Here is a 57,671-nt window from a genome sequence, read left to right on the forward strand (position 1 = left end):
GAGAAGTTAATCCCATGATAGCGTTCAAGTTAGCACCATCGTAATATGCTAAACCGCCTGCCTCATGAACAAGATCAACAATTTCCTTAGCGTCTTTTTCAAACAGACCAGCTGTTGAAGGGTTAGTAATCATGATACCGGCAATATTTGGTCCTACAGCAGCACGAACTGCTTCAACATCAATAATTCCTTCCGGAGTTGAGGGTAGCTCAACTGTTTCAAAACCAGCTACCATAGCTGTTGCTGGGTTTGTACCGTGAGCTGAGTCAGGAATTAAAATAACACGACGTTGCTCTAGTTCTCCAATAGACTCAAAATATGCTTTAAAAGCTAGAATCGCTGCTAATTCTCCTTGAGCTCCTGCAGCTGGCTGTAAAGTTAAAGCTGGGAATTGAGTGACCTCTTTCAAGTATTCTTGCAATTCATACATTAATTGCAAAGCGCCTTGAATAGTATCTGGATCTTGTAATGGATGAATATTTGCAAATCCATCCATAGCAGCCACATCTTCGTTAATTTTTGGATTGTATTTCATTGTACATGATCCTAAAGGATAAGGACCTGATTCAATACCAAAGTTACGGTTTGAAAGCGCAGTATAATGACGTACAATTTGTAATTCAGAAGCTTCAGGTAAACGCGCAGGTTCTTGACGTGCATATTCACCTAATTCCGATAATAAGTCGTATTCTTCAACTTCAGAAACTGGCAAATCATAAGCTGTATGTCCTTCTTGTGAAATTTCAAAAATCATTTTATCATAATCTTGTAAGATCATTATTTTGCCACCTCCGCTAAAGCAGTTACAAATTTATCCATTTCTTCTTTAGTACGTTTTTCAGTTACACAAAGTAGATAGGCATTGTCAACACCCATTGCTTTTGAAGCATCAAAGCCACCAACAAATCCTTTTTCAAATAAGTCTTTATTAACTTGACGTACGTCTTTATTTAATTTGATAACAAACTCGTTGAAGAAAGGTTTAGTGTTAAGGACTTCAAAACCTGCTGCTTTTAATTCTTTAGCAAGATAATGTGTATTATTGATATTAGCCTGTGCTAATTCTTGAATGCCTACCTTACCGTATGCGGACATAGCAATAGATGATGCTAAAGCGAATAAGGCTTGGTTTGAAGAATAGTTAGAAGTTGCCTTTTCACGACGAATGTGTTGTTCACGTGTAGAAAGGGTCATAACGAATCCACGTCTACCTTCTTCATCTACTGTTTCCCCAACAATACGTGAAGGAATCTTACGCATTAATTTGTCATTAACGGCAAAGTAACCACAGTGAGGCCCACCTAAAGACATTGGAATACCGAAAGGCTGAACATCTCCAACTGTAATATCCGCTCCTAAAGCACCTGGTTTTTCTAGTTTAGCAAGAGCTAATGGGTTAGCAGAAACAATTAACAATGTTTTTGTTCCTTCTAAAGCTGACTTAATTGCTTTTAAATCTTCAACCGATCCAAAGAAGTTTGGATATTGAACAATAACTGCCGCTACTTCAGCATCTAATTTAGCTTTTAAATCTTCAAGACTTGTGACTTCATTTTCAAGTGCTATTTCTTCAACATCGTATTCTTTACCAAAACCGTAAGTTTTAACCGTTTCAATTGCTTGTGGGTTTAACCCTTTAGAGACTAATACTTTTTTAGATTTCTTAACATGATTGAATGCAAGGTTAGCTGCTTCTGAAACAGAATTATAACCATCATACATACCACAATTCGCTAAATCCATACCGGTTAATTCGGCAATCATTGTCTGCCATTCAAATAATGCTTGCAATTCACCCTGAGATACTTCAGGTTGGTACGGAACATAGGCTGTCAAGAACTCTTGACGCATAATAATATGATTAACAATCGAAGGTACATGGTGGTCATACGTTCCAGCACCTAAGAAAAAAGGCATTTGACTGGATGAAGTGTTTAGAGCCGACATTCTAGTCAGTTCTTTAACGATTTCCAATTCAGAAAGTGGTTCAGGTAAGTTCATTTTACCTGTACGACGTACATTTTCAGGCAAGTCAGAGAAGATATCCATAATATCTTTAACGCCAATTGTTTCTAGCATTGCTTGGCGGTCTTGGTCTGTGTTAGGTAAATATCTAAAATTTGCCATGATCTGCTCCTTAATCTATTTTTTCTTTAATTCGTACTTTTTAAATTAATAGCATTTTAAACTTAAATATTAGAGTGACATAGAGTCACTCTAATAAATAAACCTTTAAAATTTATGATTATTCAGCTGGCTCTTCAGTTAAGAATTCTGATGTGTCGATGTCTTCTTCAGTTTCGATTTCGAAGAACCATCCTTTACCTTGAGCATCTTCGTTAACTAATTCTGGTGCATCTTCTAATTCTTCGTTAACTGCTACAACTTTTCCTGCGAAAGGCGCGTATACTTCAGAAACTGATTTAACTGATTCTACTGTAGCGATTTCTTCCTCAGCGTCGAATTCATCGTCAACTTCTGGTAGTTCAACGTGAACGATATCTCCTAATTGTTCTGCAGCAAATGCAGTGATACCTACACGTGCTTTGTTAGCTGCTAAAATTTCAATGAATTCGTGTTCTTCTGTAAAAAATACTTGTGACATTATTAATGACCCCTTTTCTTAAATTGTTTTATGTGCTCATTTTATCAAACATTTAACAAAAATGAAACTACTTTAAGTTAAATTTACTTACTAGCAGTTAACCAATCTTTCTTAGTTAATTCTGCTTCAATTTCTTTGCCACGGATATCGATAATTACTTTATCGCCAACTTTATAATCTGTGTCAACACGTACAAATCCTAAAGGATATCCCAATGTAGGGGATTTAGTTCCCGAAGTTACAACACCAATTACTTCACCTTCATGATTTTTAACTTCCATACCATGACGAGCGATTTGTTTACCATCAATCTTGAATCCACGAGAAGCTTCTTTTTTATCACCAGCACGGTAAGCAGCAATCGCTTCTTTACCGATGTAATCTGCTTCTTTAGCTTTTGGCACTGCAAAAGCAATTCCGCCAGCAATTGGGTTGACACTCTCATCGAAGTCATTGCCATATAATGGTAGACCAGCTTCAAGACGTAAAGTATCACGTGCACCAAGCGCACACTCTTTAACACCTAAGTCTTGCCCTTCTTCAACTAATTTCTTCCAAATCTCAACCATATGCTCAGCTGGAATATATAGTTCGAAACCTTCTTCACCAGTGTAACCAGTACGTGAAATTTGAACACGTTCAAAACCAGCTACTACTTGGTCTTGTTTGTAAGAATAGTATTCAATTTCTTTCAAGTTAGTATCTGTAATGCGAGCCAATAGTTCTTCAGCATTTGGTCCTTGAACTGCAATTAAGCCCCAGTCATAAGTTTCATCTGTGATTTCAACTTGACCATCTTGGTTATGATCATTCATCCATTTAACAATCTTTTCACGGTTAGAGCCGTTTGGAGTTGCAACAAATTCATCATCATTACGACGATAGTAAATTAAATCATCTAACATACCACCATCTTCTTTACATACAGCGGTATATTGAGCTTTTCCATTATACGTAGCTTTATTTACGTCATTCGTGATTAAACCGTTCCACCAGTCATAAGCATTCATCTTAGCTGATTTAACGCGAACTTCTCCCATATGAGAAGCGTCAAATAAACCAACTGCATTACGAACAGCTTCATGTTCTTCAGCTATTTTTGTGATTTGAATTGGTAATCCCCATCCACCGAAATCTGTAATCTTACAACCTTTTTCGATGTAATAGTCATACATAGGTGTTTTTTTCAATCCGTTTTCATCTAATTGAACGTTTGTCATTATATTATCTCCTTCGCTTTACTTGATTAAAATATCTTTGACTTGTGCGTAGTATTCATCTAATTGAGAGGACAATTCAGCAACTTTTTTATTAGCCAAATCATAATATTCTTCTTGTTTTTCTTTATCTTTGAGTTGTCCACCATTAATATAAAGATTTAAAGAAGAAGCTTGGACAGCCGATCTTAACATTTGAAGACCTACACCCACATCTGAAATGATGATTTTTTTAATTAAAGGGATAACTTTATCAAATCCTTCAACAATTTGACTAACTTCTGAAATCAAGTCAACTGGAGGTTGAGAAGCAATGACCAATCCGCTTTGGATGGCTTCATTACGCACTTGTTTTTCTACGTCAGTTGATCTTGGCATACCATACGCTTTAGAAAGCGGTTCAAATTCTGTGGCATCACGATCAATAATATTTATAAAAATTTCTTTACTTTTTTCAAACTCTTCAATTTTTTCAGCAAGAAAAGTTTGATCTTCTTCAGATAATTTATCACTTTGCGAGAAAATCATAGCCATCAAAATAGCCCCAATACCCAATCCAGCTGTAACCCCAGCTGCAGCCCCTCCACCAGGAGTTGGCTCATTAGAAGCTAATTTGTTAATAAATTCTGTGACTTTTAATTCTTTCATTACTCGCTCCTATTCTAAACCATTAAGAAGCTTAGCACCCTTGACAACTTGTGAAGCTAGAACACCAGTTGTTACAGAACCAACACCACCTGGAACAGGAGTGATGGCACTTGCTTTAGGCTCAACTTCATCAAAGCGAACATCTCCAGTTGCCTTACCATCTTTATAGCCAAATCCGACATCGATAACTGTTGCGCCTTCTTTAATATAATCAGGTCCAACAAGCCCAAGAGCTCCAGTAGCAGAGACCACAATATCAGCTAAAGTAGTGTGGATTGTATTATCTTTAGTATAAACATGTGTATTTGAAACTGTTGCATTACGATTTGATAACATAACAGCTAATGGCTTACCAACAACTGGCGATGACCCAATGACACTAACTTCTGCACCTTCTAATTCATAATTATAGTAATCAAGAATTTCGATACAAGCTTGTGCTGTAGAAGGGGCCATTGCAGTTGGATCATTATTAATTAGTTTCCCTAAGTTCACTGGGTTTAAAGCATCTACGTCTTTATAAGGATTTAAACGTTCTGCAATTTCTGCACGTTCAATTCCTTCTGGGAATGGTTGCATAATGATAACGCCTGATACAGATTTATCTTCATTTAATTCGTCAATAATTTTTAATACATCTTCAGTTGTTTTTGCATCTAATTCAGTACGAGCTTCAGCTTCGATTCCGCATTTTTCCATTACTTTCATAGCGTTTTTTTCATAAGCCATGGAAGAAGGATTTTCATCGACACGTAATACAACTAATTTAGGGACAATCCCTTTTTCTCTTAAAGCTTCTGCTTCTTGACGAGTACGCTCGCGAATAGCTTTTCCAACTTCTTTACCATCTAAAATCTTACCCATAAGATCCTCCCTTTTCTATTCGATACACTGTAAAAATCGAACGAGCAAAAATTTACTCGCTCGACTATTAATTTTATCTTAGAATCTATTCTTTTTAGAATAATCCTTCGATGTTACCTTTTTCATCAACATCAATACGGTTAGCAGCTGGTTCTTTTGGTAATCCAGGCATCTTCATGATATCACCTGTCATAGCAACAATGAAGCCTGCACCAGCTGAAACGGTTAAATCACGGATAGTAACAGTGAATCCTTCTGGAGCCCCAAGTAATTTAGGATCGTCAGAGAATGAATATTGAGTTTTCGCCATACAAATTGGTAGGTTACCGTGGCCTTGCTCAGTGAATTGCTTAATTTTCTTCTTAGCTACTGAAGTAAATTCAACTTTTGCACCACCATAAATTTTGGTTACTAACGTTTCAAGTTTATCTTCAATAGAATCTTCTACATCATAGGCAAATTTGAAGTTGCTTTCTTTTTCAGATGCTTCAACGACAGCTTTGGCTAATTCAGTTGCACCTTCGCCTCCATCAGAGAAGTGAGTAGAAAGAACAACTTTAACGCCTTCTTTTTCACATTCTTCACGTAATGCTTCAATCTCAGCATCTGTATCAGTTGGGAATGCGTTGATCGCAACTACTGGGTTTAACCCGAATACATTCTTAATATTGTTAATGTGACGCATTAAGTTAGGCATACCTTTACGTAAAGCATCTACGTTTTCTGGTCCTAATTCTTTCTTGTCAACTCCACCATGCATCTTCAAAGCACGAATTGTCGCTACGATTACAACGGCTGAAGGAGCAATTCCAGCTTGACGACATTTGATGTCTAAGAATTTCTCAGCACCTAAGTCCGCACCGAAACCAGCTTCAGTAATTGTGTAATCTGCATAATTCATTGCTAATTTAGTAGCAATAATAGAGTTACATCCGTGAGCAATATTAGCAAATGGTCCACCGTGTACAAAAGCTGGTGTTCCTTCTAATGTTTGTACAATGTTTGGCTTGATTGCATCTTTAAGTAAAGCAGTTGCTGCTCCGGCACCGTTAATATCTTTAACAGTAACTGGCTTATTATCTTTGCGAGTGTAAGCAACAATCATATTACCTAATTTTTCTTTCAATTCTTGTAAATTGTTAGATAAACAGAATGCTGCCATTACTTCAGAAGCTACAACGATGTCGTAACCATCTTCACGTGTCACACCATCAACACGACGACCTAATCCATTTACAATATTACGTAATTGACGGTCGTTCATGTCAACAACACGACGCCATACAATACGATTGGTATCAATATCTAATTCATTACCATGGTGAATGTGGTTATCTAATAAGGCAGCGATTAAGTTAGTTGCTGCTCCAATCGCGTGGAAATCTCCAGTAAAGTGTAAGTTAATATCTTCCATAGGAACAACTTGTGCGTATCCACCACCAGCAGCTCCACCTTTAATACCAAATACTGGTCCTAATGAAGGCTCACGTAAAGCAACTGCTGTTTTCTTACCGATCTTAGTCATTCCATCTGCCAAGCCGATTGAAGTAGTAGTTTTACCTTCACCAGCAGGAGTTGGAGTGATTGCAGTAACAAGAACTAATTTTCCTAAGTCCTTATTATCCATATCTAATTTAGTAAAATCGATTTTAGCTTTTGTTTTACCGTAAGGCTCTAATACATCATTAGAAATCCCTAACTTTGCAGCCACATCTTCAATTGGTTGCAATTTAGCTTCCTGTGCGATTTGAATATCTGTCTTCATTAAAATCTTTTCCCCCTTTAGATAAATCACATAGTATCTCTATGCATCTCTCATCATACCATAAAACAATAGGAAACTCTTACATTTTGCAGACTGTTTTTAAAAAATTGCATTTTTGCCTTGTAACCGGATGTTTTCACAAACACCCTCAAGCAACTAAACACTAAATTTGTTTATAATATCAACAAAGAAAGTTAGTTATACTTTTCACAACCGCTGTTCGATATACAAAAGTTGTTGTTAATATATCGACAATCACTTGGCTGTTTTAAGTTTTTTTCACAAAACTTTATCTTTTTTCTAAATTGCAGTCACTTTATACATTCTGGAGTTATGATAACCTAGTAAGACTTTATGATAACCTGCTAATTTTTCATCAACTTCACGGTTACCTGTATAAACTAAAAGCGGTTGTCCCTTCAAGGTATTTAATTTTCCAGGGGTTGCAACGATTATAATATCTTCTTTATCTAACTTGGCAAGGACTTTGTCAGATAATTGATGATTCCCTCGACCAAAAAGATACCCTTGTCCACCCATCGGTGTAACAATTAATTTAGCTGGTTGATCTCCAATAATATCTAGAATTTCTTGTTCGTATACATCTTTTTTTACAATTTTTTTATTTCGTATGATATCCACACCTAATAATGTTGGATCTAAACCTAACTCTAACATTACAGGTGCGACTGTTGAACCAGATCCAATTATATAGAAGACATTTTCTTCCATTCTATCTATAATATCAAGCGCTACAGAAACTCTTGCTGCTTCATCAGATTGAGGGGTAGGTGATTTTAAGTTTTGCAAATGACTTTCATCATAAGGAACGCTCAGATAACCATAAACTTTTGTAATAATTTCGTCACGCCGAAAAGCATCCTCCTCAATATCGATAACTTCTTCATCTTTTAAAGACAATTCCTTATCTTTCAAATATCTCAAAGCTAACTTTCCCGCATGTTCAGGTGTCACTGCATAAACAGGGGAGTGAATTTTAACTCCCGCTGGGATTCCAACCGTTGGAATAGCGAGTTGAGTGACTGAAGCAATATCACGAGCTGTTCCATCGCCTCCTGCAAACAGTATTAAATCTACCCCACGCTCTTGCAGTTTTTCAACTAATTGAATGGTATCCTTCGCACTACTCTCTCCATCAATTTGATGAATCACTTCATAATTTAATTCTGTTTCTTTCACTACATCTTCGCCCATCTTGCCAGAAGCGACATAGACAATTAATTCTTCTTTAAGTGGATTTAATTCTTTGAGTGCTTTTAAAGCTTTTATAGGTGCCTCAGGATTAGCCCCTCTTTTAATAGCCTCATTCAAAACCTCCTTACCATCCGTACCCTTTAACCCTACTCGTCCTCCCATTCCTGCAATGGGATTTACTACAATTCCTAACTTTTTCATTTCAACTCTCCTCTCAACCTTTTTCTATCTTATTATAGGCCTTATAGCTACTTTTGTCATACTTAAGCTCAGGTTTACATTTTTCTCTTTTCTCTCTATAATTTGAATTGTCTAATTTTATTAGCAACTATTAGGAGTGATCCTTTGCAAAAAGAACTAAAATTTTATATCAAATTATTTCGAGTAACTTTTCTATTAAGCGCTTTTACCTTTGGTGGAGGTTATGTAATTGTAAGTCTTATGAAAAAACAATTTGTTGATGACTACCTTTGGTTTGAAGAAAATCAAATGCTTGATTTAATCGCTATCGCCCAATCTTCACCTGGGGCAATTGCTATTAATGCTGCGGTTATTGTGGGCTATCAATTAGCAGGATGGCTAGGTGTTCTCACCACTGTTTTTGCGACTATTCTTCCTCCCTTTGCAATTATCTCTATTATTGCGCATTTCTATCAGGTTTTTATTGAAAACCAATGGGTAGCCTGGATGTTAGAAGGTATGCAGGCAGGAGTTGCGGCTGTTATCGCTTCTGTTGTTTATACAATGATCAAAGATCTTATTAAACAAAAAGAAAAGTATTTGATTCTGATTTTTATATTCGCACTTATCTTAGTTAGCTATTTTAACTTTCCGATTTCATGGCTAATTCTTATTTCGTTATGTGGCGGCTTTATTTATTCTTATTTAAAGAGGTGATTACTTGATATATTGGGAATTATTTGTAACTTTTTTGAATATTGGCTTACTTTCATTTGGTGGTGGATATGCTGCTTTGCCTTTAATAGAAGATTTGGTCGTTCATCAAGAACATTGGCTATCTCTGGAAGAATTTAGTCATCTGATTACAATCTCACAAATGACTCCCGGACCAATTGCTATTAATGCTTCTACTTTTATTGGCACGCAAATTGGAGGTGTCAGTGGCGCAATAGTTGCTACAATCGGGTGTACCCTCCCTTCTATTGTTATTGTTACTTTCTTAGCCTACCTCTATCACCGTTATCAAAAATTGAGTTTGATCCAAGATACTCTTTTTATCCTTAGACCCATAGTGATTGCTTTAATAGCTAGCTCAGGACTATCAATTTTTGTTAACGCAATTTGGCAAAATGAGACGGTCGTTTGGATGGACCCTAATTGGTTAATGTTGATTATTTTTATAATAGCAATGCTATTGCTCAATAAGTTCAAAGCCAACCCTATTGTAATTATGATTTCAGCAGGAATTGTTAACTTAATTTACCATGCATTTTCTATATAAAAAGATCATGACTATCTAGTCATGATCTTTTTTATTAAAGGATTCATTATTAAACAGCTCATCAATCGTTTTCTTTTGTTCTTCTAACCACTCTCGCGCTTCATTAACCGCTTGGTTTTTAGCAGCTTGTCTTATTTTCTCGCTTTTTTCCCGTTTATCACGTTCTTCAATAAGCGCTAGGTATTCTTCAAGAGTAAGTCCATGTTCCATTATAAATTGTGCATTTAATTGCCCTACATAGCGAAAGTGCCATGGTTCAAAATTAAAAGTGGTTATTTCTGACTTATTTTGAGGATATCTTAAAATAAAACCATATTTGGCTGCATTTTCTTCTAACCATTGGGCCGATCCTGATTCACTATAATTTTCAGTTAAGCCTCCACCTATACTCGTCCAATCTTGACCCAATATATCAATAGCAAGACCCGTCATGTGCTCAGTAGCATTAGCAGGTGCTGTATATAAATTGGTTAAATGTATAGCTTCCGATTCACTATAACCAACAGCCATTAAAGCCTGTTTTCTAGAACTTTCTAATCCTGCTTGTTGATCTGTCGAGCGATAGCCTGAAATAATAGTAAATTGGTAGTCATTTTCTAAACCCGCTTGCAACATCTGATTAAGTTTTTCTTCGATACTAGCAGCATATGGGATTCCTTCAATAGAGGTGACTAAATCAACATCAACCTGATTGTTGTTGGGATTGCTAGGGTTCACTAAAAATAGATAAGGATCAACTATATTTGCATCTTCAGGAAGCAAATCAATTAATTCATCTATACTAGCATTAGATTTTATCGCTTTGATTTGACTAATTGCTGGCAAATTATATTTAGTTAAAGCCAGTGCTTGGTCAAAAGGAAAAATAAGTAGAAGAGAGAATATTAAGAAAATTTTCTTAATGTTCATTTTAATCACCTCATATTTTTTCAAATGATTAAAAATTCTGATGGATAGCTTTTTGATAATTAAACGATGTAAGGAAACTCTCAAACTTTCTATCCAAATAGATAAAATGTTTGAGAGTTGATTTTTTTTATAAGCGCCAAAAACTATATCCTGCTTTCTTAAAATAAGCAGCATCTACTACGCTTTTGACATCCATTAAAACTCTTTCTTCAGGTGATAATTTGGCATTAAACAATTTTTCAATGCTGGTATTATCAAGCTCTCGAAACTCTTTATGGGCTACTGCAAAAATTACAGCATCTGCATCCTGAACTTGATTAAAGTCTGTTAAATCGACATCATATTCTGCTTTGGCATCACTTGATTCGGCCCACGGATCTACTACAACAGGCTCAATATCGAAAGTTCTTAAATAATTAATAATATCGGCAACTTTTGAATTACGCGTATCTGGTGTATGTTCTTTAAAAGTTAGACCTAAAATAACGATTTTAGAGTCTGTTACCTTTTTACCGGCCTTAACCATAAGCTTAATTAACTTATCACCAATAAACTCTCCCATTTGATCATTTATTTGGCGACCAGAAAGAATAATCTGACTATGATAGCCCAAGTTTTCTGCCTCGTAAACAAAATAGTATGGGTCAACACCAATGCAGTGTCCTCCAACCAGTCCTGGTGTGAAACCTAAAGCATTCCATTTAGTATTCATGGCATCAATAACATCTTGCGAATCAATTTCCATTCGATCAAAAACGAGAGCCAACTCATTCATAAATGCGATGTTAATATCTCTTTGACTATTTTCAACAACTTTAGCAGCTTCAGCCACTTTAATACTTGGTGCACGATGAACCCCTGCTTCTATAACTAATTCATAAACTTTAGCCATTGTATCTAAAGCATCTTCAGTTGTAGCAGAAACGATCTTTTTAATGGTTGGTAACGTGTGGACTTTATCTCCTGGATTAATTCTTTCAGGAGAATAACCTACCCAAAAATCTACACCATGGACTAAGCCAGAACTTTCTTCAAGCTCCGCGATACACATTTCCTCGGTAACCCCAGGATAGACTGTTGACTCATAAGCAACTAAAGTCCCTTTGGACATGTTTTTACCTACAGTTCTTGTGGCTGAAATAACTGGATCTAAATTAGGTGTCTTATCTTGATTAATCGGTGTTGGAACAGCAACAATAATAAAGTTCGCTTCTTTTAGCCTACTTTGGTCATAGGTGAAAGCTAATTTTGTATTCTTAACTGCTTCATCGCCTACTTCAAGCGTCGGATCTTTCCCTTCCAAATACTGTTCCACCTTATGGACGTTATTATCATAACCGATTGTCTCAACATGCTTTGCGAATTCAATAGCAATGGGCATACCTACATACCCTAGACCTACTACTGCTAATTTTGTTTTACCTTCAAGTAAATTTTGATAAATGTTCATTATTGTCTCCTAACATTGATTAAGTTGTCTTATAATATAATTATCTACTAAATTATAACCGTCTTTTGATTGCTTGAAAAACATAATGACTAAAGTAATACAAACACTTATACAGAGGTAACTTTTCTAAATGTCGATAAGTATACCATGTTCGCTTCAAAGCTGAGAGCTTATTGGAAGAAATAGAGCCTGAAACTTGGCGATAGTGATTAAGCACCTCATTTAGAGCATAGGCTTCGACTTTTCGTTCGCGCATTAACATTAGCCATGTTGCTGTATCCTGTCCCTTGCGCACCAAAGGCATTCTAAAGTCACCTATTTTTTTGCGATCAATCATTACCGTAGAGCAAGCAATCGCTGTGTTTTTCAAAAGTCCACTATACCCTAAGTGGTCCGGTAATTCTACCAATTCTTTAAGCGTTTCTCCTTTTTCATCAATTAAGGAAAAATTAGTGTAGGTAAAGGATCGTTCTTCTTTTTGCATAAAAGCTAATTGCTTCTCTAGCTTGCTAAACTCCCAGACATCATCGCTATCAATAAATGCGATATATCTTCCTTTTGCCATTTCAAGTCCTTTGTTTCTTGCCACTGCAGCCCCAGAATTTATTGATAAATTAATTAATTGAATGCGACTGTCTTCTTGAGCAAATTGTTGAATAATGCTCACACTAGAATCATCTGAGCAATCATTTACTAACAACCATTCCCAATTCTGGTAGCTTTGCCCAATCACACTTTCCACAGTTTTTTTCAAAAATCTTTCCGCGTTATAAACAGGGGTTATTATCGAAACTAATTCTGTTTCTAAAGTCATCCCAAAATTCTCCTTAAATAATTTGAATAATTTTTACTCTTGCTGGATAAAGCTCTGCTAATTGGCGTTGGTTAATATACCACTTTTTATCAGTGATATTAGCATCCAAGATAATAACAATTTCATTAGGTGATAGGTCTGTGCTAAGACTGGCTATGTTAGTGGCTTGCACTCCATATTTATTACCTTCAGAAGTTATCAATTCTTGAACATTAGCTTCCTGGTGCTTTTGCTGTCTAAGAATCACTCTCTGACTATTATTAGGAGTTTGAATTAATTTTTCTAAAATTGCTCGATCGTCCTGACGGTTATAGATAAAATGTAAGTCGTTAATCCCCCATGTATAATCAAAAGCATAGCCTATTTTATGTTTTCGATAATGTGCAATCATATTCCAAACAAACGATAAAATTGCGCCTAAAAAAAGTCCCAATACGCCATAGATAATACTTCCTTTCGCTTCTTTGGTTTGAAACGGTGTCAAAGTTTCCTTACTAGGAACTTCTTCAGTTAAATCAATTGGAATCATCTCTCCAATTTCTGGTGAGCGAATGATTGAGACAGTATTTTTACCGAGAAACGGCAATTCTTGTTTTTCTAATAATTCAGCGTAAGCATTAGCTATCTTTAAGTTTTCTTCAGCATTTTTCCCGACTAAAAATCTTAAAGTAATAACATTTGAAGCTGCATCACGAATTCCTGCAAGCCCTCCTCGGAAGGTGTTTGTCTTATACATTTCAAGATCTTTTTCCGCTTGAAGCCATTTCTCAAACTCAGTATCAGTTTCTGCTTCTATCTGTTTTACAACAGCCGGCGTCGAAAAATAATCATCAAAGACAGCTGCTGTTGAAAAGAGACTGCCATCTTCCATTGTCACAATCACCTGAAATGAAGCGGGCTCTTGTTGATAGGCATGAGCTAGATAATTATAAGACTCGATTTTATCACTATTTATTATCCGATTAACAACATACCTTCCCCCTACAACTAATAGCGAGGTAATAATTGACCCAAAAATAATTCTTCTAAAATTATTTTTTATAAAACGGTATAGCTCGTAAAAAACTGTAGCTAAACTCATATTCCTATTCTCCTTTTATTTTTGAAATCTAGTATTTGCTCATTTTTATCGATTATTTTAACCCAACTTATTATTAACGCAAAAAATACCCAATGCCATTCAATCAACATATTATTTGCGCTAGTTATACTTGCTAAGATAAAAATAATTAAAAAACTATAGAATGTAAAGGAAACATTGCTTTGTATATTTGCGGCTTGTCTCTTCACTCTAGCAATATACTCTAATCGTCTTAGCATTCCAATATATGCCCATAGATAGAGTAGAAGTGAAAGAATGCCGTTAGAAACTAAAATTTCAAGCCACCAATTATGCATATTGGTTATTTCGTTGGTTGGCCAGAAAGGCCTTATTGTAGCCCAATACTCGATATTACCCGACCCTACTCCCAACCCTAAGGTTTGGGTCAAATATAGCAATCCATTTCGCCAGATATTCATTCGCTTAGTATCACCTGATAAGCCTGCTTGTGGACCACCTAGAAAAATCACTTCAAAGACTTTTTCACGTATGGGTGGAATTAACATCATAGAAATAAAAAAAGCAATCATTATATAAAGTCTTTTCCCTTGGAAAAGATCTAGCTTGAAATTACGGATTAGATTCAAGCTGATAAAAAGAATTAAACATATTAAGGACATTCTTGATCCACTTTGAAAAATCAAAAATGTGGTTAAAACAAACATCACTAATAAGAAGATCCTTTGCCAATATCTTCGACTGTAATAGTATAAAACCATACAAAGGGTAATATAAGCTAAGAGTAAAGTAGCGTAGTCATTTTGATTGGCAAAAAAGGTGATTGGAATTCGAGTCCATGGTTGAGAATCGAAAGTTCCGTATTTATCTAATTTGGCCATATCAGCAAATAAATAGAAATTAGCAATAATTTCGATATAGCCCCAAAATACTAAGGCTGTCATCATCCCCCACATAGCTTGAGCCAGACGAAACCATTGTCTTTTTGTATCCACCCAAAAATAGACAGCTACAATTGATGCCATACCGACCGTCATTAAAAAGGAGACTTGAAGCCAATCTTTGAAACTCTCTGCCCAAAGACCTGTTGTTAATGCGATTAACCACCAAGCTAAAAAGCATAAAAGCATACGTGTAGCCATAGAGGGAATAACCAATATTAGTTTTCGATCTTTATGTAAAATTTGCCAAGCAAGAATCAAAACAGAAAAAAGAGAAAGAATTCGATAAAGCGTAATTTGAGCAACTGGTGTTTCAACAGCTAGAATTTGTGAACCTAAAAAAACACTCATGACTAAAAGTAAACAATATATAAACATGGGACACTCCTTTCTTTCTCTTTCTGTTCAACCAATTAATTAAAATCCCACTTCTCAGGTTGTCGCCAGATTTGATAGCCATCTCGAATGGTAGAAAACTGAATAATAAGACAAATCAAGGCTAAACCAAAGGTTATAGACAAGCGATAAGCGTAATCTTTAGTATTAATAAAAGCAGCGATAAACATAATACAAATGGACAAGAGATGTTTGCTTTGATTGAAATAAAACCCTGTCCGACTAGAAAAGTAAGTTCTAGCTAGATAAAACATGATGTATGCTCCAGATGATGCGGTAGCTGCTCCAAGAGCCCCCCATTTTGGAGTAAGCCAAAGGTTAATAAAAAAACTAGGAATCAAAGCTAATAAAGAAACCAATGTATTAAAATAGGTCTTGCGTGAAAACACAATTCCCAGTGTCGTTGTTTCAGAAAGTGTATACATTATATGAGGAAAACAGAGCAAACCAAGAATATACTGAACAGAACCATAGTCTTCCCCTAAAATCATCATTATCACAGGACGAAAAACAAGGATTCCAAAAAAGATACCCGTTAAAATAAAAAGAACCGCATCTGATATAAACTTATAATGCTTCATTGACTTGCCTTCATCATGCCATCGATAAGCAGTAGGAACCCAAAAAGTTGCGAAGGCTGTTTTTAGAATACCAATCATATTAACAATTGCGATACCCGCGGCATAAAACCCTAATTCTTTTTTTGTAGAAAAAGATCGGAGCATTAGACTATCAATTGTATTAAGCACTGAGTTGAGAGACATTGCCACCATGAGTGGAAAACCAAAAGCCAGCAGCTTTTTTATAAGGTCATAATCGAAAACAAAATCTTTCCATGCTAATAACTCTCTATAACGTAAAAAAAGAAGACTATCCCCTAAAAGTTGGCCAAAGATCATCCCGAAAACCACTACGCGAAAATCACGAATTCCCAAAGCAATCATGGCCAAAGAAACTGCAAAAATTAAGCTCTTTAGTAAAATAGTAAAACCAGAATATTCTTTAGCCTTTTCTTGCATTCGAATAGAAATGAGTACAAATCGTTCAACTATCATTGATATAAGAAGAATAGCACTCCAAATCACTATGTAACCTGCATTTGCATCGCTAAATAACCAGTTCGCAATGGTCTGATTAAAAATAAGCATTACAAAAGACAAGACAATCCCCATACCGATTGGAATAATTATTGCTTGTTGAAAAAGGTGCTTTTTAGATACAGCTTGATGAAATTCGCGAGAAAAAGCTTGATCGAGGCCAATGTATAGGAAATTGGGAATATTTAAGATTAAGTTACGATACAATCCTGAAACACCATATTGATCAGCTACTAATATCTGAGTCAAAATGCGGATTTGAATCAATGATATTAACGCCCCAATAATGGGGCCTAAGGAAAAGCCCATTAATCTTTTTAAAAAATATTTCATATATTACCTCGAATCTATTTGAAAATGACTCACTTGATCATCTAAAACTTGACGATACAGCTTGGCTGCTTCTTCATTAGTGAAAGATTTATTTTTTATTCTTCTAAAACGGTCTTCATCACTAGGAATTTTATTTAAGCTCTGATTATAAACATCAATCATGGTTTGATACCAGTCTTTTGGTTCACACTCCAAAGACAGAAATTGGATTAACCCCAAACCCAAGTCCACCTCTTTACTTATTTGATCACTGGCAATCACGGGAATACCTATCGCTTGCGCTTCAATAGCCACCGTTCCAAAACCTTCCGAAAAAGAGGGCATAATTAATAGATCGATACCGGCTAATAAATTAGCAACTGGACTAATCCGGCCAGCAAAGAAAACTTGGTCTTTGATTTCTTTTTTCTTTACTTCTTCTTCTAAGAAAGCGCGATCTTCACCCTCTCCAGCAATCACTAATTGCAAAGGATGGTCTTGTTTTTTACTGTATGCTATGATCTCCAAGGTCAAAAGGTGATTTTTAACTGCTGTTAAACGTCCCACTTGTCCAATTACCAAGCTTTGATCGCTTTTCTCAATAAATTTACTTTGCCAGTATTTATGTGCTGCTAGCCTTTCTTCAGTAGCTAATAGGAAATCATCAGGTTCAATACTATTAGGAATTACGATTGAAGATTCGCCAACCTTCAAGCCAAACAATTCCTGAATAGAAAGGCTTGAGCATCCAATAGGCAAGCGAGACAATCTCCTATTAACTTGCGTATCAAAAACTTGCAACAATTTATTTTTAAAAGATGGATTTTTGTCATAACGGTAATGGCCATGAATATAGAAATCAAATTTCTTACCTTTTTGTAATTGATGCGCTAAATAATAATAAACGATTGATCGGTAACCTGCAATATGACTATAAACTACTTGATATTCATTATCTTGAAAAGCTTTAGCAAAGCTTTTCTTAAAGGATTGCCAAGAAGTTTTTTTGGGATTCTTCAGAAAATAAACCTGACCCCCTGTTGCTTCAATTGTCTGTTTAAAGTGATCAGGAACTTGACTATAGGTAACTACATCAAAAACTATCTTTTGATTGCTAGCTCCTTTGGCCAAGTTATTAATAAATGTAGAAATGCCTCCTCCAAAAGAAGACATTATATGTAAGATTCTAATTTCTTGCAAAAGCTTCCTCCTTATTTGATCTCCTACTGACTAAAATTAAGGGATTCTAACAATATTTCTCTTTCATTTCTTGTTTGGGTGCCAGATAGATTAAGTGTTTCTGGTTTTTGACCCTTTTGAAGATTATAGTAGAGAATAAATTTTAAAAAATGATCGAAACTAATGTTACTTTTCACAAAATAATCCGTTTGATTTAATTCTTTGGCTAGTTTTAAGAAGTGACGATAATCCATTAAATTATCAGCCATAAGTTGACTTCTCTTTTGAGCTGGTAAATTCTCAATAATAATATCTTCAAATAACACTCCATTAGCATTAATTTTTGCAACTTCTTCTAAACTATCTAAATCTAAGATAATTAAAAAATCAATGGGTAAATTGTATGATTTCGTCAATTGTTCAACTAAGGCTAATTCTCCTTGCTTTAAACCATACTCTCTGATGGTTTTTGGAGCTTGAGAATCTGATATAAATAAGTCTAATTGTGGATCGATATTGACTTGCACGATCTTTTCTTGATTATAATCCCATACATAATAAGTTAATTCAGTAATTCTTTTCTCGCCAATCCGCCCTGTTTGGCTATAATCATAACTCAAAACTAAGAGCTCGATACCATCTTTGGCTAGTTCACTAAAAGACTTGCCTTTATTTTCTAATAGTTCTTGTCCAATACTGTAGTGTTGCCATTCAGAAGAGTCCTGTACAAAGGTAGTTTGGAAAGAGTCTTTTAGATTATTAAGATAGCCGAAAAAAAGAAAACTAGAAAAAACTAAAAGAATCATCACAAGAAAAAAGACCAAAAGTCTTTTTGAAAAAAAAGGACGTTTGTCTGTTTTCTGTTCTGGAAACATTTGCTTCCTCCATTCAAATTATCATTAAAAACCCTCTGGGTTCTTTTTTTGCCAATTCCAAGAATCTAAGCACATAGCATATAAGTCTTTTTGAGCCTTCCAATTTAGCTCTTTATTAGCCCTCTCAGAATTGGCATAAGCAATTGCGATATCCCCTGACCGACGATCCACAATTTGATAAGGTATATGAACTTGGTTGGCTTCTTCAAATGTATGAATCAAATCTAGGACAGAATAACCTTGACCGGTTCCCAAATTAAATATTGCTACTCCCTTATTTTTTAGATTGTGGCTAATCGCTTTTTGATGGCCTTGAGCAAGATCTACTACATGAATATAATCGCGCACACCTGTTCCATCGTGTGTTGGATAATCATTACCAAACACTTGCAATTCACGGCGCTTGCCGATTGCTACTTGAGTGATATAAGGCATTAAATTGTTAGGAATCCCCTGAGGATCTTCACCAATCAAGCCAGAATGATGTGCTCCGATAGGATTAAAATAACGTAATAGAGTCACTGACCACTCTGAATCTGAGCGCGATAAGTCTTGCAATATTTTTTCTAAGACTAATTTTGTATAGCCATAAGGATTACTGGCCTCACCTGTCGGCATTGATTCATCAAATGGCGCTTTATGAGTTTCGCCATATACAGTTGCTGAGGATGAGAAAATAATGTTTTTCACTTGGTTTTCTTGCATGACTTCGAGCAAGGCAATCGTACCACTAAGGTTATTATGATAGTACTTTAATGGTTGTTCAACGGATTCACCAACAGCTTTATAGCCAGCAAAATGAATGACTAAATCAACAGAGTGATTTTTAAAAATTTGATCCATTGCCTGCTTATCTTCAATGTTTTTTTGATAAAAGGTCACTTTTTTACCGGTGATTGTTTGAATGCGATTTAAAACCTCTGGTTTTGAATTTGAAAAATTATCTACAACGATTACTTCTTGAGCATCATTTAATAGTTCAATGACTGTGTGACTGCCTATATATCCTGTTCCACCTGTTACTAAGATTGACATACATAGCCTCCATCCTAATCTTAATAATATTCTGATTAATTATAGCATAACAAATCTAGCTATATTCAATCTTCATAATTTCTTCCTAAATTTACTCTTATTAGTTGCACCATAGGAATTGAGTTCCACAATTGTTACGAAATTTGATATAATAACTCAAGGTTTAAACAACTTAACCTTAAGGGGGAATATAATGGCAGAGGCATTAATCATTTTTGCAAGTCTTACTGGAAACACCGAAGAAATGGCTGATATTATTGCTGAGCGTCTTGAAACACATGGTATTACTACTGATGTGGTTGAAGTCATGCAAGCAGATGCAGAAGATTTTTTAGAATATGATGCTGTATTAATTGGCTCTTATACATACGGAGTCGATGGCGTACTACCTGACGAAATGCTCGATTTTTATGAAGATCTGGGTGAGTTAGATTTATCAGATAAAGTCTTTGGCGTTTTTGGTTCAGGCGATACTTACTATGAAGTCTTTTGTGGTGCTGTCGATCACTTTGAAAAGCAATTTTTAAAGGTAGGCGCTCAAGCGGGTGGTCCATCATGTAAAATTAATTTAAATGCCGAAGGTGAGGACATTGAACGTCTTCAAGCTTTAGCTGATGGTATTGCTGAAAAAATAAATCAATAAGGAAAGAGGTATGCTATGGCTTTAAAAAACTTTGATCAACTTCTTGAAAAATATGCAAACTTAATCGTCAATAAAGGAATTGCGGTTAGTAAAGAAGATTATATTTTAATTTTCGCTGACCTTGACCAAGCTCCATTAGTTCGCTTAGTGACTGAAGCTGCTTATAAAGCAGGTGCTAAATTTGTTAAAGTAAATTGGGCAGACGACGCATTAACTCGTCTTCATTTTACTCATCAATCTGAAGAAACACTGACCGATATTCCACAATTTAAGGTTGAGGAAGGCAATTACTTTGTAGAAAAAAGAGCTAAACGCATCTCACTACGTTCAAGTGATCCAAATGTTCTTAAAGGAATTGACCCTGCAAAAATAAATGCAGCAAACCGTGCTTCATCTCAAGCTATGAAAGATGTACGTATTGCGACACAATCAAATCTTGTTTCATGGTTGGTTGTTGCAGGTGCAGGTAAAGAATGGGCAGCTCTTGTGTTCCCTGAACTAAAAACTTCCGAAGAACAAGTTGATGCTTTATGGGATCAAATCTTCAAAACAACTCGTATCTATGAAGAAGATCCAATTAAAGCTTGGGATGAACACGAAGAACGTCTTAGCGAAAAAGCGCGCTTCCTAAATGAACAACAATTCGACCAGTTGCATTATACAGGACCTGGAACTGATTTCACTGTCGGCTTACCTAAAAACCATGTCTGGGAAAGTGCCGGATCACTTAATGAAAAAGGCGAAGTCTTTATTGCTAACATGCCTACAGAAGAAGTCTTTACTGCTCCAGATTCAAGACGTGCAGAGGGCTATATTTCTTCTTCTAAACCACTAGCTTATGGTGGCACTGTAATTGATGGAATGAAATTCACTTTCAAAGACGGTAAAGTTACCGAAGTATCAGCCAAAGAAGGTGAAGAAACCTTACGTCAACTGGTAAAGGAAAATGAGGGTTCTGATTCCTTAGGTGAAGTAGCACTTGTTCCGCATCAATCACCAATTTCTCAATCGGGCATTATCTTCTTTAATACTCTATTTGACGAAAATGCTTCTAATCATATCGCATTAGGACAAGCCTATGCTACCTCAGTAAGAAACGGTGCAAAAATGAGTCAAGAAGAGCTAAAAGAAGTGGGACTTAACCGCTCGAATGTTCACGTGGACTTTATGGTAGGAAATGCGGAAATGGATGTTGATGGAATTGCAGCAGATGGTACTGTTACACCAATCTTCCGTAAAGGGGAATGGGCATTTTAATCAATTTAGAAGGAGGCGATAAGGATGGTAACCCCTTCAAACTTCAATACAAATTTTGAAGAAGAAATAACCAAACACATTGAAGAAATAGATCGACGGGTAGACCGAACTGGTTGGCCGCTTCTAATCATTGGCGTCATTATTTTCTTCTTACTTGTTTATCTATCTGTAAAAGCTTTTTCAATTCCAACGACGAAAGAATATGAAGGCAGCCAAGCCGCCATGAATCAAAAAGTTGAAGATTTAGAAAATCGACTTTCTTCATTAGAAGCCCTTATCGAAGAAGGACAAGAGTAGATAGCATGGATATTTTACATATTAATTCCTATTTCTCAACTTCTGGTTTATTTAAACAAATCTATGATCGTCAAGTAAAACAGGGACATAAATTAGAAGTTTATGTCCCTATTTCTCATCAATTTCCTCAAGAAAGAGTGGCAGCTAGTGGAGATTACTTGAACCTATCTAGAAATCACGATCAATGGATGCGCTGGATTTTTCCACTTAAACACCATAAGATTTGGAAAGATTTAAAAGAAACATACAGTTTAGATAACTTTGAGCTGATTCATGCGCATTCACTCTTTTCAAATGGTTGGCTAGCTAGACAAGTTTATCTGAATTATCAGGTTCCCTATATTGTTGCTGTACGCAATGCGGACCTGCATACTTTTTTTGAAAAAATGCCCTGGATGCGCAAAGTGGGCTTAGATATTATGCGTGATGCCAAGCAGATTATCTTTATTTCACAGAATACTTATCAACAGGTCTTTAATCGCTTTATACCTGCCAAAGATTTGGATAGCCTCAAAGCAAAAAGCCAGGTCCTTGCAAATGGAATTGATGATTATTGGCATAACAATCGCTTTAATGAAAAGAAATTTGTGTGTCATCAGCCGCTTCGTATTGTAACCGCCGGTAAAGTTTCTTCCGGTAAACGCTTTGTTGAATTAGCTAAAATGATCGAGCATTTTTCAAAAAATTACCAAGCAGCAGAGCTACATATTGCTGGTCCCAACTGGGATGCTAAAATTCTCAAGCAACTTCAAACAATGGACCATGTTACCTATCATGGTTCTTTAAATAAAGCTGAAATGGTCAATTTATATCGTTCAATGGATCTTTTCGCCCTACTATCTTTCCCTGAAACCTTTGGATTGGTTTATCCAGAAGCAATGAGTCAGGGGTTGCCGGTAATCTATACTCAAAACGAAGGGTTCGACTCCTTTTTTGAAAATTACCATGTAGGCGTTTCTGTGGATCGATTTGATCAAACAGCTTTCGAGCAAGCAGTTCTTTATATTTCAAACCATTATGAACGTTTGTCTAAAGATGCCTTAGATGCAATCAACTATTTCAAATGGGATGAAATTGTTAGCCGCTATGAAAAACTCTATCAATCTATTGTTTCCTAAAGTTTTTCAATAAAAAAACAAGGTCTAGTTAACTAGACCTTGTTTTTTTGAATTTATATTATATTTCATTTTCTTGTTGAGTCAATAAGATAGGTCCGTCTGGCCCAATTGCTAGTGAGTGCTCATACTGAGCACAGTATCCACCATCTCTCGTTCTGGCCGTCCAGCCGTTTGCATCCATTTTCATTTTCCAATCTCCTGTAGTTACCATGGGTTCAATCGTAATTGTCATGCCCTCTTTTAATCGAAGTCCCCTACCTTTTAAACCATAGTGTGGAACAGCTGGTTCTTCGTGTATAGTAGGGCCAATGCCATGGCCAACAAAGTCACGAACAACACCGAATCCCTCTCCTTCCACATGCGTTTGAATAGCATGTCCAATATCACCTATACGATTCCCTACCTTAGCTTGTTCAATACCGCGATATAAAGCTTCTTTGGTAACTTCCATTAATCGTTTATGTTCTGGACTAATTTCGCCAATTGCATAACACCAACAAGAATCAGAAATTGCTCCATTCAAGTCAACACAAAAGTCAACCTTAACTATATCTCCGGCTTTTAAGATACGATTGGACGGGAAACCATGACATATTTCATCATTAACACTGGTACAAGTAGCGTATTTATAACCTTCATAGCCTATTTGAGCAGCGACCGCTCCAGCCGCTTCAATTTTATTTTGAACAAATTGGTCAATTTGGTTGGTTGTTACCCCTTCTTTTATAAAGTCTCGTAAAGCTACATGGATATCAGATAGAACTTTTCCTGATTCTTTCATGGCTTGAATTTCTCTTTCGGATTTAAGTGTTATCATTAATAACCTTCTTTCTACTTTCATTATCAAATCTATTATAACGAATTAAAGTTCTTTTTTCAGCCATTCAATCTCTATTCGAGCCGCTTCTTGCTGAATGGTATCATTGTAAATTGTTTGATAGGTTATTACTTTATCGGCTTCGGTTCGCGTCTCTAACTTGACATTAGCCTCTGTACGAATCTTCACCTGGTGTTCTCTAAGCAACTCTCGACCATACTTAATCGCTAAGTTTTTTATATAATAATTATTTTGTAACCAAATAGGTAGATTACTAATAGACCAATTTATATAAACAAGATTATTAACATGATTATTAAAATCAATATCTTTATCTATTATGACTTGATCATTTTCTTGACAAAAAGTTATATCCTCTGGAAAGGTAAGTTTTATCTTTTTAACATGCTGATTGTGATCAATAAGTTTTAGTTCTTCCAACATTTTATGGTTGATCCGTCCCATTTTTCTAGTTTTTAAATTAATTACCGCAAATTGAATTTGACACTCTAACAAAAGATGGTCTTTAGACCTTATCTCAAACCACCGCTCTAATAGAAAACGATTGGCCTGAATAATTTTGGTCTTAATCTCAATTATATCACCATATCGAGGCAATTGATTAACAATACATACGTTTTGCGTAATTACCCAACTTTCATCCTGTCCTAGGATAGTGTCAGTTTGATCAAATTGATTAAACTGCTCATGATTAGTCGACGTTTCTAAAATCGCTTCTAATAGTTTAGTAAAATTATTACTTTTATGTTCTCGATCGATGAACCAATCTGAATTTATTTTAAATGTTTGAGTATAAGAAGGTACTTTTTCTGACAATTATATTCCTCCTTTTTTTATCAATAAAGACTCATAAAGAAAAAGAGGCAGATTCTATGAACCCGCCTAATTATTAAGCTAGTTAGCTTATCTAGTTTTCTTTAATACAAAAGATACCACTGCAATCAAAATAATTGCTCCAATTAATGATGGAAAAATAGCGATGTCAGATACTACCGGACCAAAATCAGAGAAAAATTGGCCACCTACCCATGATCCGATGATACCAGCAATGATATTTCCGATAACTCCACCAGGAATATCTTTACCTAAAATCATACCTGCTAACCATCCAATGATTCCTCCGACAATTAAAGTCATAATAAGTGCCATAATTATACCTTCTTTCTTTATTTCGTTTCTATGTAAATTATATAACAATTTACTACATTTTGCGAATGTTTTGCTTTATCTTAACCTTCTTAAGAGTTTAATGAATGACTCTTTTATTGATTCACTAATTTATTAAAATGTGAAAGTTTTTTAGAGTTAAGATGAATAGTTTCTTCATAAAAATCCAATAACATTCTTGTAGCATTTTCCCAAGAATATTTTTCAGCTTCTCGCCGGGCTTTTAATCCCATTTCTTTAAGTTTTAAAGGTTTATCTAAAATTTTGAGAGAATCTATTAGTGATTTTGCATCCCCTGATTGATAAATCATACCTGTTTGATTAAGCGTAATTTGTTCTAAAGTAGGTCCATTCTCAGCAGCGATAACCGGGACTCCTGATGCCATCGATTCTGAGATTACTAAGCCAAAGGTCTCTGAAACAGAGGGAAATATAAATGCGTCTCCTGTTGCATATGCCTTAGACAAGTTTTCTCCATCTAAAAAGCCAGTAAAGGTCGTTTTAGTGCCTGAAAATAATTCTTCCAAATGCTGACGCTCCGGACCATCACCCACGATAGTTAAGCAGATATCCTCTCGGTGGGAAAAGATAGAAAGTAAGTGATCTAAATCTTTTTCAGCAGCAAGACGTCCAACATAGACTAAAAGTTTTTGATTATCTAATCCAAAGGTCCATTGATTGTAAAAATCTTGATCAAAAAATTTAGGGTGTCTTTTATTAAGATCAATACCTCTTGGCAGAACTCCTTCTACAGCTATCCCTTTATCAATTAATTCTTCTTTCAAACTTTCTGAAACGGTAATGTTTAAGTCAGCGTCATGATGCCAAAAGCGAATATAATCCCAAAGGATTGGTTTCAAAAGCGGTAAATTGTAATGATCAAGATAATCAGGCAGATGTGTATGATAGGAGGCTAATAGAGGAATTCCCAAACGCTTAGCGTATTTAACAGCAGAAGTTACCATAAAAAAGGGATTGACTGCATGAATTATATCGGGATTAAAATCTTGAATAATAGCTTTCATTTTACGAGAAGGTAGCCCCCAAGGGCGCGATTTGTATAAAGGAAAGTTAAAAGAATCCATAGGTATCACTTTTACACCTTGATACTCTGTAATTCCTAAATCAGGTGATACCACAATCACTTCATGACCTAAGTCTTTCATTGCAGTTGTCATATGAGCAAGGCGTGTGCAAATACCATCTGTAGCGGGTACAAAAGTTTCTGTGGCTATTAGAATTCTCATTTCACTACTCCTTTACCTTAATGTCCTATCTTCTTAATTATTATAACGCAAGGATAAAAAGATACTGTAAATTTATTGTAAAATTTAGGTAAAGCTTTTATTTGTCTTTTCTGCGCGGTTTCCCAATGTTTTTTGTATTACGCTTACGATTTTTCTTTTTAGCTTTTACTGCTGTTTTCGGTTTTTTTGAATGAGATTTACGCTTAGTTATTCGTTTGCTGGACTGTCTTATTTCTTCCTCCTCAGGCCGTTCATTTAATAATTGACGGTCATAAAGCACTCTTTCTTCTAAGTGAATACTGCTGTCATCAAGCATTCTTTTTAGGTTTAGAGCTTCTTGTTGATTGACCAGTGAAATAGCACATCCCTCATTCCCCATGCGTCCAGTTCTTCCTGAACGATGGTAATAGGTACGCACATCACGCGCTGGATGATAATGAATAACATTAGGTATGCCTTCTATATCAAGCCCTCTAGAAGCTAAATCTGTCGTTAATAGATAGATTGTTTTTTGTTGTCTAAACTGTTCTAAGGCTATTTGTCTTTCTTGATTGGTTAATTGACTATGAAGGACAGATATGGATAAATTTTCAAAAATCATTTTTGCAGCAGCTCTTTCTAAATCGCTAATTTGATCAAAAAAAACAATTGCTTGCATTCCCTCCATTTGAGCCAAACGCTTTAACATGTTTGTTTTTTGTCGGTTGTTTACTTCTAGGTATACATGTTCAGTCTGAATATTGGCCGACTCCATTGAAATTTCTAAGCGATCAAATTCATAATTTTTTGCTTGTAAATAATCAAGAAAGTCTTTACTTTTAGTAGCTGAAAAATAATAGCGTTTAATATCTCTCATGAGGCGCTTCTCAATCATTTCAATGTCTGCTATTTGTTGCTCTCCTTTTGAAAACAAATAGTCTGCTTCATCATAGATAATCCATCTAACCGTATGAACCTTCAGTTTAGATGTTTGCTTTAGTAACTCATTGAAACGACCAGGAGTTGCCACAATAAGCTCTGGTTTGTTTTTTAATTTTTCAATTTGTCTTTTGACATTAGCACCGCCAACAATACTCGTAACAGTAATTCCAAGTAACCGGCTCCATTCATCCACCACTAAAAAAATCTGCTGAGCTAATTCTTGAGTGGGGGCAAATATGATGGCTTGTAGCTGTTGGTTTACTTCAATCTTTTCTAAGATAGGCAGCAAATAGGCCAATGTTTTCCCTGTACCCGTTGGCGAAATAGCTACAACCGATTCTTCATCTTTAATATAGGGATAGACTTGTTTTTGAATAGCTGTCGCCTCGGAAAAATTCTTTTCTTGCCAGTATTTTTTCAATTGAGTATTTGATAATTCCTTCATAATAGCTCCTTTTTCATGAAAGAACGGCTAAAAGTCATTGACTTCTAACCGTTCTAGGGTCTTAGTATAGTTTAGCTGACTGACGTAATAACTCAAGCACTTGAACCACTTGCAAGGATAATTGCCTCCAGTTCTCATACAAAATTTCTTTATGAATTGTTTTTTCTTCTAATATCATATCTGAGAAGCTTAATAATTCATCAAACATTGGATTAGCTGGTAAATAATCGATAATTTGGGCCTTTTTACCTTCTGTGTTGACTAAACTCACTTTTGTTAAGCGTGAGATATCATTAATGATAAAAGTTTCTTTACCAATATAAAATTCACTAGGCATCATAGAATGTACAGTCTTGGACAAAAAGATTGAAACTTGTGTTTGAGGATACTTTAAAATGATTGTACCAAACAAATCAATTTGTCGTCCATCATCTAAAGCATGATAATGAACCGATTCAGGAAGACCAAATAAGTCGAGCGCTATATATAAAGGATAGACACCTAAATCCATCAATGAACCACCTTCAAAATCAGCATTAAAAACGTTGGGAACTTGCCAGCCTTTTTCTTTGGATTCTAAATAAGTCTCATAGCGAGAAGAATACTGTCCCATGTTAAAGTTGGCACCATATAAAGGCGCCTCCAACTCTTTCATTTTATGTTTAATCAATGGTTTTAGGCGACTATAGTTACGACTATGATAATGCAGAGCTGCTTCAAAAACATAAACTCCGACTTCGTCAGCGAGTGAATATAATTCATGCCACTGAGCAGATGAAGTAACCATAGGCTTTTCGATGATTACATGTTTTTTTGCCTTCACAGCTTGCATGGCTTGCTTAAAATGTAAAGAATTGGGACTCGCTATATATATAACATCGATTTTAGGATCATAAAGAATATTATTTAATTCATTGGTAAAATAATCCGCTTCATACTTTAGCGCCAGTTGTTTAGCAGTATCCAAATAGCGTGAGTAAACTGCCGTAAGATGGTAACGTTGAGTTAACTGAGCTGCATTGATCATTTGCTCAGTTATCCATGAGCTACCAATTGTCGCATAGTTCAACATGAGAAACGCTCCTTTAAGATAGACATTATTTTCTTAAGGTTTCTTCATCGACTTGATCAAGATAGGCCTCTATACTAGCTAAAGTATCCGCAAGATTGCCAGGCTCAAATGGTGACTTCAAGTTTCCTGTTGCAATAATTTCTGTGAAAGTCTGAGTTCCTCCAACTTTACAAATATTTAAATAGTCTTCCCATGCTTTTGGATCATGATCGACTTGACTACGTTTCCAGAATTGGAAAGCACACACTTGAGCTAAAGTATAATCAATATAATAGAAAGGCATTGTGAAAATATGCAATTGTTTGAACCACCAACCGCCATTTTCATAGAACTCATTGCCTTGGTAATCAATCCAAGGGTTATAAATTTTTTCTAATTTTCTCCATGTTTGACGACGTTCTTCTGGGGTCATGTTTGGATTTTCATACACTTCATGTTGGAAGTGGTCCACACAAACACCATAAGGAATAAATTGAACAGCTCCAGCTAAATGTTGATACTTAAATTTCTCAATGCTATCACCAAAGAAATTTTTCATCCATGGCCAAGTTAAAAATTCCATCGACATAGAGTGAATCTCACAAGATTCTAAAGTAGGCCATACAGCTTCAGGAGTTTGAATCCATCTTGAGTTATAAACTTGGAAAGCGTGGCCTGCCTCGTGAGTCAATACTTCAACATCATGTGACGTTCCATTAAAGTTAGCAAAAATATAAGGCGTTTTATAATTAGGCAGATAAGTGCAGTAAGCCCCAGTGTCTTTGCCGGGTTTAGATTCTAAATCTAAAACATCGTGTTCAATTAATAAGTCGATGAACTCACCAGTTTCTGGTGATAATTCATGGTACATTTCAACACCTTTGGCAACTATTTCTTCTGGGCTACCTTCAGGCTTAGCATTACCTGTTGGGAAAGTTAGACCTAAGTCATAAAAGGCTAGCTTATCCAAACCTAAACGCTCACGTTGACGTTCAAATAGTTTTTCCGCTAAAGGAACTACGTGTTTTTGAACTTCTTTACGATAGACTTCCACATCATTACGGTCATAGTCCAAACGAGCCATACGCGCATAACCGACTTCAACAAAGTCTTTAAAACCAAGCTTCGTTGCAATTTCATGACGCGTTTTAACTAATTGGTCGTAAATACGATCAAACTCATCTTGACGTTCTAAATACCAATCAGTAATCAGTTCGGAAGTTTCTTTACGAACTTTGCGATCCGGATCTTGCGTAAATGCGCCAATGCTTGATAAGTTATAAGTTTCACCTTTATACTCGATTTCAGCAGAAGCTTTTAACTTACCATATTCGGATACCAAACGATTCTCCTTTTGTAATAACGGAATAATTTCAGGAGAAAAGATTTTCAAATGATTTTCTGCTAATTTAAAGAAAGTATGAGGTAATTCCTCTTCCAATTCTTTGCGGTAAGGTGAATCTAATGTAGCTCGATAATATTCGCTTTCCCATTCGCTAATGAGGGGTGAGTTTTCATCCCAAAAATCTGTTTCATCTGAATAGAATTGATCACGGGTATCCACTGAATGACGAATTGAAGTTAATGTTGAATTGGTTTCAATATCTCTTTGAATGGCTTGAATGGCTTTAACTGCTGCAATTGCTTCATCAGCCGATTCAGCTTTTTTAATTTTCTCAATCTGTTGTTGGAATGACTGTTTTAAAGCAGACATGTCTGGTCTTTTATATTCGAATTCATTGAATTTCATACTTCCACATCCTTTTTTAATTATTAGTTTTATTATAGCACAGCGTGATTATACTGAAAACGATTTAAAAATAAACTTTCTTGACTGCTTTTGTTATACTATATATAAGTGAATTTAAGGAGCATGCAAATGGCTGATAAGTTTCAATATAAAGGAATCGTCATTTATCAAAAAATAATTAAGGCCAGTGATCCCACATTGGTCTTATTTAAATTAAAACTAATTAAACATCCGTTAAATCCTATTGAGCTAATTAATCAAGAATTTACTGCTTTGATTGCTCGAAAATCTTTAACTTTTATGTATGAGGTTATGCTGGGGGATCAGATTCTTATCTACGGACACTTTAATAATAAAAAGCAATTTATTACTGAGAAATATCTGATTGAAAAAAGAGTCCCCCGCTCTTATGAAAGAACAATTCGACAACTACCTAATCAGAAAAAAGGCTAGAAAGGAGGCTAATGTATGACGAAAGAAAGTCCTGAAGAAATTCGACACAATATTGAACAGAGACTCCCTTTATTACCTGATTTGCCTGGATGCTACTTAATGAAAGATGTCAATGATAAAATCATATACGTAGGTAAAGCTAAAAACTTAAAAAACCGCGTTCGATCTTATTTCAGGGGAGCACATGATAGTAAAACAACTAAATTGGTTTCTGAAATTCATCATTTCGAAACAATTGTAACGAATTCAAACAAAGAAGCGTTGATTCTCGAAATAAACTTGATCCAACAATATAAGCCTCAATATAATATAAAACTTAAAGACGGCAGTATGTATCCATACTTAAAAATAACGAATGAAAAAGACCCCCAATTAATTATAACTAATCAAGTTCTTAAAGATGGTGGCCATTATTTCGGACCTTTCCCAAACGTACAAGCCGCTACCGCCACTCAACAATTATTACAAAAAATTTATCCTCTAAGACGTTGTGGTAAAAATGAAAAACGCGCCTGCTTTTACTATCACCTAGGACAGTGTATCGGTTGCTGCGACCATCCCATTTCCAAAGAGACCTATCAGAAACAAATTAATCGCATCAAACGTTTCTTTAATGGTGAGGTCGGCCCCATTAAGAATGATTTGAAGCGTAAGATGTCTGAAGCGGCTGATAAACTAGATTTCGAACAAGCTGCTGATTTACGCGATCAGATTGAATATATCGAGACAACCGTTGAAAGACAAGCTATTATGAGCCAAGAGTATGATAATATGGATGTCTTCAATTTCTATTATGATAAGGGATGGATATCTATACAAACCTTTATGTTAAGACAAGGTTCCATTCTTAAACGTAAAGCTGCTCTTTTTCCTAGTTATGGTGAAAAAGAACCAGACAATGAACTAACCACTTATATTGCTCGCTTCTATAAGGAGCAATATAATGTTATACCAAAAGCTATCTTAGTCCCTGCCACTGTTGATCAAGAGGTTCTAGAAGAGGTTTTCGAAATTCCTGTTCAAACACCTCTTAGAGGAAAGAAGAAGTCCATGCTCGATTTATGTGAAAAAAATGCTAAGTTAGCTTTGGATGAAAAATTCCGATTAATTGAAGCTAGCAAGCTTAAAACGCTGGGAGCCATCGAAGAGTTAGCAGAGGCTCTTAAAGTTGAGCAAGTTAATCATATTGAAGCATTTGACCACTCCCATATTCAAGGAGTTCATACGGTCTCAGGTATGGTTGTCTATCAAGAAGGTAAACCTGACCGCAAAAATTACCGGAAATTTAAAATTAAGAGTGGTGATGGGGCTAATGAATTTGCTCATTCTCAAGAAGTTATCCGACGAAGATACACCCGCTTACTCAGAGAAGATAAACCATTACCTGATTTGATTTTAATGGATGGTGGGATTATACAAGTAAGAGCCGCTAGAGACGTCTTGGAAAATGAGTTAGGTTTGTCTATCCCTATAGCCGGTATGGTTAAAAACGATAAACACAAGACCGCCTCTTTATTAGATGGATACACTGAAAAGATAGTGGAGCTTGATCCTCGTTCCCAGGCCTTTCATTTTATTCAAAGAGTACAAGAAGAAGTTCATCGTTATGCCATTTCTTATCACCGAAAAGTACGGTCTAAGAGTCAAGTTGCTTCTATTTTGGATACTATACCAGGAGTTGGCCCAGCTACACGCTCTAAACTTTTAAAACACTTTAAATCATTACAAAAAATTAAACAATCTGATGTCGATACTCTGCGTAGATTGGGCATTTCCCGTCCGGTCTCAAAACGAATTCTCGAATTTCTTAATGATTCTAATAACTTATAATAAAAAACCTTGCATGATTAAATCGTGCAAGGTTTTTATTATTATTTTTAAGAAATAGAAAGTATTATGTTAGCCATTGGTATTTAGAATACTTTCGTCAGTCTCTAAAGTCATTTCTTCAGGTTCGCGTAAGAAGGTAAAGCCTTCACCATCTACTTGTTGAACATCATTAACCGCAATAAATGCTTTAGGGTCAATATTATGAACAATCTTTTTAACTGCCATTAGCTGACGATTGGAAACAACCACATATAGAATTTGTCGTTGAGCCTTGGAATAAAAGCCATAACCTGAGAAGATAGTAACCCCACGCTTAACTTTATCCATAATTTCATTACCAATTTCTTCGTGTTTTTCTGAAATAACAAACAGTGCGTTTTTAGGATTGTAACCTGTAACCCAGAAGTTTAAAATTCGGCTATATAAAAGAATTCCAACAATTGAAATAGCTCCCTTCTCTAGACCAATCGCAAAGAATAATAGAGAAATAATCACTCCGTCAAATATTAGTAAAGCATTTGAGACACTAATTCCAGCATATTTATTCAAAATCAAAGCAAGAATATCTGTTCCTCCGGTCGATCCGCCTCCACGAATCACGATTCCCAAGCCTGTTCCCATAATTACTCCCGATACTAATGGTGCTACTAATTGGTTATCTGGAATAAAGGGAGTAGGCTGAACAACTTTTAAAAAGAATGAAAGTGCTGCAATTGACAAAAGCGTATAAATAATCGTCATTTTACTCAATAATTTCCAACCAATAATTAAAATAATCACGTTTAATACGAAGGCTGTCTTAGGTATATCAAAGTTTAGAGTATAGTGAAGAAAAAGGGTAAAACCAGTAACTCCACCATCTCCCAACTCATTCGGTAAAGATACTAAGTTGATGGCTAATGCGACTAAGAATGTTCCGACGATTGTCATTAATAATGATGATATGATATTTTTCATTTTTACACTTCCTATCTTCTTTTATATATGGCTTTCCTTATAGTTATCTAACTCCAATAAAAAACGACACAAATGGCGGTTTTCATTTGTGTCGTTTATGTTTCCTTATAGCTACATTGTTTGTAATTTTTCAAGGATTAATTCATTCACGACTTGAGGGTTTGCTTGACCTTTAGTTTTCTTCATGACTTGACCTACAAAGAATCCTACGGCCCGATCTTTTCCATTCTTATAATCCTCGACTGATTGTGGGTTATTTTCAACAATCTCATCAATCAACGGTTTCAATTGGGCTGGATCCGAAAGTTGGGCCATTCCTTTGGCTTCAACAATTTCTTTAGCGTTGCCACCTTCTTGAGCTAATATTTTGAAGAGTTTTTTGGCAATTTTAGAAGAAATTGTTCCTTTATCAATTAGCTGGATCATTTCTGCTAAATTCTTAGGGGTTAATCCTGTTTGAGAAAGTTCAACCTGTTGTGCATTTAGATAAGCAGATACTTCACCCATTAACCAGTTCGATGCTTGTTTGGCATCTGCACCTTCTTGAATGGTTTCTTCAAAGAAATCTGACATTTCCTTTTGAAGTGTTAAGACCATGGCATCGTATTCCGGAAGCTGATAATTCTCAATGTACTTTTTACGACGCACTTCTGGCATTTCTGGCATCGATTGCTGGACTTGATCAATCCACTCTTGAGCAATAGTTACCGGTGGTAAGTCTGGTTCAGGAAAGTAGCGGTAATCTGCCGCTCCCTCTTTCGTACGCATTAGAATTGTTTGTCCTGTTTTCTCGTCATAACGACGTGTTTCTTGACGAATGACATCCCCAGATCTTAAAATGTTTTCCTGACGTTTTTCTTCAAACTCTAAACCTTTACGTACAAAACTGAATGAATTTAAGTTCTTGATTTCAGTTTTTGTTCCAAAAGTTTCTTGTCCAAATGGACGAATTGAAATATTACCATCACAGCGTAAAGAACCTTCTTCCATCTTGACATCTGAAACTCCGGTATACATAATTCGCTCCCGTAAAGCTTCTAGAAAGGCATGAGCCTCTTTAGGAGACCGAATATCTGCTTCAGTGACGATTTCAATTAGCGGCGTCCCTTGACGGTTCAAGTCAACATATGAATACCCGTCCACACCATGTGTGTTTTTTCCTGCATCTTCTTCCAAATGAACACGTTCAATACGAATCCGACGCTTCTTGCCTTCTACTTCAATATCCAAGTAACCATTGGCCCCGACCGGTTGATCTAATTGAGAAATCTGATAAGCAGACGGATTATCTGGATAAAAATAATTTTTACGATCAAACTTCATCTGTTTAGCGACCTGACAATTTAAAGCTAAGGAAGCTTTCATTCCGTATTCTATTGCTTGACGATTCATAGTCGGTAATGCTCCAGGATAACCCCAATCTTTCTCATTGGTATTGGCATTTGGATCCACGCCGAAGCCAACAGGTGAGGAAGAAAAGATTTTAGATTGCGTTTTTAATTCCACATGGACTTCAAGTCCGATTACTGTTTCAAAATTCATCTAGATCCTCCTATAATTTAGGTGCTTGATTAACAAAGTCATGGCCTTGCTCAAAATCATAGGCCATTTGGTAAAGTAAGGCTTCGCTATCCACTGGACCAGTGAGTGCCATTCCAATTGGCAATCCCTTGCTGTCAAACCCAGCAGGTACTGATAGACTCGGTATTCCAGCCAAATTAACCGGAATTGTTAATAGATCGGCCACGTACATTTTGAGCGGATCTGAAATACGTTCACCAATTTTGTAAGCTGTCGAATTAGTGACCGGTCCCATAATAAGATCAAATTGATCAAACACTTCTTTAAAGTCTTGAATAATTAATGAGCGTACCTGCGCTGCTTTCTTAAAGAATTTATCATAGGCGCCAGAGCTTAAAGAATAGGTTCCTACCATTAAACGTCTTTTGACTTCGGGACCGAATCCTTCAGAGCGAGATTTTATGTAAATTTCTTCTAAATTTTCTGCCTCTTTTGAACGATAACCATAGCGGATACCGTCGTAACGCTGTAAATTAGATGAAGCTTCCGCAGATGCTAGTATGTAATAAACATTTATCCCATACTCTGAATGAGGAAGAGAGACTTCTTCAACAATTGCACCTTTACTTGTAAAATAATCCGCAGCTTTTTGCATTGCCCGCCGAACATCCGCATCAATAACCTCTGATTGATACTCTTTAGGGAAAGCTATTCGCTTACCTTCGATGGATTGCCCAATCAAACTGCTAAAATCTAACTCTTTATCAGGCAAGCTAGTCGCATCATTAGGATCATGACCCGCAATCGCTTGTAGTAGTAAAGCATTATCTTCAACCGTTAAAGTCATCGGTCCGACTTGATCAAGGCTAGAAGCAAAAGCAATTACTCCATGACGAGAAACACGGCCATAAGTTGGCTTCATTCCAACAATTCCAGTATATGAGGCAGGTTGACGGATAGATCCACCAGTATCAGTTCCTAGGGCTGCTGGCACCTGTCTAGCGCCTACTGCTGCTGAGGATCCTCCCGAAGAACCTCCTGGGACTCTTTCAAGATTCCAAGGATTTTTACTTGTTTTAAAATAGGAGTTTTCGGTCGAGCCCCCCATCGCGAACTCATCTAAGTTGACTTTACCCACTATAATGGCTCCCGCCTTTTTTAATTGTTTGATAACAAAAGCATCATAAGTTGGCACAAAGTCTTCAAGCATTTTACTAGCTGCTGTTGTTTTAAAACCAGCCGTTAAAATGTTATCTTTGATTGCTATAGGAATACCTTGGAGTATTTTTGAATCATTATTCGAATAACCTTCTTCATCTGCGACTTTAGCTAATTCAAAGGCTGACACTTTGAAGTCTTCATAATTTAAAAATGATTGAACGGAGTTCTCCAATGTTTCAATTTGCTGATAGGTATGTTCAAGCAATTCGACTGCTGTAAAAGCTCCTGATTTTAATCCTTTTTTCATATCTGTAATGGTTGTTGGAAATTTTTTCATCTTAAGCTCCTTTTTCATCTTCAATAATCACTGGTACTTGAATATAGCCATCTTTAGCTGTTGGCGCATTATTCACTAAGGCTTGATAAGACGTATTAGAGACCGCGATATCTTCACGGTAAACATTCTTTAGTTGGTTACCGTGGTAAGTCGGTTCAATACCTTCCGTATCCACTTCTTGTAAATGCTCGACCATTTCAATAATTTCTTGGATATTTGGAGCAAATTGGTCCAATTCTTCTTCGCTAAAACTTAACTTCGCTAAATTTGCAACATGCGTGATTTCTTCGCGTGTAATCATTATTATTCCCCTCTTCTTATTGTCTAAATATATGTGATTGGTACTCGGTTTCTCCCGCATTTCTACCTATATAAGCTTCTGTATCCGAATTAGAAACGATTTTGATTTCAATTTCTATATTCTCAGGTAGTGTTCTTTGAGCAGTGTCGAGTACATGTTGACTTAAAGCAGTAATTTCAGTTATTTGATAAAATTGTGTGACTATTTCAATATCTAATGTCTTTAACTGATCGTCTTCATATAATACTTGGCCAGAGATACCATTCAAATTGGGGAAAAACTCACGAATTCCCTTAGTAAAATTATCAAAGTAAGCATATTTTTCTGCTTCTACGCCTGCATCGGTCATTGGTAAAGCAACTCGGTATTCATTAAGCTCTTTCCAATCAGATACAGCATTTCCTTCACGCGAAATACCATCCAACACAAAAGTTCCCCCTACAATCTCATCAGAAGGTGCTTGGCGGTAAATACCTACCAAAATAGGAATGGATCTCAATTCTTCTGTTGCCCTTAGACGCCCCACAATAATATTAGCATAGGCTCTTCCGCGCTCGCGCATTTCTCCCATAGAGATTTCTTCTTCGTAAACAACTCCCTCTGAGTCAGTATATTCATAACGCGAGTTCATTGATAAACCGAGAACAATACCAGCTAGCTGGTAACCATCTTCTGTTTCAACCATAATATTTTTTTCTAAAATTTGTGATAAGTAAATGGGGGTAGATTGAACTTGAGTAACAACCTGATCTGGTATACCAGCATTCTCATCAATGATATTACCTTCTGCATCAACCATCACCTCTTGACCATCTTCCAAAACTGAAGTTGCAGTCGCCTCTTCTATAGAAGTCGATTGATTATCAACCGTGGTCTCAGAGTCCGAAGATGTCGTTTCAGGGTCAGTTCCTCCACTATCTATAGGGATAGAAGGGTTTAATCCTTCAGGATTATCAGCATCTTCTCTTCCTACCCAAGAAGTTAACGTATCACTATCAATTAATTGCCCCTCTTGTAAAAAGTACTGATCGGTAGGAAATACCTCTCGTGATAAACGTAATAAACCATCTTCGAAAGCAAAAGCATTGCCTGTTGAAGACAAGGTGTAATCTGAACTTGCTGAAGGTCCGAGTTGATACTTGCCATCGGTAATAACAGCACGGTAGTTTTGATTTGCTAATTGATTAGAGGTTGATTTAGCCATAACCTTCTCAGGAGCTAGATCTACTTCTCCTTTATTTACCTCTAGATTATTTAAGCAACCTGACAATAAAGTAAGACAGGTTAGCAATGTCATAAATTTATATTTGTTTTGCATTATTAATACCACTTTCTGCTAATTTTTCTAGAAATGTTGGTTCATCTATAATTGAAACACCTAAACTCTGAGCTTTTGCTAATTTACTGCCGGCATCTGCTCCAGCAATCAATATATCAGTTTTTTTGGAAACTGATCCGGTTACATTAGCTCCTAAGTTTTGTAAAATTTGCTTTGCTTCATTACGCGTATAAGCATCCATACTACCAGTTAGAACAATCGTCTTCCCTTTAAATTCATTGGACTGTTGATTGCCAATCGCTGTTGTTTGAAAATCGGTTTTGACACCTATTTTTTGGAAACAATCGATTAACTGTAGTGAAGACTCTTGTTGAAAATAATGAACCAGTGATTGAGAGATGATCTCACCTATGCCATCAATTTGACTGACTTGTTCTGCCTCTGCAGTCATCACTGTTTCTATTGTACCAAATTCTTCAGCAATTAGGCGAGAAGCTTTTGCACCGACATGACGAATTCCTAAAGCAAATAGTAAACGATCTAATCCTCTGTCTTTCGATTCATTAATCGCTCGGATTAAATTATTAGCTGATTTTTCTTTGATTTTATCTAGTTTTAAAAGGTCTTCTTGCTTTAGATAGTAAAGATCAGCTGGATTTTCAATTAAATGATGGTCCAACAATTGTTCAACAATTTTTTCGCCGAGACCATCAATATTCATAGCTAATCGGGAAACAAAATGAGTAATTTGAGCCAGCCTTTGTGCGGGGCAATTAGGATTAACGCACCTTAAAGCCACCTCATCTTTGATTTTAACTAACTCTTCTTTGCATTGTGGACATTCGGTAGGAATAGCTACCGGTCGACTGTTAGGCTTTCTATTAGTTAAATTAACCTTTATTATTTCAGGAATGATATCTCCTGCCTTATGGATAACGACTTGATCACCCATGTGTAAATCAAGTTTTTCAATCAGGTCTACATTATGAAGACTTGCACGTTGAACAGTCGTTCCTGCCAGTTGAACGGCCTCCATAATAGCGGTAGGGGTAACAACCCCAGTTCTGCCCACCGTCCACTCTACATTAAGTAAAGTTGTTTGAGCAACTTCTGCTGGAAACTTATAGGCAATAGCCCAACGCGGTGCTTTAACAGTATGACCTAATTTTTCTTGTTGTTCGAATTTATTCACTTTAATAACGACTCCATCAATCTCATAAGGTAATTCATGTCTTTTTTGACCAACTGTTTGAATAAACTCCCACACCTCATCAAAGTCATGACATTCTTTTCTAAAGGGATTTGTTCTTAAGCCAACAGCCTCCATTTCTTCTAAGAGGTCTTTTTGAGAATTCCCCTCTATATCCGATTGACTGGAGCTATTATACATAAAAATATTTAGTTGTCTCTCAGCTGCCTTTGCGGGATCAATCTGCCGAAGAGCGCCCGCTGCCGCATTACGAGGATTAGCCAATGGACTCTCTCCTAATTCATCCCTTTGCTCGTTTAATTTTAAAAAGACCTCTTTAGGCATGTACGCTTCTCCACGAAACTCTCCTGAAATAGGCTTTCTCAGTCGTAATGGCAAGGAGGGGATTGTTCGAAGGTTCTGAGTAATATCTTCTCCTGTTTGACCATTACCTCGTGTCGCTCCTCGAACAAATATTCCGTCTTCATAAGTTAAGGCAATAGCAAGTCCATCAATTTTACACTCACAAATAAAAGAATACTGAGGACCAACCCCTTCTTCAACTTTTTTAATAAAAGCTTGGATATCTGCCTCATTAAAAGCATTACTTAAAGAGTACATGGCTTGAGCATGATTGACTTTTTGAAAACCTTCTAGCAGTTGGTCGCCCACTCTTTGACTAGGTGAGTCCAAACTGACCCAATCCGGATGTTTAGCTTCAAGCGCAAGCAATTCTTGATACAACTTATCATACTCTGCATCTGTAATTAATGACTGATCCAATACATAGTAATAGTAAGCATAGTTATTTAATTTTTCTTTTAAGGTATCTAAACGTTGTCTTTCTTTTTGCTGATTAGACATCAGGATCCTCCTATTCTGATAGCTTAGTAATTGGAGCAAATGCTGCCATTAACTGTTTGATCCCTTGTTCTGGAAAAGCTACTTTTAAAATTTGATCACTAGCCGACTTGTCAACTTTCACAATCGTCCCTTGGCCCCAAGCTTTATGATCCACTTTGTCTCCCACTTGCCAATTAATCATTTCTTGATTATTGACAGTTGAAGATCCTTGGACAGCTCGCTTCTTCTTAACGGGAGCCGAACGAGGACTTAACTTAACTCTATTGGCTTGGGTTTTTCCACGATCATTTGCAGTGAATCTTTTGACTCTTCCTGGAAGTCCAATACGTTCAAGTAAATCTGGTTCAACCTCATCTATAAATCGACTGACTAAGTTTTGTTGATAACGTCCGTATAGTAGGCGATTGGATGCTGCTGTTAAATATAATATTTCTTCAGCGCGTGTCATTCCTACATAAGCTAATCTTCTTTCTTCTTCTAAATCTTCTTCATTATCAAAAGAACGATAGGATGGGAAAATCCCTTCTTCCATTCCTACAATAAAGACAACCGGAAATTCTAAGCCCTTGGCTGCATGCAGGGTCATCAAAGTGATACCCATTTGTTCATCCTCTTCTTGGTTATCACTAACTAAAGACAATTCTGTAAGGAATTGAGTCAATAGATCTGTTGGTTGATTAATATTGTTTTCACTTTTATCTTCTGTCTCGAATAAATCTAAGGCTAGGTTTGACCCTGGAATTTCTTCAATCTTTTGAGATTCAATAGTGGTTTGATCTTGATCTTGAAAATCAGGATCACTTTCTAACAGCAAACTATGGTCCTCTTGGTCAAACAGTTTAGTTACCGAAGCAAACTCTTCTAAGTTTTCCAAGCGGGCTTGACTTTCAAGAGTGCCCTCTTCAATTAAAGCCTGAGTATAGTTAGAAAGCTGCCAAACTTGTTCTACTAGTTCACTCATAGAGAGATATTTTGCTTGTTCTTGAAGATTTTTAATCATTTTAGCAAACGATTGTAATTTCATTTGAACCGCTTTAGATAATTGAGACTGATCTAAATAATCGATCGCCATAAACCAGGGTAACTGAATCTGAGCAGCGAAATTTGCTAACCGTTCGATAGTGGTATTTCCAATTCCACGTTTAGGAACATTTACAATACGATTAAAACTAAGGTTGTCAGCGGGGTTATTAATTAACCTTAAATACGCCAAGGTGTCTTGGATTTCTTTACGAGCATAGAACTTCAAGCCCCCGATAATTTTATAAGGCAAATTGGCTTTTAACAGTTGGTCCTCTAAAGAGCGTGACTGAGCTTGTGTCCGATAAAGAATCGCAAAATCATCATTTTTTAAATTAAAACGATCTTTAAGCTCAATAATTTCTTGAATAACAAAACGCGCCTCTTCTGAATCGTTGTCTGAATGATAAAATTTAATCTTACTTCCCTTGTCCTTATTGGACCATAATTTCTTAACTTTACGATTTTGATTATTTTTTATCACACTATTAGCTGCAGCTAAAATATTTTGGCTAGACCGGTAGTTTTGCTCTAATAGAATCGTTTTAGCTTGAGGAAAATCAGATTCAAAATTTAAAATATTTTCCATATTTGCGCCGCGCCATCCATAAATAGACTGATCAGCATCTCCTACTACACAAATATTATTAATGATTCCTGTTAACAATCGGATGAGTTGATACTGAGTATTATTGGTATCTTGGTACTCATCCACATGAATATATTGAAACTTATGCTGATAAAAGTGACGGACATCATCATATTCTTCTAGCAATTTAACAGTATTAAGAATCAAATCATTGAAATCCATGGCATTGGCTTGTTTTAATTTTGTCTGATAAAGCTGATAGACTTTTGCATGAATTTCTTCAATAAAATTACTGGCATTTTGTAAACTATGCGCTGGGCTTTTGCCTTCATTTTTTGTTTGTTCAATTTGCCAGAGAAGATTCTTATCTTTAAATTGTTTACTATCTAAATTTAATTCTTTTAACACTTGACGCATCAATGTTAACTGTTCAGATTGGTCTACGATTGAAAAATTTCGTTGATAACCAAGTTTTTCGCCTTCTCTTCTAAGTATTCTCACACACATTGCATGGAAAGTTGAGACCCATATAGAGTCTGCATCTGGGCCGACTAAGTTTCTTATCCGCTCTTTCATTTCATTTGCGGCTTTATTGGTAAAAGTAATAGCCAATATATTCCAAGGGTTTACTCTTTCTTCCTTAACAAGATAAGCGATTCGGTGAGTAAGAACCCGTGTTTTACCCGAACCAGCCCCAGCAGCAATTAACAGCGGTCCCTGAGTGGTTAACACAGCTTCCTTTTGCTTATTATTCAATTGATCAATACTTTCTAATAAATTCATATTCTCACTCCATTTCACCAACGCTTCCAATATTTGATATTATATCAAAAATAAAGCCAATCTCCTATGTCCATTAAAGCCACAGTCAACTCTTCAGAAAAATAAAAAAAGAAGCCAAGGTTATCCCTTGAGCTTCTTTTTTTTATTTAATTTTATATAATCCGGTCATTTCGATTTGACGATTGCAGGACATTAAACTATCTCCCGTTATAATGACTTGTCCTTCCAAATGATTATGTAATTGACCAGGTACATTAACTAGGGCAAACCCCCAATCTGTTCGAGACATGTATTGTGTCATCACATTGTCTATGTTTAAGTGTTGTAAAGGAATGGCTATGGCAGCGGCTGAGGTTACTTTTAATGTAGGCAAAGGTAAACCCGACAATGCGCGCATACACGCTTCAAATTGTGAAATGGACATCGAACCGATAGTAAAAGTCGCTGCTTGCGATAAACCAATTGAAGCTTGATTAATATAAATAACACCAGAAGATGTGATAAAGAACTCTAATGTCAGTGCTCCGATTAATGTAAGTGATTCAGCAATTAATTTGCCTAACCGATTGATTTCATTAGAAAGTTCGTCATCAATGCGCGCAGGATATCTTACTTGCGTACCGATAATAACTCCTTTATCCACTAATTCAAAAGGAGGATATAACAACAATTCTCCTCGCTCATTTCTAACAACAGTCAAAGAAACTCTCTTCTCAACTGGAATCCAAGCCTCAAGAATACAGGTTGCTTGTTCAACTTTCTTCTCTGCTAATGGTAAATCTTCCTCATTAAATAGAAGGATGTGGTCCTTGGCTTGATTCAAATGTCTTTGGCCGGATTTAAGAACACAAGGATAGCCTATATACTCTATCGCTTCTTTAATATCTTCTATGGAAGTGACCATTGAAAAAGGAGCTACCAGGCTTTTAGTGGAATCCAAATAAACTTTTTCAATCAAACGGTCTGTTGTAATTGCGACTAAATCTTCTGATAAAGCCAAGTCAGTATATTCTTCTAATAATTTATAGTGCCGGTTTGATAAAATACCCGGCTCAACATATATCATATCCACTAAGCTTGCGAATTCGATTAAACTTTCGTCTTGATAATTGTCATCGACCATCTGCCAATAAGCAAATTGTTTCACAGGATTTTCATCATGACTTACCATACTTGCGACACGAAAACCTAACCTACCTGCCTCTTGAGCTAGCAAAGCTGTTGTTAGTGACTCTCCAATAACACCTATCATACTCCCAGGTTGATGCCTTTGAACCATCTTATCCCTCCCATCATACTATTATTTTTATGGCTGATCATATTGATCTAATTGCCACTCTTCAATCATATTGATTAATTTTTCTCCATAGCTCGGATCAGTTGCATAGCCTGAATCTTGCAATGCCTGAGCTTGTGATTTGAAATCCTGGGCTTGTAATACAGCCTGGTATTGGTTTGGATCCCAAGAAGTTCCATTTATCATTAATAGCGCATGCTCACGCATTGAAGCTTGTCTAGAAGGATACACTTTAAAATAATCCTTAATTTCAACCCACTCGCCATCAAAAAACTCCATTGTTGGATAGAGGGCAGAATTTGGATCGTCAGCACTTGTTTTTACACCATATAGATTATTATGCTGACTAGCTAATTGGCTTCTACCGAAGTCCGATTCTAAAACTGCTTGAGCTAATGACACAGAAGCATAAACGCCAAACTCTCTTTGCAAAGCTTGAGCAGTTGGGACCAAATCCGCTATAAATTGCTCTTTCTGTAAGCTATCTGATTGAGTGATTTCATTCTGATAAATATTAGGAGCAGGCTGCGACATCCAACGAAAGAACAAAACGAACAGCAAACTAATAAAGGTAATGATAAAGAAACTTAAACAACCTAATCGTTTAAAGAAAGCTTCTTGCCATTTTTTGAATTGTTTAAGTTTTTTGTTTTTTTTGAAGTTTTTTTTTCTGGGTCTAGTAGCTTTTTTGCGTTTTCTTTGCACCAAATAGCTTCACCACTCTATTTTTATTCTTCTCCAGTATCTCTCACTTTATCACTTTGAGCATCAAACCATTGTAGGAGTTTTACTTCATCGGTCTCTAATTGTTGTCTCAATACTCCAGGTAGACGAATTTCTATAATATCATTGTATCCCCAAAATTGATAATCAGCAATTAATTGCAAGATCATTGTGTTCTGTTGGTTTTCTAAATTTTCACTCTGATGCCATTCTAGACGTACCATACCATGGTTCACCCAAGTCTTAGCAATTTGATATTTAAGATAAAGGTATTCTCCAACAGGATTGGCTGAGACTTCTGGAATTATTTCAGCATTTCGCACAACTTTTTGAACAAGCATCCACTCATAATCAGTAAATAAAGTAGATATAATTTGGATATTTTCAAACTTTAGACCTTGTTCGCCTTTTTTCCATCGGTCCCAAGATTGAGGACTAATACCTAATTTTTCCGCATAAAAAGCTTTTTCTGTTTGAAATTTCTCTTTAATAGCATGAATAACAATTTGTATCAGTGTAGGACTCATGTAAATTCCTCCCTTTTTCTCTATTATACACTTAAAAAGTGATGTGAAAAAGTAGAAATCTTTTTAAAAATAGAAAGACCTCATTCAAGAAGTCTTTCCATCTCTCAAATTATTCTAATTTAACTTCTCGTTAACGATAAAACCAAGCGCCATTTTCATCTTGATACCAAGTCCCCTTACGATAGCCATCATCAAACAAATAATAATTTTCTGTTTGTTTACCTTCATATAGATTATCTGTTGGTTCTACAACTGTTTCAACTGAAGTCGCTGATGGATCATATGCTGGCGGGCTTGTTATTACTTGTGTTGTCTGAACTGGTTCTTGTGTATTCTCAATAGAAGTTTCATTTTCTACGGGCTCATTACCTTCTTGATTGGATAGATATTGTGTGAGAATATCGTTAATTGTTTGGCTCATCCTAGCATTCATATCATAAGGCTCATTGAAATTTTTAGTAAGCACCACATAAATATAGTCTTCTCCAACAGTTTGAGCAATCCCCGCTATATGTTGAAGTTGTGGATTTTCCTCCGTAGTTAATAATTCATAACGTTGAGTCACATTAGCGTTATAATTAGGGAATTTATCTGTCAATGGTGATAAAGTTACCGATTCTTTTAATAAAGCATCGTATTCTTCATCAATTAATTCATTTTTAGCTAATTTAACAAGCAGATTAGCTAAGTCCGTTACGTCAGTTACTGCACCAGTTATATAACTATCTTCTTCGATAGCTAATGGGGCATTCATACGAGTAGCAAAATAACCGGATTCTTTTAACCAGTAATTAAAGCGATTAACTCCATCGGCAAGCTGAACTAAATGATTCATCGCGGAAGCATCTCCTGATTGAACGGTTAAATCAATCAATTCTTGAACAGTATATGAATCTCTAGCTTGACTTGCCACTTGGCCTGTATCTCCTGAAGCAATTAATTGTGTTTTAACAGGAATTTCTTGTCCAAGTGTAATCGTTTCATCTGCTAACAATTCAAAGGTACGCTGTAAAATAAACCAAGCAATTAGACGATCTGCTTCCATGGTTTGATTTTCATAAACAAATGGTGTTTTATCACCCAGCTGTTGAATTTGTAAAGCTACTGTTTCTTGATCAGAAAAGTAATCATTAACTATTCGATTCAGTTCATCAATTCTTTCTGCTTGATCTTGTTTATTAGGAACTTCGTAGGCGATACTTTCTGAAAAGTTCTCTGCACTTATCAGAAGTTTCTGCTGACTTGTATCTTCACCAATAACTGATAAAGCAGGATCATTAAAGGACAATCTAAGTTTTTTTCCTTCTTTAAAAAGAGAAAATTCATCCTCCAGATCCGTTTCAGTCTCATTATATTTGACCTTAAAAGTGAATGTCTCTTGATCTACATCAGAAAGAGACTCAGCAAAATCGAGGTTAATTGAGATCATTGGATAATTTTCGACATCAACTTCAGAATCTTCTATCTGAAAGGCTGTATCTTCAAAAGAAGTCGTTTGATTTTCTTCTGAATTTGAATTGACCTTAGAAGAATTATCTGAGATAGCATTCATAGTTGATTCTCTACTTGTAGTTTCCGTTGAATTTTGAGAATTTTCAAGCTCTTTGGCGGGTTGTTCATTGTTTTGATTAATCGTTGGCTCTAAATAACTCTTAACCATTCCCACTAATTGAGGTCCATAAACAAACATTAAGAAAAAGACTGCCAATAAAATTAACCATTTGAACATACTCCAAAGTACTTTACCAAAACTAGTCTTCTTAGTTTTAGGGACAATATAATCTTCTTCATTATCAGTTGATTCATCAGAAAATGCTGAGCCAGTATATGGATAAGATAAAATTTCGTCCGCTCTTTTTTTAAAAGCTTCATCTGAATCAACTTCTGATTCATTGTCTTTTGACTTTGATTGAAGTGATCGCTCGTAAGCTAATTTAGCCTCTTTTTCTGCTTCTGCTAACTCTTTCTCAAGAGATCTTCTAACCGGAACATGCTGTCTATTTTCTCCTAAATTTTGAGAGTGTTTCATTTCAGTTAGATCATGAGAATTTTTATCAACTGCTTTTGAATCATTTTGTCTTCTCTTATTTAATGAACTTTGTTCTTTTTTATCTGCTTGATTAAATTTATAACCGCAGTATGCACACTGAGTCTTACTACGGACATTCCGTCCACAATTTGGACACTGCATTTGATTGCCTCCTCTTAAATGGTCGCTCTATAATTGGTTCTTTACTTAAAACATTGTAGCATATTCTTAAAGGGCTTAACAATAAGGGGCTGGATTAATCAAGGCCCTTGAGAGCTTCTACCATATTAATACGTTTAATCTTTTGGTGCATAATCAACATAACAGCACTTGAAAAAATAAATGTGAGAACAAAAGATATCAAGTAGGATGCTATAGTTGCCCTAGGATAAAAGAGCATGGAATTCATTTGCATCTGTTTCATAATGATATGTGTGAGCACACGGCCGGCTATCAAGCCAAAGAAAGAGCCAAATACTGTGATAATAAAGATTTCCTCATAAACATACAAGCTTACTTCCCTAGCATAAAAACCTAACACTTTAATAGTGGCCAATTCTCGATTTCTCTCTTCAATGTTAATATTAGTCAAGTTATATAATACTACAAAAGCCAATCCAGCGGCTGAAACGATTAAAACAATCGTAATGACGTATAAACTATCCATCGTCTTGCTAACGACTTCTTCTATATTTGTCATATTGACAATAGCTTGAACATCTTCATTATCTTGCAACTTATCTTCCAACCGGGTCACTTTAGCATTAGCCTCATATTTTAGTAAAAAAGCATTAATTTGCGCAGGTTTTTCAAAAATCTGATTATAGTCATTTTTTCCCATATAAAGATAATGATTAACATAGTTTTCAGCTGCTCCATTTAAAGGAATGGTGTAGCTTTCATCATCCATTTTAAAGTTAGCTTTAGAACCAGGCTTTAAATTAAATAACTCAGCTAATCGTTCTGTATAAAGCGGTCCTGTTTCATCTAAATCTAGCGCTTGAGAACTCTTATCGTCTCCTCGTTCTCTTACAAAAACAAAGTCTTTAAATGATTGCACATCACCTAGCGGAACCATTAAATTAACGTTTTCTTTTTCATTCTCGTTTTCTATTTCTAAGGATTCAGAATAGATTGGATAAAAAGCTTCGATACCTTCGTATTCTTCTAATTCTTCTTGAAGTTTTTGCGTTTGGTAATGGCCTAAATCTTCATTCAAGACCAAAGTTGCATCATAACGTTGCAATTGCTCAAATTGATTAGAAAGTAAACCTGATATAGTGTCACTAATTCCAAAGCCTGTGAGAATTAACATTGAACAGCCCGCTACACCGATGAAAGTCATAAGGTTTCTTCCTTTATATCTAAAAAGGTTTCTCAAAGTCATTTTTCGATTAAAAGACAATCGACTCCAAAATCCGGTCCAATTTTCAAGTAAAATTTGTTTACCTTGTTTAGGCGGTTCAGGTCGCAACAACTGCGCGGGAGCTTGCTTTAATAATACATAAGGAGTGTATATTGCTGGTATTAGTGTACAAGCTAAAGCAATGGCACCGACAATCATATTCCAAGTTAGGGACCTAGGAATCAAAGTATCAGCCAAATAAAACATGGAATTGTAGGCTTGTAGAATAATTGGTGGGAAAATTCGGTAACCTAAAGTTATTCCTAAGGCTATCCCAATGACTCCTGCCAAACCAGCATAGACCACAAACTTTAAGATGACTTGCCAGCGATTATATCCCATTTGCTGCATGGTGCCCATATAGTTTCTTTGTTCACTTGACATACGTTTAACTGTTGTAAAAACAACTAAAACAGCAATAGCAAAAAAGAAAACCGGGAACAGATTAGAAATAACATTCAATTTTTCAGCATTTTCTTTCAAAGATTTATAAGCTGCATCATCTTGACGTGTCAAGACATGGTAAGTCGGTTCTTTTAAATCAGCTTCCAATTTTTTTAGTTGCTCAAGCGCCAATTGTCCTTCTCTTAATTCTAAATTGTTTTCAGCAATACTATCTGCTATAGCTTTTTGCGAGCGACTCAATTGGTTTTCTCCAAAAAATAACTCGTTGCTGCCCATTAAACTTTGTTCTTGACCCTTCAATAACTCTGTTTGTTGTTCAGGCCCTCCTAAAACTTGGGGATTGTTTGGATCTAAATTACCTTGTAAAGACTGCTGCAATAAATCCGATTCAATTTGGCTAAGTTCTATCTTAGCTTCTTTAAGGTCTTGTTCAGAATCTACCAGTGTCTTTTCGGCTTCGGAAATATTTTTATTTGCCGACTCAAAATCATTGTTAGCTTCTTCTAAATCTGAACTAACCTCATCATATTTAGCTTGAATATCTTTTTTACTGGCTTCCAAGCGCTGATTTGGGCGATTAGCTAACAGATCTTCTAAATGAATTTTTAGTTGGTCAAGCCTTGATTGATAAGCTGGATCGTAAGCTCTCTCTTTATTATTACGTATCCAATAGAACACTTCACTATAGTAATTGGCTTGTATTTGATCTTCTTGAATTAAACCAAAAACAGAATGGTCGAGCCCTCGACTAATTCGTTCATAATAAATTGGTGTTTGGACGAATCCAACAACTTCAAACTCATTTGTTGTTAATTCAATATCTTTTATCGAAAAGATTGAATCTGAATTATCACTATCTATATCGTCTTCACTTACTCGTTTGTTCAAGGTGATTTTCACCTTATCTCCAACTTGAACAGATTCTTTTGAATCAGTATTGATTAAATCAAGGTATTTACTATCCAAGGTAATTTCAGAGGGTTTCTGTGGAAATCTCCCTTCAACTAGTTGGTAATAGCTTTCATCTTTTTCATTGATCCCGAATACTTTGATAGGTTGAGTACTTGGTTCAACCATTCCAATAACTGATTTGATAGGACGTAGCCGAAGTTCTGTTTCATCTTCTAATTCTTCAATTTTTTTTATGTCATTATCATTGATACCTAGAGTAGATAATATACGACCGTCAGGTAAATCATAACTTTCATAATAATCACGTGCAGTTTCTACCATAGCTGGTCCTGTCGCTTTGATTCCAATAAAAAAAGCAACTCCAAGACTAATAATAGCTAATATCGATAAGAATCGCGGGAAACTTTTTAATATCTCACGAAAGATATCTTTAATGATTGATTTCATATTACCTCCTTTCTACCAATGTAAATCTAATACATTAGTAGGATGCGGGTTTTGAACGACTTCCTCTACTTGTCCATTACGGATTTTAATCACGCGATCTGCCATTTTTGAAATCACTGTATTATGAGTGATTACCACAACCGTTGTGCGCGTTTCGCGACATGTATCCTGTAATAACTTCAAGATTTGTTTGCCTGTTTCGTAGTCTAAAGCACCTGTGGGTTCATCACATAGAAGTATTTTGGGTCTACCAGCTAAAGCACGCGCAATAGATACCCTTTGCTGCTCACCGCCCGATAGCTGAGCGGGAAAATTATCTAATCGATGGCCTAACCCCGCTTCTTTAAGCACTGTTTCTGCTTGCATATTACTTTTGGCAATATGGATCATTAACTCCACATTTTCTTTAGCCGTTAAATTAGGAACTAAATTATAATTTTGAAAGACAAAACCAACGTTATTTCTTCTAAAATGAGTTAACTGCTTGGCCTTGTACTTAGCAATATCTTCTCCATCTATAACAACTTGTCCGGAGGTCGCTTGATCCATTCCACCTAAAATATTTAGTGTAGTTGATTTACCAGCTCCGGAAGGTCCTAAAATAACCACAAACTCTCCTTCATCGATTGTAAAGCTGACTCCATCATTTGCTCGCGTAACGACTTCACCAGTTTTATATTCTTTTACAACTTCACTTAATTCAATATAAGACATTGTTACTCCCCGCCTTTCTTATTCAGAACAATAATATACTAAAACTTTAAGATACTGACTCGTAGAATCGACAGAAGAAGGATAATCTTCGGGAAGTCCAAAACTTTGAATCAATTGAACTTTCTTACCACTCAAGCGACCAGCTTCGTTCATATCTTCAATAAATTTATCTTTTGAGTAAGCTGAATGGTTTGTGGATAAGACACACAATCCCCCTGATTTAGTTATTTGAAACAAATTTTTAGCCAATGTTATATAATCTGTTAATGCTGAAAAAACATAACGTTTAGTTCGGGCAAAACTAGGAGGGTCACATACCACCATATCAAAATCTTTTGAGGAACGTTTGGCATAATCAATATAATCAAAGACATCCATGATTCTAATCTCGTTAGATAAGTTGTCGGTGTCCAGCTTGTTAATTAAAAAGTTTTCTTTACTGAGCTCTAATGAACGATTAGCTACATCAACACTGACAGTATTACTAGCTCCACCCAGGCTAGCCGCAATTGAAAATGCAGCTGTGTAAGAAAAAAGATTTAAGACAGACAACCCATGTGCTTGTTCTTGGATATACTTCCGCACTTCTCTTTGATCAAAGAAAAGACCCGTCATCCAATCCTGACCTAAGTAAATAGCATACTTTCGATTCTGTTCTTTGATAATTAGAGGCTGTGGGGCCTCTTTGCCGGTAACATGTTTGATTGCTTTCTCACTATCGTCAATTGGAAAGCGTTTGGTTTCATAAATGCCTATTACTTCAAGTGGGGATTCTAAAAGAATTTCAAGCCACCAATCGCGGTATTTGAAAGCACCTTTAGAATACCAGTTGATTTGAATAAAATGGTCATACCAGTCGATTGATAGTCCACCTAATCCGTCACCTTCACCATTAAACAAACGAAATCCTGTTGTAGTTGGATCGTCAATCAGAGATTGTCTATGTTCAATAGCCTCTTGAAAGTATATAGAAAAAAGTTCTTTTGACCATAAGTCTTCCAAGTTCAAACTAAAAACCCAAGCAAAACCTTTATTTTGCCGACCAATAAATGCTTGTCCTTTAAAGCTATGATTACGATCTGTAATAAAGATAATCATACCCTCAGGTGCATCTTTAATATTATCAGGATCTTCAAAATCTTCTAACTTTATTAACTGTTCTCCTGCTTGTATTCTTTGACTTGCAAAATCTTTTAAATAAAAATACTTCATTGTAATACCTCTTTCATTTTTAAGATTATTTATTCTGGAGTTCTTAAGAAAACAAGCAAATAGCTTATAACGTTACTTCTTCTCTTTAGTCAGTAGGCCTTCCATTAAATAATCAGCAGCTGCCGGACTAATTGTTTTAAGACTTGATCTTTCAGGAATAGATACTTTTTTAGGTTCAAAAGAATATTCTAAACGAACTCTTTTAGTAGAAAGTTCAGCTGTATCCTTGCTGAAAAAGTTAAACGCTACACTTTCTACAATTCCTTCCAAGATAACATCTAAAGTTTGTCTGTCTGAGTCAAAGTCCATAGAAAAACTCGTTAATTTATCAGTTAAGCCCTGACTCATTAAATTTAATGTTTTATTGAACTGTGGGGTTGGATGCTCCATTTCCTTAAATTGAAGGCTATTAGAAAATTCGGAATCAATCTTTACACCGAATAAAAAATCATTTGACTGTTCATTAATTTTTACTTGATGATTGAATTGATTTTCCCAATCTTGATACTCACTCATGATAGATGAAGTAGAAGGTTGAATCAAATGATCTAAACGATAGGAGATGGATAGAAAAGGTTGTTTATCAAAGAAAAGACTCGGAATATTGATTCTTTCAATTTTTAAATGATACTGATTCTCCTTATAACTTAATTGACCTTGTTTCACCTTCATTAATTTATCTTTATTAGGTATAAGTAATAAGGAGACTACTGGCTTTTCATTTAGATTAACAGTATCAATCGTTTCATTTGAAAACTCTGTGAAAAGATTAGTGTATTCAGCCATTTTATTATCAAATTGATAATCAAAAAAAGCTTGCTTAAAATAAGCTAAACTATCCAAAAAATCAAATTCTTTTACATAAAACAAACGATGTCTTCCGTATGATATAAAACTAAAATTTGCTGTCTCAGGGTAGTAATCATCCATTTGATACTTTAGATCACCTTTCAAATCTCCTTTTGAAGCATCCATTTTGAAAATTGCTTCCCCCATTTCTTGTTTTTCATCAAGATTTGTCCATTTCATTCTAACTTCAAATCTTTCGATATCTTCCATTTCCATTAATGATTCTGAAAGTTGTTCAAGCAATTCCTGATCCACTTCATTTTCTGTTAGATTTTCATTTTCTGTTAGTGATTCGGTGGATATTTGATTAGCTTTGACAGAATTAGGAGTACACAATATAGTCAAAATAAAGATACTTATAAAAAGCTTAATAACTATTTTTATTACTCTATCCATAAATTCTTCTCCTTTTTAAAATGTCTTACTATTATTATAAATGAAGTCATGCTTTAATACACTAATAATCGTTTAATAAGACTTACTAAAAAAAGCCCTCTAGTGTTAGAGGGCTTTTTTTGAAAAATATAATCGGTTAATCAGTTTATTCGTATTTATAATCCCATGATAAATGTTCCGCATCAAGTTGAACTTGTTTATCATAATCTTTAAGTACTTCTACTGTTTTTCCTGATAAAATGATCAGAGCAATTATGTTGGGTAAAGCCATCAACCCCATTGATAAATCAGCAATATCCCATACTACTCCGGGACTTGCAAAGTATCCTAGAGCAATTGCAAGTAAAGCAACTAATTTAAATGAATGGATGATTTTCCCATTGTCAAAGATAAATTTAACATTGGACTCTGCAAAGAAGAACCAACCAACTATTGTAGTTAATGAAAAACATGACAAGGCGATGGCTAAGAAAGACTCTCCAATTTTTCCGAATTGAATTTGGAAAGCAGTTTGTGTCATGACTTGACCATACTCACCTAATGCTTGGGGCGTCATAGCTTGGATTGTTTCAATGGAATAAGACCCTGTTAAAAGATTAATCATGACCGTTGCCACACAAATAATGAAAGTACATATAAAGACACCAATCATAGCAATAAATCCCTGTTCAGCAGGATGTGAAGTCACAGCTACCGCATGAGAATGAGGCGTCGATCCCATTCCGGCCTCATTTGAAAACAAACCTCTAGCTAACCCATATCGCATAGCTTGTTGAACACTAATTCCTAACGCCCCACCAGCTACCGCTTGAGGATTAAATGCGCTATTGATAATTAACTTGATGGTAGGAATCAGTTGATCAATATTTAAAATCATAATTAATAATGCCACTAATACATAGGCCATGGCCATAGTAGGTACGACACGCTCAGAAAATTTACCAATTCGTTCCATACCACCTATGAGAATCCAACCAACAACCAATATTAAAACACAAGCTATTAAGAATTGATTGAAACCAAAAGCTGTATTCATTGACGAAATAATTGAATTTGCTTGAACCATTATACCTACTATTCCAAGTGCAACAATGCACAAAACAGCAAAAATATATGCTAACCACTTTTGTTTTAAACCATTTTTGATATAGTATGCAGGTCCTCCAACTAATGTACCATCTGAAACTTCTCTTTCCCTAAAAACTTGAGCCATAGTAGCCTCAGCAAATATTGTAGACATACCTAAAAAACCAGAAACCAACATCCAAAATGCCGCTCCCGGACCCCCGCCAATAATAGCGGTTGCAATTCCTACAATATTTCCAGTCCCTACTTGAGCTGCAACAGCTGTAGCTAAGGATTGAAAAGGAGTCATTCCCCCTTCTTTAGCCGGCTTCCCTTTTATAATATCTGATATCATGCGTTTTAGGGCAGGAAAAACACGTGAAAACTGCGGAAAGCCCAAACGAACAGTCATAAATAATCCAATTCCAATAAAAGCGTATAAAAGAACATAATCCCATAAATAATTGCGAAGTGTTACTACAATATCTGAAAAATTCATTAAATAATTCCTTTCTTAATTAAAAAAAGCTAAAGTAAACCTGCCAAATAATAAACCGCTTTCATAATCGTGTCTCACTCCTTCCAAAATATTATTTGTCGCTGCATGTTAACCATACCATATGCCATAAGAAAATATAATAAAATTTATTAGTTTTTATAATGGTTTTAACTAATAGTATTATAGTCTTTAGATTATTTTTTTATATATTAATATTTAAACAAATTACACTCCAATATCTATAGAGCAATAAGAATTTGTTTAGTAATTATATAAATTTTTGATTGATTTCAGAATAATCATATTTTTCTTTTTTAGAAATATAAAACAAATATCGATTGAAATTTTATACTATTAAATAAATAAAAAATGGTGTGGATTCGTTATATCGAATCCACACCATTTCGTTAAGTTTATAGCTTTGAATTTAAATTTTGAAAATAAAGTTTACCCAATGCGGCCGAGAAGACTCGAACTTCCACATCCTTAAGGATACCAGCCCCTCAAGCTGGCGCGTCTGCCATTCCGCCACGACCGCTCTATCTATGACGATAGTATATATTGTAACGAATTGGTAACGCTTATGTCAACTTTTTTTATTTGCTTATTTGTTTTAAACCAATGCGTGAACGTTCACGGTCAATAGAAATCACTTCTACTTCAACTATATCTCCCACGGCTACTAACTCAGAAGGATGCTTAATGAATCGACCTTTTGGTGAATTTAGTTTAGATATATGAATAAGTCCATCCTGTTTAACTCCAATATCAACAAAAACGCCAAAGTCGACAACATTTCTTACAACACCCTGTAACTACATATTTTCCTCTAAGTCTTCCATCTTCAAAACATCGTCTCTTAAAATAGGCGCATCTTGACCATCTCGAATATCTTGACTAGGATTTATCAAGCCATTCAAGATATCGTTGGCTGTTTCTTTACCAATTTGATAAGTTTGAGCAATCTGCTGGGCGTCTAAAGATTTTAAAATTTGACTGCTTTCTTCTTGACCTATTTCTTCTAGAGACAAACCGTTATCTTCTAAGATCTTTTCTGCAATTGCGTATGATTCTGGGTGAATAGATGTCTGATCTAGAGGGTTTTTACCTTTTATAATACGTAAGAAACCAACAGCTTGTTCATAGGTTTTTGGTCCCATACGTTTAACTTTTTTAATCTGTTTTCGATCCGCAAACCTGCCAATCTCATCTCTTAAAAGAATCACATTCTTAGCTGTTGCATGGGTCATTCCAGATACACGTTCTAATAATTGAATACTAGCAGTATTAATATCGACCCCAACCTGATTGACTGTCATATTAACGACAAAATCTAATTCATCTGCTAATAAGTTTTGGCTAACATCGTGCTGGTATTGTCCGACCCCCATTGATTTAGGATCAATTTTTATCAACTCTGCTAGGGGATCTTGTAATCTTCTTGCGATAGAAACAGCACTTCTTTCTTCTACTTGATAATCTGGAAATTCTTCACGGGCAATTTCACTAGCTGAATATACAGAAGCTCCTGCCTCATTGACAACTATGAAACGAATTGGCCGATCAACCTGCTTAACTACTTCACTTACAAAGACTTCAGATTCTCTACTTGCTGTTCCATTACCAATCGCAATAACATCAACCTGATGCTGTTCAAGCATGGACTTTAAAATAGTCGCTGCTTGTTGGCGCTTATAATCAGCTACAGGTGGGTGTGGATAAATAACTCCCTTATCAAGCACTCGACCGGTTTCTGAAATAATCGCCAATTTGCATCCCGTACGGTAAGCTGGGTCTAATCCAAGAACACGAGCACCCTTCATAGGAGGCTGTAAAAGTAAGTGACGTAAGTTCTCTCCAAAAATAGCAATCGCATGACGATCCGCTCTTTCGGTTTGTTCACTCCTAATTTCACGCTCAATTGCCGGTTGAATAAACCGTTTATATGCATCTTTAAGCGCTAACTCAATCCGCTCTTTTTGCTGGTTAGGCAGATCTTCATCTAGAATATGCTTTTCCATATATTGAAGCGCAGGTTCCTCATCTACTTGGATTTTAACTGAAAGAACCCCTTCTTTTTCACCACGATTAGATGCTAGGACACGATATTCAGCAATTTTCATTAATTTTTCTTGAAAATCGTAATACATCTGGTAGACTCCACGTTCATCTAAGTCTTGGTCTTTTAAAGTGGTGGTCCAATAGGCATTATATTTTGTGTATTTTCGAATAAATTCTCGGAAATCTGCTCGATCTGATATTTGTTGAGCAATAATCTCATGGGCACCTTCGAGTGCTTCGTCTACTGATGAGACCGCCTCATTAAGAT

48 protein-coding genes, 1 tRNA gene and 1 pseudogene (2 of these 50 cut by a window edge) are annotated in these 57,671 nt (G+C 35.8%); 8 read left to right on the forward strand and 42 right to left on the reverse strand.

Annotated elements, in window-relative coordinates; translation table 11 throughout:
- The 8 genes from gcvPB to NW240_RS05735 form a co-directional block, all read right to left on the reverse strand.
- Positions 1–778: the 5' portion of an aminomethyl-transferring glycine dehydrogenase subunit GcvPB gene (gene gcvPB, locus NW240_RS05700; RefSeq protein WP_258436538.1), read on the reverse strand. Its footprint begins 716 nt before the window's first position; only the first 778 of its 1,494 coding nucleotides appear in the window; the start codon lies at positions 776–778; its stop codon lies beyond the left edge, outside the window.
- Positions 778–2,127 carry an aminomethyl-transferring glycine dehydrogenase subunit GcvPA gene (gene gcvPA / locus NW240_RS05705; RefSeq protein WP_258436539.1) on the reverse strand — a complete coding sequence of 450 codons (1,350 nt, stop codon included), beginning with the start codon at positions 2,125–2,127 and terminating at the stop codon, positions 778–780. The genes gcvPB and gcvPA overlap by 1 nt, the downstream gene beginning before the upstream one ends.
- A 118-nt stretch (positions 2,128–2,245) precedes the next feature.
- Positions 2,246–2,605 carry a glycine cleavage system protein GcvH gene (gene gcvH / locus NW240_RS05710; RefSeq protein ID WP_258436540.1) on the reverse strand — a complete coding sequence of 120 codons (360 nt, stop codon included), beginning with the start codon at positions 2,603–2,605 and terminating at the stop codon, positions 2,246–2,248.
- A gap of 83 nt (positions 2,606–2,688) precedes the next feature.
- On the reverse strand, positions 2,689–3,825 hold the full coding sequence (gene gcvT, locus NW240_RS05715) for a glycine cleavage system aminomethyltransferase GcvT (RefSeq protein ID WP_258436541.1): 1,137 nt from the start codon (positions 3,823–3,825) through the stop codon (positions 2,689–2,691).
- An 18-nt stretch (positions 3,826–3,843) separates the two neighbouring features.
- Positions 3,844–4,470, reverse strand: coding sequence for a cyclodeaminase/cyclohydrolase family protein (locus NW240_RS05720; RefSeq protein WP_258436542.1), 627 nt, complete (start codon positions 4,468–4,470; stop codon positions 3,844–3,846).
- 9 nt (positions 4,471–4,479) lie between these two features.
- Positions 4,480–5,334, reverse strand: coding sequence for a bifunctional 5,10-methylenetetrahydrofolate dehydrogenase/5,10-methenyltetrahydrofolate cyclohydrolase (locus tag NW240_RS05725; RefSeq protein ID WP_258436543.1), 855 nt, complete (start codon positions 5,332–5,334; stop codon positions 4,480–4,482).
- Positions 5,335–5,428: 94 nt separating this feature from the next.
- On the reverse strand, positions 5,429–7,099 hold the full coding sequence (locus NW240_RS05730; RefSeq protein WP_258436544.1) for a formate--tetrahydrofolate ligase: 1,671 nt from the start codon (positions 7,097–7,099) through the stop codon (positions 5,429–5,431).
- A gap of 300 nt (positions 7,100–7,399) precedes the next feature.
- Entirely contained in the window at positions 7,400–8,515 is a 1,116-nt protein-coding gene (locus tag NW240_RS05735) for an ATP-NAD kinase family protein (protein WP_258436545.1), read from the reverse strand.
- Between the two features lie 144 nt (positions 8,516–8,659).
- On the opposite strand from NW240_RS05735, the gene NW240_RS05740 reads away from it, so the two are divergent.
- Entirely contained in the window at positions 8,660–9,211 is a 552-nt protein-coding gene (locus tag NW240_RS05740; RefSeq protein ID WP_258436546.1) for a chromate transporter, read from the forward strand.
- Positions 9,212–9,215: 4 nt separating this feature from the next.
- On the forward strand, positions 9,216–9,776 hold the full coding sequence (locus tag NW240_RS05745) for a chromate transporter (protein ID WP_258436547.1): 561 nt from the start codon (positions 9,216–9,218) through the stop codon (positions 9,774–9,776).
- Between the two features lie 15 nt (positions 9,777–9,791).
- Here the strand turns inward: NW240_RS05745 and NW240_RS05750 are convergent, their stop codons facing one another.
- The 9 genes from NW240_RS05750 to galE all read right to left on the reverse strand — a co-directional run bounded on the left by NW240_RS05750 (position 9,792) and on the right by galE (position 19,844).
- Positions 9,792–10,685: a D-alanyl-D-alanine carboxypeptidase family protein gene (locus NW240_RS05750; protein ID WP_258436548.1), complete on the reverse strand. Its 894-nt coding sequence runs from the start codon at positions 10,683–10,685 to the stop codon at positions 9,792–9,794.
- Positions 10,686–10,812: 127 nt separating this feature from the next.
- Positions 10,813–12,135, reverse strand: coding sequence for a nucleotide sugar dehydrogenase (locus tag NW240_RS05755; protein ID WP_258436549.1), 1,323 nt, complete (start codon positions 12,133–12,135; stop codon positions 10,813–10,815).
- A gap of 52 nt (positions 12,136–12,187) precedes the next feature.
- Complete coding sequence (locus NW240_RS05760) at positions 12,188–12,949, reverse strand: glycosyltransferase family 2 protein (RefSeq protein ID WP_258436550.1); 762 nt, start codon at positions 12,947–12,949, stop codon at positions 12,188–12,190.
- 13 nt (positions 12,950–12,962) lie between these two features.
- Positions 12,963–14,030 (reverse strand): hypothetical protein, encoded by a 1,068-nt coding sequence (locus NW240_RS05765; protein ID WP_258436551.1) that lies wholly within the window; start codon positions 14,028–14,030, stop codon positions 12,963–12,965.
- Positions 14,027–15,301 carry an O-antigen ligase gene (locus NW240_RS05770; protein WP_258436552.1) on the reverse strand — a complete coding sequence of 425 codons (1,275 nt, stop codon included), beginning with the start codon at positions 15,299–15,301 and terminating at the stop codon, positions 14,027–14,029. The genes NW240_RS05765 and NW240_RS05770 overlap by 4 nt, the downstream gene beginning before the upstream one ends.
- 62 nt (positions 15,302–15,363) lie before the next feature.
- Positions 15,364–16,776: a lipopolysaccharide biosynthesis protein gene (locus NW240_RS05775; RefSeq protein ID WP_258436553.1), complete on the reverse strand. Its 1,413-nt coding sequence runs from the start codon at positions 16,774–16,776 to the stop codon at positions 15,364–15,366.
- Between the two features lie 3 nt (positions 16,777–16,779).
- Positions 16,780–17,955: a glycosyltransferase gene (locus tag NW240_RS05780; RefSeq protein WP_258436554.1), complete on the reverse strand. Its 1,176-nt coding sequence runs from the start codon at positions 17,953–17,955 to the stop codon at positions 16,780–16,782.
- A gap of 23 nt (positions 17,956–17,978) precedes the next feature.
- Positions 17,979–18,809 carry a hypothetical protein gene (locus NW240_RS05785; protein WP_258436555.1) on the reverse strand — a complete coding sequence of 277 codons (831 nt, stop codon included), beginning with the start codon at positions 18,807–18,809 and terminating at the stop codon, positions 17,979–17,981.
- 24 nt (positions 18,810–18,833) lie between these two features.
- Positions 18,834–19,844, reverse strand: a complete 1,011-nt coding sequence (gene galE / locus NW240_RS05790) for a UDP-glucose 4-epimerase GalE (protein WP_258436556.1) — start codon at positions 19,842–19,844, stop codon at positions 18,834–18,836.
- A gap of 193 nt (positions 19,845–20,037) precedes the next feature.
- On the opposite strand from galE, the gene NW240_RS05795 reads away from it, so the two are divergent.
- From NW240_RS05795 to NW240_RS05810, 4 genes are read left to right on the forward strand one after another with little or no spacing between them, the layout of a single operon-like run.
- Complete coding sequence (locus NW240_RS05795; RefSeq protein WP_258436557.1) at positions 20,038–20,487, forward strand: flavodoxin; 450 nt, start codon at positions 20,038–20,040, stop codon at positions 20,485–20,487.
- A gap of 15 nt (positions 20,488–20,502) precedes the next feature.
- Positions 20,503–21,744 (forward strand): aminopeptidase, encoded by a 1,242-nt coding sequence (locus tag NW240_RS05800; protein WP_258436558.1) that lies wholly within the window; start codon positions 20,503–20,505, stop codon positions 21,742–21,744.
- Between the two features lie 24 nt (positions 21,745–21,768).
- On the forward strand, positions 21,769–22,041 hold the full coding sequence (locus NW240_RS05805) for a hypothetical protein (RefSeq protein ID WP_258436559.1): 273 nt from the start codon (positions 21,769–21,771) through the stop codon (positions 22,039–22,041).
- A gap of 5 nt (positions 22,042–22,046) precedes the next feature.
- Positions 22,047–23,159 carry a glycosyltransferase family 4 protein gene (locus tag NW240_RS05810; protein WP_258436560.1) on the forward strand — a complete coding sequence of 371 codons (1,113 nt, stop codon included), beginning with the start codon at positions 22,047–22,049 and terminating at the stop codon, positions 23,157–23,159.
- Between the two features lie 58 nt (positions 23,160–23,217).
- Here NW240_RS05810 and map read toward each other — a convergent pair whose 3' ends face one another.
- From map to NW240_RS05845, 7 genes are all read right to left on the reverse strand, one after another.
- Positions 23,218–23,976 (reverse strand): type I methionyl aminopeptidase, encoded by a 759-nt coding sequence (gene map / locus NW240_RS05815; RefSeq protein ID WP_258436562.1) that lies wholly within the window; start codon positions 23,974–23,976, stop codon positions 23,218–23,220.
- Positions 23,977–24,021: 45 nt separating this feature from the next.
- Complete coding sequence (locus NW240_RS05820; protein ID WP_258436563.1) at positions 24,022–24,813, reverse strand: acyl-ACP thioesterase domain-containing protein; 792 nt, start codon at positions 24,811–24,813, stop codon at positions 24,022–24,024.
- Between the two features lie 87 nt (positions 24,814–24,900).
- Positions 24,901–25,146, reverse strand: a complete 246-nt coding sequence (locus NW240_RS05825) for a GlsB/YeaQ/YmgE family stress response membrane protein (protein WP_258436564.1) — start codon at positions 25,144–25,146, stop codon at positions 24,901–24,903.
- Between the two features lie 113 nt (positions 25,147–25,259).
- Positions 25,260–26,411, reverse strand: coding sequence for a glycosyltransferase family 1 protein (locus tag NW240_RS05830; protein WP_258436565.1), 1,152 nt, complete (start codon positions 26,409–26,411; stop codon positions 25,260–25,262).
- A 97-nt stretch (positions 26,412–26,508) separates the two neighbouring features.
- Positions 26,509–27,777, reverse strand: coding sequence for a DEAD/DEAH box helicase (locus NW240_RS05835; protein ID WP_258436566.1), 1,269 nt, complete (start codon positions 27,775–27,777; stop codon positions 26,509–26,511).
- A gap of 61 nt (positions 27,778–27,838) precedes the next feature.
- Positions 27,839–28,849, reverse strand: a complete 1,011-nt coding sequence (locus tag NW240_RS05840; RefSeq protein ID WP_258436567.1) for a Gfo/Idh/MocA family protein — start codon at positions 28,847–28,849, stop codon at positions 27,839–27,841.
- Between the two features lie 25 nt (positions 28,850–28,874).
- Positions 28,875–30,578 (reverse strand): M3 family oligoendopeptidase, encoded by a 1,704-nt coding sequence (locus tag NW240_RS05845; RefSeq protein WP_258436568.1) that lies wholly within the window; start codon positions 30,576–30,578, stop codon positions 28,875–28,877.
- Positions 30,579–30,707: 129 nt separating this feature from the next.
- Here NW240_RS05845 and NW240_RS05850 point away from each other — a divergent pair, with 129 nt between their 5' ends.
- Both NW240_RS05850 and uvrC read left to right on the forward strand, forming a co-directional pair.
- Entirely contained in the window at positions 30,708–31,031 is a 324-nt protein-coding gene (locus tag NW240_RS05850) for a hypothetical protein (RefSeq protein WP_258436569.1), read from the forward strand.
- A 15-nt stretch (positions 31,032–31,046) separates the two neighbouring features.
- Entirely contained in the window at positions 31,047–32,861 is a 1,815-nt protein-coding gene (gene uvrC, locus NW240_RS05855; RefSeq protein ID WP_258436570.1) for an excinuclease ABC subunit UvrC, read from the forward strand.
- A gap of 69 nt (positions 32,862–32,930) precedes the next feature.
- Here the strand turns inward: uvrC and NW240_RS05860 are convergent, their stop codons facing one another.
- The 18 genes and pseudogenes from NW240_RS05860 to NW240_RS05945 form a co-directional block, all read right to left on the reverse strand.
- The gene (locus NW240_RS05860; RefSeq protein ID WP_258436572.1) at positions 32,931–33,818 is read right to left on the reverse strand and encodes a YitT family protein; all 888 of its coding nucleotides are present in this window, start codon (positions 33,816–33,818) and stop codon (positions 32,931–32,933) included.
- Between the two features lie 111 nt (positions 33,819–33,929).
- Positions 33,930–35,360: an Asp-tRNA(Asn)/Glu-tRNA(Gln) amidotransferase subunit GatB gene (gene gatB / locus NW240_RS05865; RefSeq protein ID WP_258436573.1), complete on the reverse strand. Its 1,431-nt coding sequence runs from the start codon at positions 35,358–35,360 to the stop codon at positions 33,930–33,932.
- 10 nt (positions 35,361–35,370) lie between these two features.
- Complete coding sequence (gatA, locus tag NW240_RS05870) at positions 35,371–36,837, reverse strand: Asp-tRNA(Asn)/Glu-tRNA(Gln) amidotransferase subunit GatA (RefSeq protein WP_258436574.1); 1,467 nt, start codon at positions 36,835–36,837, stop codon at positions 35,371–35,373.
- Position 36,838: 1 nt separating this feature from the next.
- Positions 36,839–37,138, reverse strand: a complete 300-nt coding sequence (gene gatC, locus NW240_RS05875) for an Asp-tRNA(Asn)/Glu-tRNA(Gln) amidotransferase subunit GatC (RefSeq protein ID WP_258436575.1) — start codon at positions 37,136–37,138, stop codon at positions 36,839–36,841.
- A gap of 16 nt (positions 37,139–37,154) precedes the next feature.
- Entirely contained in the window at positions 37,155–38,342 is a 1,188-nt protein-coding gene (locus NW240_RS05880; RefSeq protein WP_258436577.1) for a CamS family sex pheromone protein, read from the reverse strand.
- A 97-nt stretch (positions 38,343–38,439) separates the two neighbouring features.
- Positions 38,440–40,470, reverse strand: a complete 2,031-nt coding sequence (ligA, locus tag NW240_RS05885) for an NAD-dependent DNA ligase LigA (protein ID WP_258436578.1) — start codon at positions 40,468–40,470, stop codon at positions 38,440–38,442.
- A gap of 10 nt (positions 40,471–40,480) precedes the next feature.
- Positions 40,481–42,862, reverse strand: coding sequence for a UvrD-helicase domain-containing protein (locus tag NW240_RS05890; RefSeq protein WP_258436579.1), 2,382 nt, complete (start codon positions 42,860–42,862; stop codon positions 40,481–40,483).
- Positions 42,863–43,004: 142 nt separating this feature from the next.
- Complete coding sequence (locus NW240_RS05895; RefSeq protein WP_258436580.1) at positions 43,005–44,141, reverse strand: ATP-grasp domain-containing protein; 1,137 nt, start codon at positions 44,139–44,141, stop codon at positions 43,005–43,007.
- Positions 44,142–44,168: 27 nt separating this feature from the next.
- Positions 44,169–44,864: a glycoside hydrolase family 73 protein gene (locus NW240_RS05900; RefSeq protein ID WP_258436604.1), complete on the reverse strand. Its 696-nt coding sequence runs from the start codon at positions 44,862–44,864 to the stop codon at positions 44,169–44,171.
- 23 nt (positions 44,865–44,887) lie between these two features.
- The gene (locus NW240_RS05905; RefSeq protein ID WP_258436581.1) at positions 44,888–45,409 is read right to left on the reverse strand and encodes a hypothetical protein; all 522 of its coding nucleotides are present in this window, start codon (positions 45,407–45,409) and stop codon (positions 44,888–44,890) included.
- A 130-nt stretch (positions 45,410–45,539) separates the two neighbouring features.
- Positions 45,540–47,600: a class A beta-lactamase-related serine hydrolase gene (locus NW240_RS05910; protein ID WP_258436582.1), complete on the reverse strand. Its 2,061-nt coding sequence runs from the start codon at positions 47,598–47,600 to the stop codon at positions 45,540–45,542.
- A gap of 94 nt (positions 47,601–47,694) precedes the next feature.
- The gene (locus tag NW240_RS05915) at positions 47,695–50,607 is read right to left on the reverse strand and encodes an FtsX-like permease family protein (RefSeq protein WP_258436583.1); all 2,913 of its coding nucleotides are present in this window, start codon (positions 50,605–50,607) and stop codon (positions 47,695–47,697) included.
- A 12-nt stretch (positions 50,608–50,619) separates the two neighbouring features.
- Positions 50,620–51,321, reverse strand: a complete 702-nt coding sequence (locus tag NW240_RS05920) for an ABC transporter ATP-binding protein (RefSeq protein ID WP_258436584.1) — start codon at positions 51,319–51,321, stop codon at positions 50,620–50,622.
- A gap of 18 nt (positions 51,322–51,339) precedes the next feature.
- On the reverse strand, positions 51,340–52,533 hold the full coding sequence (locus NW240_RS05925) for a class I SAM-dependent rRNA methyltransferase (RefSeq protein WP_258436586.1): 1,194 nt from the start codon (positions 52,531–52,533) through the stop codon (positions 51,340–51,342).
- 72 nt (positions 52,534–52,605) lie between these two features.
- A complete protein-coding gene (locus tag NW240_RS05930; RefSeq protein WP_258436587.1) occupies positions 52,606–53,778 on the reverse strand; it encodes a hypothetical protein in 1,173 nt (390 codons plus the stop codon).
- A gap of 145 nt (positions 53,779–53,923) precedes the next feature.
- Entirely contained in the window at positions 53,924–55,342 is a 1,419-nt protein-coding gene (locus NW240_RS05935) for a sodium:alanine symporter family protein (RefSeq protein WP_258436588.1), read from the reverse strand.
- A gap of 455 nt (positions 55,343–55,797) precedes the next feature.
- Positions 55,798–55,880: transfer RNA gene (locus NW240_RS05940), tRNA-Leu, on the reverse strand.
- Positions 55,881–55,938: 58 nt separating this feature from the next.
- Positions 55,939–57,671: pseudogene (locus NW240_RS05945) on the reverse strand (Tex family protein) (it continues 451 nt past the right edge of the window).

It is taken from the genome of Facklamia sp. 7083-14-GEN3, assembly GCF_024742075.1.
In the GTDB taxonomy this organism is placed as follows: domain Bacteria; phylum Bacillota; class Bacilli; order Lactobacillales; family Aerococcaceae; genus Facklamia.

Bases quoted from the DNA above. Each gene is read 5' to 3' on its own strand.
- gcvPA (WP_258436539.1), bottom strand. From the start codon at position 2,127: ATGGCAAATTTTAGATATTTACCTAACACAGACCAAGACCGCCAAGCA.
- gcvH (WP_258436540.1), bottom strand. From the start codon at position 2,605: ATGTCACAAGTATTTTTTACAGAAGAACACGAATTCATTGAAATTTTA.
- gcvT (WP_258436541.1), bottom strand. From the start codon at position 3,825: ATGACAAACGTTCAATTAGATGAAAACGGATTGAAAAAAACACCTATG.
- NW240_RS05720 (WP_258436542.1), bottom strand. From the start codon at position 4,470: ATGAAAGAATTAAAAGTCACAGAATTTATTAACAAATTAGCTTCTAAT.
- NW240_RS05725 (WP_258436543.1), bottom strand. From the start codon at position 5,334: ATGGGTAAGATTTTAGATGGTAAAGAAGTTGGAAAAGCTATTCGCGAG.
- NW240_RS05730 (WP_258436544.1), bottom strand. From the start codon at position 7,099: ATGAAGACAGATATTCAAATCGCACAGGAAGCTAAATTGCAACCAATT.
- NW240_RS05735 (WP_258436545.1), bottom strand. From the start codon at position 8,515: ATGAAAAAGTTAGGAATTGTAGTAAATCCCATTGCAGGAATGGGAGGA.
- NW240_RS05750 (WP_258436548.1), bottom strand. From the start codon at position 10,685: ATGAACATTAAGAAAATTTTCTTAATATTCTCTCTTCTACTTATTTTT.
- NW240_RS05755 (WP_258436549.1), bottom strand. From the start codon at position 12,135: ATGAACATTTATCAAAATTTACTTGAAGGTAAAACAAAATTAGCAGTA.
- NW240_RS05760 (WP_258436550.1), bottom strand. From the start codon at position 12,949: ATGACTTTAGAAACAGAATTAGTTTCGATAATAACCCCTGTTTATAAC.
- NW240_RS05765 (WP_258436551.1), bottom strand. From the start codon at position 14,030: ATGAGTTTAGCTACAGTTTTTTACGAGCTATACCGTTTTATAAAAAAT.
- NW240_RS05770 (WP_258436552.1), bottom strand. From the start codon at position 15,301: ATGAGTGTTTTTTTAGGTTCACAAATTCTAGCTGTTGAAACACCAGTT.
- NW240_RS05775 (WP_258436553.1), bottom strand. From the start codon at position 16,776: ATGAAATATTTTTTAAAAAGATTAATGGGCTTTTCCTTAGGCCCCATT.
- NW240_RS05785 (WP_258436555.1), bottom strand. From the start codon at position 18,809: ATGTTTCCAGAACAGAAAACAGACAAACGTCCTTTTTTTTCAAAAAGA.
- galE (WP_258436556.1), bottom strand. From the start codon at position 19,844: ATGTCAATCTTAGTAACAGGTGGAACAGGATATATAGGCAGTCACACA.
- NW240_RS05795 (WP_258436557.1), top strand. From the start codon at position 20,038: ATGGCAGAGGCATTAATCATTTTTGCAAGTCTTACTGGAAACACCGAA.
- NW240_RS05800 (WP_258436558.1), top strand. From the start codon at position 20,503: ATGGCTTTAAAAAACTTTGATCAACTTCTTGAAAAATATGCAAACTTA.
- NW240_RS05805 (WP_258436559.1), top strand. From the start codon at position 21,769: ATGGTAACCCCTTCAAACTTCAATACAAATTTTGAAGAAGAAATAACC.
- NW240_RS05810 (WP_258436560.1), top strand. From the start codon at position 22,047: ATGGATATTTTACATATTAATTCCTATTTCTCAACTTCTGGTTTATTT.
- map (WP_258436562.1), bottom strand. From the start codon at position 23,976: ATGATAACACTTAAATCCGAAAGAGAAATTCAAGCCATGAAAGAATCA.
- NW240_RS05825 (WP_258436564.1), bottom strand. From the start codon at position 25,146: ATGGCACTTATTATGACTTTAATTGTCGGAGGAATCATTGGATGGTTA.
- NW240_RS05830 (WP_258436565.1), bottom strand. From the start codon at position 26,411: ATGAGAATTCTAATAGCCACAGAAACTTTTGTACCCGCTACAGATGGT.
- NW240_RS05835 (WP_258436566.1), bottom strand. From the start codon at position 27,777: ATGAAGGAATTATCAAATACTCAATTGAAAAAATACTGGCAAGAAAAG.
- NW240_RS05840 (WP_258436567.1), bottom strand. From the start codon at position 28,849: ATGTTGAACTATGCGACAATTGGTAGCTCATGGATAACTGAGCAAATG.
- NW240_RS05845 (WP_258436568.1), bottom strand. From the start codon at position 30,578: ATGAAATTCAATGAATTCGAATATAAAAGACCAGACATGTCTGCTTTA.
- NW240_RS05850 (WP_258436569.1), top strand. From the start codon at position 30,708: ATGGCTGATAAGTTTCAATATAAAGGAATCGTCATTTATCAAAAAATA.
- uvrC (WP_258436570.1), top strand. From the start codon at position 31,047: ATGACGAAAGAAAGTCCTGAAGAAATTCGACACAATATTGAACAGAGA.
- NW240_RS05860 (WP_258436572.1), bottom strand. From the start codon at position 33,818: ATGAAAAATATCATATCATCATTATTAATGACAATCGTCGGAACATTC.
- gatB (WP_258436573.1), bottom strand. From the start codon at position 35,360: ATGAATTTTGAAACAGTAATCGGACTTGAAGTCCATGTGGAATTAAAA.
- gatA (WP_258436574.1), bottom strand. From the start codon at position 36,837: ATGAAAAAATTTCCAACAACCATTACAGATATGAAAAAAGGATTAAAA.
- gatC (WP_258436575.1), bottom strand. From the start codon at position 37,138: ATGATTACACGCGAAGAAATCACGCATGTTGCAAATTTAGCGAAGTTA.
- NW240_RS05880 (WP_258436577.1), bottom strand. From the start codon at position 38,342: ATGGCTAAATCAACCTCTAATCAATTAGCAAATCAAAACTACCGTGCT.
- ligA (WP_258436578.1), bottom strand. From the start codon at position 40,470: ATGTCTAATCAGCAAAAAGAAAGACAACGTTTAGATACCTTAAAAGAA.
- NW240_RS05890 (WP_258436579.1), bottom strand. From the start codon at position 42,862: ATGAATTTATTAGAAAGTATTGATCAATTGAATAATAAGCAAAAGGAA.
- NW240_RS05895 (WP_258436580.1), bottom strand. From the start codon at position 44,141: ATGGTTCAAAGGCATCAACCTGGGAGTATGATAGGTGTTATTGGAGAG.
- NW240_RS05905 (WP_258436581.1), bottom strand. From the start codon at position 45,409: ATGAGTCCTACACTGATACAAATTGTTATTCATGCTATTAAAGAGAAA.
- NW240_RS05910 (WP_258436582.1), bottom strand. From the start codon at position 47,600: ATGCAGTGTCCAAATTGTGGACGGAATGTCCGTAGTAAGACTCAGTGT.
- NW240_RS05915 (WP_258436583.1), bottom strand. From the start codon at position 50,607: ATGAAATCAATCATTAAAGATATCTTTCGTGAGATATTAAAAAGTTTC.
- NW240_RS05920 (WP_258436584.1), bottom strand. From the start codon at position 51,321: ATGTCTTATATTGAATTAAGTGAAGTTGTAAAAGAATATAAAACTGGT.
- NW240_RS05925 (WP_258436586.1), bottom strand. From the start codon at position 52,533: ATGAAGTATTTTTATTTAAAAGATTTTGCAAGTCAAAGAATACAAGCA.
- NW240_RS05930 (WP_258436587.1), bottom strand. From the start codon at position 53,778: ATGGATAGAGTAATAAAAATAGTTATTAAGCTTTTTATAAGTATCTTT.
- NW240_RS05935 (WP_258436588.1), bottom strand. From the start codon at position 55,342: ATGAATTTTTCAGATATTGTAGTAACACTTCGCAATTATTTATGGGAT.